The sequence below is a fragment of the Stenotrophomonas sp. BR163 genome, assembly GCF_047520985.2.
Classification (GTDB): domain Bacteria; phylum Pseudomonadota; class Gammaproteobacteria; order Xanthomonadales; family Xanthomonadaceae; genus Stenotrophomonas; species Stenotrophomonas sepilia.
Window position 1 is genome coordinate 56,262 of sequence record NZ_JAXBRE020000001.1, and the last position, 56,590, is coordinate 112,851.

The window sequence follows — 56,590 nt, forward strand, 5'->3', positions numbered from 1 at the left end:
GCTGAGGCGGTCCACCACTTCGCGTGCGGCCTGGGCCTCGGCCAGCATCGTCTGCGCATGGCGGTGCACGCTGGTGCCGACATCGGTGACCGCGAAACGGCGCGTGGAGCGCTGCAGCAGGCGTACGCCCAGGTCGGTTTCCAGCTGGCTGATGCGGCGGCTCAGGCGCGACTTGGGAATACCCAGTGCGCGCTCGGCGGCGGCGAATCCGCCGTGGTCGACCACCATCGCGAAGTAGTACAGGTCATTCAGGTCATGCATACCCGAGTTCCATATCTAGAACAATACGTGGCATTCAACCACCTTTATTCCGCCTTTGCAACAACCTATCGTTCTCTCCGTCGGCGGGGCTACCCCGCCCCTTCCTCCCAGAACACAGGTGACTGCCATGAAGCTTCTGCATCTCGACGCCAGCGTGCTTGGCGACAACTCCGTCTCGCGCCAGCTGTCGGCCGCCGTGGTCGCCCGCTTCGCCAGCCAGATTGATGGCCTGCAGGTCGATTATCGCGATCTTGACGCCAATCCGGTACCGCATCTGCGCAGCAGCTCGCTGGCCAGGACCGACGCGGCCGAGGCGACCGATGCTGAACAGGTGATGCAGCAGTTCCTGGACGCCGACATCGTGGTGATCGGCGCGCCGATGTACAACTTCAGCATTCCGTCCACGCTGAAGGCCTGGATCGACCGCGTGGCCGTGGCCGGCCGCACCTTCAAGTACACCGAGAACGGCCCGGTGGGCCTGGCCGGTGGCAAGCGGGTGATCATCGCCAGCAGCCGTGGCGGCATCTACACCGACTCGCCGGCCGACTTCCAGGAGCCGTTCCTGCGCCAGGTGTTCGCCTTCATGGGCATCAACGAGGTCGAATTCGTGCGCGCCGAGGGCATCGCCTATTCGCCGCAGCACCGTGAAGACGCCATCGCCGGTGCGCTGGCGGCACTTCCGTCGCACGAAGCAGCCGAAGCCGTCGCTGCGTAACGCGTTCCAACGTTCGGCGCCCCTCTCTCCTCGTCTGGGCGCTGAACGCGGGCCGGGATCCCCTCCCCCTCCCGGCCCACCCTCGCGGCCCCGCTATGCGGGGCCGTTTTCTTTTGCGACGCGCTAGGCTGGGGCCATGAACTACATCGTGACGGCTGCGCACCGCAGCGAGTTTCCCCAACCGATCAACCTTCGCCGTGGCCAGGCGCTGGTGGTGGGCGAACGTTATGAAGGCCCGGAGGGCTGGGAAGACTGGTTCCTGTGCCGAGCCGAAGGGCAGCAGCCCGGTTTCGTGCCGGCGCCGGTGATCGGTCGCGATGCGCAGGATGACGCCTATGCCACGGAGGATTACTGCGCGCGGGAGCTGGATGTGGATCCCGGGCAGATCTTGCGCGGGCTGCGCATCCTCAATGGCTGGGCGTGGTGCGTGCCGGAGAACGGCGAACCGGAATGGGTGCCGCTGGAGAAGCTGCGGGCCATAAAGGAGAGCCGAGCATAGGCTCGGCTCTACATGGATCTGTAGCGCCCGAGCCTACGCTCGGGCGGCGGCGCAAAGCGCCGGCTGTCAGGCGATCGTTTCCAGGCCGCCCATGTACGGGCGCAGGGCCTCCGGCACGGTGATGCTGCCGTCGGCGTTCTGGTAGTTCTCCATCACCGCGATCATCGCACGGCCAACCGCCACGCCCGAGCCGTTCAGGGTATGCACCAGCTCCGGCTTGCCGGTGGCCGGGTTGCGCCAGCGCGCCTGCATGCGGCGGGCCTGGAAATCACCACAGTTCGAGCACGAGGAGATCTCGCGGTAGGTCTCCTGCGACGGCAGCCAGACTTCCAGATCGTAGGTCTTCACCGCCGAGAAGCCCATGTCGCCGGTGCACAGCAGCACCTTGCGGTACGGCAGGCCCAGCTTTTCCAGCACCACTTCGGCACAGCGGGTCATGCGCTGGTGCTCGGCGTCGCTGTCTTCCGGGCGGCTGATCGAGACCAGCTCGACCTTCTCGAACTGGTGCTGGCGGATCATGCCGCGCACGTCGCGGCCGCCGCTGCCGGCTTCGGCACGGAAGCACATCGAGTGGGCGGTCATGCGCAGCGGCAGGCGCTCGGCGTCGACGATCTCGTCGCGCACGATGTTGGTCAGCGGCACTTCCGAGGTCGGGATCAGGTACCGCGTGGAGTCGCCCACGGCGGTCTTGAACAGGTCGTCCTCGAACTTCGGCAGCTGGCTGGTGCCACGCAGCGAATCGGCGTTGACCAGCAGCGGCACGTTGGTTTCCTCATAGCCGTGCTCACCGGTGTGCAGGTCGACCATGAACTGGGCCAGCGCACGGTGCAGGCGCGCGATCGGGCCGCGCAGTACGGTGAAGCGCGAGCCGGACAGCTTGGCCGCGGTCTCGCCGTCCAGCCAGCCGTTGCGCGCACCCAGCTCAACGTGGTCGAGCACCTTGAAGCCGAACTGGCGCGGAGTACCCCAGCGCGCCTGCTCGACATTGTCGTTCTCGTCGGCACCGGGTGGCACGTCATCGGCCGGCAGGTTCGGGATCCCCATAGAGATCGCTTCGATCTTCTCGCGCAGCTCGTCCAGCGCCACTTCCGAGGCCTTCAGCTCGTCGGCGAATGCAGCGACCTCGGCCATGATGGCCGACACGTCCTCGCCCTTGGCCTTGGCCTGGCCGATGGCCTTGGAACGGCTGTTGCGCAGGCTCTGCAGCTCCTGGGTACGCACCTGGATGCGCTTGCGATCGGCCTCCAGGGACTCCAGGGCAGACACGTCGAGCTCGAAGCCGCGGCTGGTGCGCAGGCGTTCGGCGAGGTCGGCGGGCTGGTGGCGGAGCAGGGCTGGATCAAGCATGGCAGGTGTCGTGGTGGGTATCAGGGATGGGATTATCGCTTGTTATACGGATTTCTGCCGCCCGGTTCATTCCCGCCGTGGCAGAATCTGGGCATTCCGTACTGGTCCGGTCCATGTCTGCACCCCGCTCGTCGTCCGCCAAGTCGTTTACCGTGCATATCCCGCGCAACGCCCTGAAGATCGCGGGCATCGCCTTCGGCGTGGGCGTGCTGCTGTTCGTGCTGGTCTGGTACACCGGTCGCGACAAGGAATTCTTCCGCGCCGACCCGGCCGCACAGACCCCGCAGGAGACGGCGCAGGTGGAACCGCTGCCCGAACCGCTGGCTGCGGCCGCCGGTTCCAGCGACATGCCCGATGCCAAGCCGGCCCCGGCCGAGGAGGAAGCCCCGAAGCTGGTCGAAACCCCGCCGCCACCGCCGGCGCCCGTCGCTGAAGCGGCCCCGGTCGCACCGGCCCCGGCGCCGGCTGCCACAGTCAACAGCCAGCCGATGCCGATTGCCGGCCAGTCGCCTCCACCGGCCTACCCGGTCGCCGCGCTGCGCGCCGGCGAGACCGGCAGCGTGGTGGTGCGCGTGGACGTGGATGCCACCGGCTATCCGAACAATGCCACGGTGATCCAGCGCAGCGGCTCACGCGAGCTCGACCGTGCCGCGACCGGTGCGGTGCGCCGCTGGCGCTTCACCCCGGCACAGAGCAACGGCCAGGCCGTACCGGGCAGCATTGAAGTGCCGTTCGACTTCAAGACCCAGTAACTGAACGTTTCCCGGCAGGCAAACTGAACCCTGCCGGTCGCGTTGACGCAACGCTGACACTTCCCGCCACTGGCCCGCGCAACACTCTCGCCGTCGTCCATTGACGGAAGGAGTTTGCGATGACCGCCACCACCCACGAAGACCTTCATTCGCCGCAGCTGCAGCAGGACGCCAGCGAACAGCACAAGCCCACGTCGCCCTGGATGTGGATCGCGCTGATCGTGGCGATGTTTGCCGCCGCGCTGCTCTGGCTGCGTCACTCGAACCAGGAAGACGTGGCGCCGGCACCGGTCGGCGAGCGCATGCTGCCCGCGCCCGAGCAGGCGCCGGTCGCCGACGTACAGCAGCCTGCGGCACGCCAGGCCGCAGCGGCCGGCAACCAGCGCAAGGCCACCCCTGCCGTACGCAATCGCGAGGCGCGCCCGCTGGCAGGCAACAGCAAGCCGACCTACCCCGCTGCCGCGCTGCGCAATGGCGTGCAGGGCAGCGTGATCGCCAGCCTGAATGTCGATGCCCGCGGCCAAGTGACCAATGCTGCGATTGTTTCGCGCAGCGGCGAGCGCAGCCGTGACCTGGATCGTGCGGTGCTGAGCGCCGTGCAGAACTGGAAGTTCCAGCCGGCGATGCATGAAGGCCGTGCAGTGGCCAGTGTGGTGCGGGTCCCGGTGGATTTCCGTACCGGACAGCGTTGATCGCGGACGAGGGGTTCGTGATGTTTAGACGGAGGCTTCGGCCTCCGTCCTTTTATGCGGAGAAGCGTGCCGACCAAGGTCGGCACCTACCGATCGATGTGAGCGCGCCGACCGAGGTTGGCACCTACCGGACAGGGGGCGCGTGCCAACCATGGTCGGCACCTACCGGAAAACCTGATCGGCCGGTCAGGCCAGGTTGAAGCCGGCGCTGCGCGCCAGGCCGTCGAAGTCCGGGAAGGACGTGGCGACATTGGCGATGTCGTTGATGCGCACTTCGCCGTCACTGATCTGGCCGGCAATGGCGAACGCCATGGCGATGCGGTGGTCGCCGTGGCTTTCGATGGTGCCGCTGCGCAGGCGCACGCCACCATGCAGGGTGGCACCGTCTTCAGTTTCGTCCACCTGCATGCCCAGCGCGCGCAAACCGGTGGCCATCGCTGCGAGACGATCGGATTCCTTCACCCGCAGCTCGGCGGCGCCGGTCACCACGGTCTGGCCTTCTGCAGCAGCTGCCGCCACGAACAGCGCCGGGAACTCGTCGATCATGTCCGGCACCAGTTCTTCCGGAATGCGTGCGCCCTTCAGCGGGGCGTAGCGCACCACCAGGTCGGCCACCGGTTCACCGCCCTGTTCTGCCGGGTTCTCTTCGGTGATGTCCGCACCCATCAGGCGCAGCGCATGCAACAGGCCGGTGCGACGCGGATTCAGGCCGACCTGCTTCAGGCGCAGCTCGGAACCGGGAATGATGCTGGCGGCGACCAGGTAGAACGCGGCCGAGGAGAAATCGGCGGGCACCGCGATATCCGTGGCGCGCAGGCGCTGGCCACCGCGCAGGCGGGCCTTGCCCGGCGAAAACGCGATGTCCACGCCGAATGCGGACAACATGCGCTCGGTGTAGTCGCGGGTCGGGTGCGGTTCGGTCACGCTGGTTTCGCCCTGCGCATACAGCCCGGCCAGCAGCACCGCCGACTTGACCTGCGCGCTGGCCACCGGCGAGGCGAAATCGATGCCGTGCAGCGTCTGGCCACCATGCACGCGCAACGGTGGCGTGCCATCGTCCTGGGTGTCGATCCTTGCGCCCATCTGCGACAGCGGGCCGGTCACGCGGCGCATCGGGCGACCGGACAGCGACTCATCGCCGATCAGCGTGCAGTCGAACGATTGCCCTGCCAGCAAGCCGGCCAGCAGGCGCATGCCGGTACCGGCATTGCCGCAATCCAGCGGTGCATCCGGCGCCTTCAGGCCATCGATGCCGACGCCGTGCACGACGCGCTGCGACGGACTGGGGGTTTCGATGCGCACCCCCAGCTGGCTGAAGATGCGCGCGGTGGCGCGGGTGTCCTCGCCTTCCAGGAAGCCCTCGATGTGCGAGGTGCCATCGGCCAGCGCGGCAAACATCACCGAGCGGTGCGAGACCGACTTGTCGCCGGGAATGGTCAGGCTGCCCTGCAGCGGCTGGCCCTTGCGGGCTATCCAGTGTTGCGCGTTGCTCATCGTTCGATCATTCCGTAAACACCGGCAGCGCCGGCGATGCATCAGGGAGCGGCGGCTGTTGCCGCCGCAGCAGCACTCAGGGCACGGCCACCGGATAGGAGCCCAGCACCTTGATCTGCGCCGAGTGCGCTTCCAGTTCGGCCAGCGCGGCCTGCATCGGCGCGTCGTCGATGTGGCCGGCCAGGTCGATGAAGAAACCGTACTCCCACTTGCCGTGGTGTGACGGCCGCGACTCGATGCGGTTCATGCTGATGCCGTGGCGGGCGAACGGGCTGAGCACGTCGAACAGCGCACCGGGCTTGTCATGGATGAACACCAGCACCGAGGTGCGGTCGTGCCCGGAGGTCGGGAAAATGTTGCGACCCACCACCAGGAAGCGGGTGGTGTTGTCGGCATCGTTCTGGATCGGCTTGGTGACCACCTTCTTCAGGCCGTACACGTGGCCGGCACTCTCGCCGCCGATGGCCGCCGCGTCGTCGGCGTTGCGCGCACGGCGCGCGCCCTCGGCGTTGCTCGACACCGGAATCTTCTCGGCCTTCGGCAGGTTGGCGCGCAGCCACGCCGAGGTCTGCATGAACGACTGCGGATGCGCGTAGATGCGTTCGATGTCCTCGATGCGGCCACTGCGCGACATCAGGTACTGCTGCACGCGCAGTTCCACTTCGCCGCAGATCTTCAGGTTGGAGGTCAGGAACATGTCCAGGGTGATCTGGATGGTGCCCTGCCCCGAATTCTCCACCGGCACCACGCCGAAATCGGCGTTGCCCGCTTCCACTTCCTGGAATACCTCTTCGATGCTGGCCATCGGCAGGCCCAGCGCCGAACGGCCGAAATGCTTGAGCACCGCCTGCTGGCTGAAAGTACCTTCCGGGCCGAGGTAGCCGATCTTCAGCGGCTCCTGCTGGGCCAGGCAGGCCGACATGATCTCGCGGTAGACGTGCACCAGCAGTTCATCGCTGAGCGGGCCTTCGTTGCGGTCCACCACCATGCGCAGCACCTGCGCTTCGCGCTCGGGGCGGTAGTAGTCGACAGCGGCGGCGAGCTTGCCCTTGGCCTTGCCGACCTGGTGGGCGAAGCGCGCGCGCTCGGCGATCAGGCTCTGGATGTCGCGGTCGATCTGGTCGATCTTCGAGCGCACATCGGCCAGCGCCAGCGGCGCCAGGGTGGGTGCCGGGTTCGAGGTGGCCTTGGCCTTGCCCTTCGCCTTGGTGGGCACGCTGTCCTTGGCCGGTTCGGCCTTCTTCGGCGCCTTCTTGCTGGATTTGCTGCTTGCCATCTGAATTCCTTGTTGCGGGGCACGCACCCGACGGTGCGCGCCGTTCATTGCTCAGCCGTGACGCTGCTGGAAATCGGCCATGAAGGCGACCAGCGCCTCGGCCCCGGCCAGCGGCATGGCGTTGTAGAGCGAGGCACGGATGCCACCGACGACCTTGTGCCCCTTCAACGCCAGCAGGCCTGCGGCCTTGGCCTCGGCCACGAAGCGGGCATCGAGATCGGCATCTGGCAGGAAGAACGGGATGTTCATCCGCGAACGGGCCGCGTGTGCAACCTCATTGCGGTAGAAGCCGCCGGAGCCGTCGATGGCGCCGTACACCAGCGCGGCCTTGGCGGCATTGCGCCTGGCGAACTCGGTCACGCCGCCCTCGGCCAGCATCCACTTGAACACCAGGCCGGCCAGGTACCAGTTCCAGGTCGGCGGGGTGTTGAGCATCGAATCGCGGGCGACATGCGAGCGGTAATCGAAGATGTCCGCGCGCGGCTGGCCACTGCGATCGAGCAGGTCGCGGCGGATGATCATCACCGCGATGCCGACCGGACCCAGGTTTTTCTGCGCGCCGGCATAGATCACGCCGTAGCGGCGCACGTCCAGCGGCTCGCTGGCGATGGACGAGCTGAAGTCGGCGATCAGCGGAACGTTGCCGGTGTCGGGCACATCACGGAACTCGACGCCGTGGATGGTCTCGTTGGCGGTGATGTGCACGTAGGCGGCATCGGGTGACAGCTGCCAGTCGGCGCGCGGCGGCAGCGTGCGATAGCCATCGGCCTCGCTGCTGGCGGCGATGTTGACGTCGACGTAGACACCGGCCTGCTTGACCGCGGTCTTGCCCCAGTGGCCACTGACCACGTAGTCGGCACGCTGGCCGGGGGCGGCGAAGTTGAGCGGGATCAGCGCCTGCTGGGTGGTGGCACCACCGGACAGGAACAGCACCGCATAGTCTTCCGGGATATCAAGCAGGCGACGCAGGTCGGCCTCGGCCTCGGCGGCCACGGACATGAATTCCGCGCCGCGATGGCTCATTTCCACGATCGAAGCGCCGGACCCGTGCCAGTCCAGCATTTCCGCCTGCGCCTGACGCAGGACCGATTCCGGCAAGGTCGCAGGGCCGGCACTGAAGTTGAACGCGCGCGTCATGTCACACCTGTGGGGCAAGACGCCTAGTATGCCGCAGTGCACCAGCCTTGCGGCCTTGTGCGGCAAGGGAAATTTGGTTTCATTGGAATCCATCGGCAACGCGACCGGGTAGTGCCGGCCGCTGGCCGGCACCACCGTCAGCGCGCGCCGAACCAGAGCAGCAGGCTGAGCAGCGCGGCCAGCAGCAGCGCACTGACCAGCAGCCACGGCCAGCGCCGCACCCTGCGCGGCGCAGCCGGCAGCACCGGCGCCTGTTCCACGTCCTCGCCCGACTCGTCCTCGACCGGCAACGACCGCCGGCGCGGATCATGCGGCACTTCCAGCACGAAACGGTGCTGGCCATCGAACACCACCTGGTCGCCGGCCTGCAGCCAGCAATGGCGCACGGCCACGCCATTGACGCGGGTGCCGTCGGCACTGCCGAGGTCGCGCAGCAGCACGCGTTCGCCGTGCACTTCCACGCGGGCATGCTGCTCGGCAAAAGCCGGGTCATCGATGGCGATGTCGGCCTCGTTGCCACGCCCGATCAGGCGGGCCCGCGACAGGGTGAAGCTGCGGCCATGATGGAGGCCGCCGACACCGCGGAGCAGCCGCTGCTGCTCGTCGCTGCCATCTTCGGTTTTCGGCGCAGGCGCCTGCAGCAGGCTTTCGACCTCGCCCTGCAGGACCATCTCCACGCCATCCACATACACCGCATCGCCCGCACGCAGCAGGGCCATCCGGCGTACCGGGCGACCGTTGACGTGGACGCCGCGGATGCCGTTGCCGACCTGCAGCCAGAGGCCGCGATCATCCATGCAGAACTGGGCCAGCAGCAGTGCGCCGTGGCCGGGATCTCCAACCCGCACGCTGCCGTTGGCCTGGCGCACGATGCGCTGCACCCCGGGCCGCAAGGGCTGGTCGGGCTGTTGTTGTTGACTGAAGTGAACAAGCAGGTTCTGCACGCGGCGCAGACTAGCAGGTTGGTCGCCAACGAAGAAGAACCCACGATGAGTGCTTGGCGCGGCGGCCCTTGATGCGCACAATGCTTGCCCTCTTCGACCTACCCCGCCCTGCGCCAGGAGCCTGCATGTCCACCATCGATGTCCGCCACGCCCACGCCCTGCCCGATGCACAGGCGCGCGCCGCGATCGAACAGGTCGCTGCCAAGCTGTCCGAGCGCTTTGGCCTGAAGTCGTCCTGGACCGCCGACGTACTGAACTTCTCCGGCAGCGGCGTGGACGGTGCGATCGAACTGCAGCCGGGTGCCGTGCGCGTAACCGCCAAGCTGGGCTTCCTGCTGTCGGCGATGAAGGGCATGGTCGAAGGCGAGATCCAGCGTGTGCTGAAGGAAAAGCTGGGCTGAACCCCGGCGGCGGCCGTCACGGCCGTGCAACGCCGGTGCGCGCTACTCTTGGGGGCAGGCCCAACTCCCACGGGAAGTGCGATGAACCACTACGAGAACGACGACCGCCGCAACGACGATGCCTCTTTCGGTGACCAGGCCGAGCGCTTCTCGCGCAAGCTGAGCGATTCGGCCCAGCAGGTCTGGCTGGCCGGGTTGGGTGCGCTGGGTCGCGCCCAGGCCGAGGGCAGCCGCTTCTTCGATGGCCTGGTGAAGGAAGGCGAAGCCTGGGAAGCCCGCCGCCGTGAACGCAACGGCGATCAGGGCCCGGGCTGGCGTGACAATGTCGAGACCTCGCTGGACGAGGCCCGCGAGAAGGCCTCCGGCACCTGGAACAAGGTGGAGAAGGCCTTCGATGACCAGGTGCAGGGCGTACTCAAGCGCCTGCATGTACCCACCGCCGACGAAGTGACCGCGCTGGAGGCCCGCATTGATGCCCTGCACGCGCGCCTGGCCAAGCTGGAAAACCGCGCCGCGTCCGGCACGAATGCCCCTGCTCCGGGCAGCCATCAGTCTCCGGACAGCGTGCCCTGACCACGATTGTTGCAATGCAATAAAATATGATTGACAATCGCGAGCAACCCGCCAATCGCTTCGGCTGCCGTTTGTTCCCTCCCCTCACGGCTTCAGGATTGGCGGGTTTTTCGTGCCCGCTGTGCGCCGATCTGCGCGCTCCATCACGCTTTCTGTCAGGAACATCCTGACCCGGCCAGGCACCGCGACCTTTACACTGTCGTCCTCCGCTTTCGCCCCTTCCGCCCTACTTCTGCATGCTCCCCTGGATCCTGGCCCTGCTGTCGGCCCTGCTTAGCTGTTCCCTGGCCGTTGTCTATCTGTGGTGGGTCAAGCGGCGGCAGAAGGAGATGCAACTCGGCCTGCAGGCCCTGGCGGGCATGCATTGGCGCGAATTCTCGGTTCTGGTCAAGCGCATGCTGCGCGAACAGCGCGGCCTGCGTGAACTGATCGATCCGGCGGAAGAAGCCCGCGAGCCAAGCAGCGATTTCATGCTCAGCGATGGCCCCAACCACTGGCTGGTGTCGTGCAAGCATGGCCTGGCCTACCGCATCGGCACCGCCGCAGTGAACGAGCTGGGTGCGGCCGCGCGCCTGGCCGGTGCCAAGGGCGGCGTGCTGCTGACCGAAGGCCGCATCGAGCGCGGCGGCCGCAGCGCCGCCGAGAAGCAGGCGGTTGAAGTGCTGGACGGCCCGCGCCTGTGGCCATTGCTGCAGCCTTACCTGCCCGGCGACATCGAAGCACGCGTGCGCGCCAGCGCCCGGCACGAAGCGCTGCGCCGCATCGCCATCGCCGCACTGGGTTCGGCAACGCTGGGGCTGCTGGTTGGCCTGGGCCTGCAGGGCCTGCGTGTGGAAGAGGCCGCGCCGGTTGCTGCGGCACCGGTGGTGGCGACGCCTTCAACCGCGCCTGCGGCGGAACCTGCTGGCACCGCGGCAGTGCTCCCGGCCGCCCCTTCACCCGCGGCTGCCGTCGCCCCGGCGGCCGACGCGCGCAGCAATCCCAATCCGGATGCGGCCACGCTGGAGCGCTTCCAGGCCGATCTGGCCCGCGCCCTGGCCGGCAAGCCCGGCATCGCCAGCGGTGTCTGGCTGACCCGGCAGACGCTGGCGATCAACCGCACCGGTGAACTGGAAAAGGTCTGGCCGCAGGTCTGTGAGGAAGTGCTGCACTACCCTGCCCTGCGCAACGTGCGCATCCAGCTCAACGCCCGCCCCGGCGTGGATGAACCCGTACGCTGGCGGCAGTGCGCTACGTATTGATGGGGCAACATCCACGCATGGCGTGGATCTACTGAATCCCGCGCCATGCGTGGATGCCTTTGCAGAGTCGAGCCACGCTCGACTCATCGCGCAACGCGCGAACAGCAGCCGACCATGGGCTGGGCTCTACAAGGCGCCCGCTCAGCCCAATGCTGCGAGATGGGCGATGTAACTGGAGCGGGATTCGCCGGCCGCCCTGGCCTGCGCATCCAGCCTGGCCAGGATGCGACGCGGCAGGCTGATGTTGACCCGCTCGATGGTGTCGTCCAGCAGAGATGGATCAATGCAGATGTAGGCAAGAATCCAGGCCGTACCACTGGGAGCCTCGGCGACGATCTTCTGTGGCGCAGAAGGACTGGGAATCGAGCGCCCCTCATCCAGGGCCGCATCGATCCAGGCAAGCGCAGACTCCTCGGCCGCGCTGAGTGCATCGTCAAGCGTGTCGGCTGCCGAGAAGCACCCCGGCAGATCGGGAACGATGACCCCCCACGCGGTGCGTTCATCGCCGGCCTCAATCAAGACTGGATAGCGCATGGGACCTCCTACGTCAATCCTGCGAGCTTCCGCAACGCCTGAACCAGCCCCTTGCCCAGATCCTTTCTGGGGTGAGGCACGGTGATGATGTGAGGCCACTGCGGGTGCACGAATACATGATGGGATCCGCGAATCCTGCAACAGGTCCAACCTGCCGCCTCCAGATCCCGGATGAGGTCCCTGCTCTTCATGCAGGGACGATACACATCGTACACACGCACCAACAGAGTTCAAGACGACCGCCGTACCGGACCAGTAGATCCACGCCATGCGTGGATGGAATCCCTAGCGAGCGCCCGGCGCGAAGCGCGCAACCAGGTCCCAGGCATCCCCCAGGAACACCTGGCGCACGCGGGTGATCGGCTGATCGCCACGCCAGGTCAGGCGCTCGATCACCAGGCAGGCGGTACCCGGTTTCACGTCCAGCAGCCTGGCGGTAGCGGTATCCGCGCCCCAGGCGCTGATGCGGTGCTGGGCACGGGTCCACGACACATTCTGCAGCAGCCAGCTGCCCGGCGCGGTGGTACTGAAATCGACTTCCAGTACCTCGGGCACGCCCACCGGACTGATCAGGCGATGCTCCAGCGCCAGCGGACGGCCATCGGCCAGGTGCAGGCAGCGCATCGCCAGCAGCATTGCGCTGCCGGCCAGCTCCACTTCGCCGGCATTGCCGGCATCGGCCAGACGCAGGTCGCGCTGCAGCAGGCGGTAAGCGTACTGATGGCCGCGCGAGCCGACCTCCATCGCGATATCGGGAATCTCCAGCGCCACCTGTTCCAGGTGCGGCGGCTGACGCGCCACGAATGAACCGGCGCGACGGCGGCGCTCGATCATGCCGCTCTCGGCCAGTGCGGTCAGCACCTTGTTCACCGTCATCCGCGAGCAGCCGTACTGCTCCATCAGCTCGTGCTCGTACGGAATCCGGAAGCCCGGTGCCCACTCTCCACTGAGGATGCGGCTTTCCAGATCGCTGCGGATACGCTGGTTGAGCGTGGCGGACTTGCTTGCCTTCACGTAATGAGGTCCCGGTGGCGGAGGCGATCAGCCCAGCACGCCGCGCAGGGCGGCGGCGAAGGCGGTGGTGATCGCCTCGCGCTGCAGGTGGCGGCCCTCGGCCACGCACTGGCGGCCATGGCGCCAGACCGATCGCAGCGCGCCATTACGTGCGGCGAACACCCAGCTGTCAAGCCATGCGTCGTCCTGTCGCGCCTGCAGCGCCGGGTGTGCGGCATCCAGTTCGACCAGGTCGGCACTGGCCCCGACCTGCAGGCCAGCGGCCACGCCCAGCGCCTGTGCGCCACCGAGCAGGGCGCCTTCAAACAGGAAGCGGCCGGTGCTGCGGGTGGCATCCGGGGCCAGCATATTGCGCCCGCGCAGGGTCAGGCGTTGGCCGTACTCAAGCAGGCGCAGTTCTTCGGCCGCATCGATCAGCACATTGGAATCGGAGCCGACGCCGAAGCGCCCGCCCTCGCGCGCGAACGCCTGCATCGGGAACAGGCCGTCGCCCAGGTTGGCCTCGGTGATCGGGCACAGGCCGGCCACCGCCTGGCTGGCCACAATGGCCGCGCGCTCGTCATCGGTAATGTGGGTGGCATGCACCAGGCACCAGCGCGCATCCACCGGCACATGGTTATACAGCCACTGCACCGGGCGCTGGCCGCTCCAGGCCAGGCAGGCCTCGACTTCGCGCACCTGTTCGGCGATGTGGATGTGCACCGGGCCGTCGGTCAGCGGCAGCAGCGCGCCCAGTTCCTCGCCGGTAACCGCGCGCAGGCTGTGCGGGGCGATGCCGAGCACCGCGTCAGGCAGCGCGGCCAATGCCGGCTTTGCGGCATCCAGCAGCTGCGCGAAGCCGTCCACGTCGTGGATCAGACGTCGCTGCGCGGGGTTCGGCGGCGCCCCGCCGAAATCGGCATGCGCATAGAACACCGGCAGCAGGGTCAGGCCGACACCGGTCTGGTCGGCGGCGGCGGCAATCCGTGCACTCATCTCGGCACGGTTGGCATAGGCGTGGCCATCGGCATCGTGATGCAGGTAATGGAACTCGCCGACCCGGGTGAAGCCGCTTTCCAGCATTTCCATGTAGGCCTGGGCGGCGATGGCCTGCACCGCATCCGGGCGCAGATGGGCCAGGAAGCGGTACATCAGCTCGCGCCAGCTCCAGAAGCTGTCGCCGTCACCGCCGCCGATCTCGGTCAGGCCGGCCATGCCGCGCTGGAACGCGTGGCTGTGCAGGTTGGGCAGGCCCGGCACCAGGATGCCGACGCGGGTGTCGTCGTGCTGGGCGCCCTGCCCCGTGTGGATCGCCGTGACGCGGCCGTCCTGCACCTGCAGGCGGACATCGCGGGCCCAGCCCTCGGCCAGCAAGGCGTGGGCAGCATGGAAACTGTGCGGGGAACGCGAATCGGACATGACTGGACAACCCGAAATGGACGCCTATATTGTATAGACATATAAGCACAGCCGCGTTGTGGATGCCATGCACGTCGATACCCTCTGGTCCAACGTCCACCTGATCACCCTCGACGGCGACGGCCTGGGTGTCATCCGCGATGGCGTACTGGCCTGCGCCGACGGCCGCATCGTCCACGTTGGCCCGGCCGGCAGCGACGCTCACCTGAAGCCCACCACCCGCATCGATGGCGAAGGCCGCTGGATTTCGCCCGGCCTGATCGACTGCCACACCCACCTGGTCTACGCCGGCAACCGCGCCAACGAATTCGAGCAGCGTCTGCAGGGCGTCAGCTATGCCGAGATCGCCCGTGCCGGCGGCGGCATCGTCTCCACCGTGCGCGCCACCCGCGCCGCGACGCCGGAACAGCTGGCCCGCGAAAGCCGGCCGCGCCTGCTGGCGATGCGTGCCGAAGGCGTGACCACGATCGAGATCAAGTCCGGCTACGGCCTGACCTTGCCCGACGAACGCAAGCAGCTGCAGGTGGCGCGTGCATTGGGTGAGGAATGCCGGGTCAACGTGGTGACCACCTTCCTCGGCGCGCACGCAATTCCGCCGGGCCGCGAAGCACAGGAGTACATCGACGAGGTGTGCGACGTGATGATTCCGGCCATCGCCGCGGAAGGCCTGGCCGAAGCGGTGGATGTGTTCTGCGAAAACATCGCCTTCTCGCCGGCGCAGGCGCGGCAGGTCTTCGAAGCGGCGCGCGCGCATGGGCTGGCAGTGAAGATCCACGCCGAACAGCTGAGCAACCAGCATGGCGCCGAACTCGCCGCCAGCTTAGGAGCACTGTCGGCCGACCATATTGAACATCTGGATGACGCCGGCATCGCCGCGATGGCCGCCGCCGGCACCGTGGCCGTGCTGCTGCCGGGCGCCTTCTACTTCACCCGCGATACCACCCTGCCGCCGATCGCTGCATTGCGCGCGGCCGGCGTGCCGCTGGCGCTGGCCACCGACAGCAACCCCGGCACCTCGCCGCTGACCAGCCCGCTGCTGGCGATGAACATGGGCGCCACCCTGTTCCGCCTGACCGTGGACGAATGCATCGCCGGCTTCACCCGTGAAGCGGCGCGCGCACTGGGCCATGGCGAGCGTATCGGCCGCCTGGCCGTCGGCATGGACTGCGACCTGGCGATCTGGGACATCGATGCCCCCGCCGACCTGGTCTATCGCATTGGATTCAACCCGCTGCACGTGCGCGTGGTGCGCGGGCAGCCCGACCTGCCTGCCTCCTGGAGCAACACATGAGCAACACCCTGGTTCTTCGCCCCGGCCATGTCACTCTCGCCCAGTGGCGGCAGGTCTATCGCGGTGCGCCGCTTGCACTGGACCCGGCCGCGCTGCCGGTGGTGCGCGCCAGCGCTGCGGCGGTGGCCGCCATCGTCGCCAAGGGCGCACCGGTGTATGGCATCAACACCGGCTTCGGCAAGCTGGCCAGCGTGCGCATCGAGCGCGAAGACCTGGCCACCCTGCAGCGGAACATCGTGCTCTCGCATGCCGCCGGCGTGGGCGAGCCGATGCCGGCCAGCGTGGTGCGGTTGATGATGGCGCTGAAGCTGGTCAGCCTGGCGCAGGGTGCATCGGGCATCCGCGAGGAAACCCTGCTGCTGCTCGAAGGGATGCTGGTCAAGGGCGTATTGCCCGTGGTGCCGGCACAAGGCTCGGTGGGTGCCTCGGGTGACCTGGCGCCGCTCTCGCACCTGGCCAGCGTGATGCTGGGCGTCGGTGAAGCCTTCATGGGTGACGAGCGCCTGCCGGCGGTCGATGCACTGGCACGTGCCGGCCTGCAGCCGATCGAACTGGGAGCGAAGGAAGGCCTGGCGCTGCTCAATGGCACCCAGTTCTCCACCGCGTATGCGTTGGCCGGCCTGTTCGAGATCGAGACCGTGTTCCAGGCGGCGCTGATCACCGGCGCGCTGTCGGTGGAAGCAGCCAAGGGCTCCGACACGCCGTTCGACCCGCGCATCCACGCCATCCGCGGCCAGCGCGGGCAGATCGCCACCGCGGCCACCCTGCGCACGCTGATGCAGGGCTCGGACATCCGCGAGTCGCATCGCGACAACGACGTGCGCGTGCAGGATCCGTACTGCCTGCGCTGCCAGCCGCAGGTGATGGGCGCAGCGCTGGACATCCTGCGCCAGGCCGCGACCACGCTGGAAATCGAAGCCAACGGCGTGTCCGACAATCCGCTGGTGTTCACCGATACCGGCGAAGCACTGTCCGGCGGCAACTTCCACGCCGAGCCGGTGGCCTTCGCCGCTGACATGCTGGCGATGGCGGTGTGCGAGATCGGCTCGATCAGCGAGCGCCGCCTGGCGATGCTGGTCGACCCTGCGCTGTCCGGCCTGCCTGCATTCCTGACCCCGCGCCCCGGCCTGAATTCCGGCTTCATGATTCCGCAGGTGACCGCCGCCGCGCTGGTCTCGGAGAACAAGCAGCGCGCCTACCCCGCCAGCGTTGATTCGATCCCGACCTCGGCCAACCAGGAAGACCATGTGTCGATGGCCGCGCATGGCGCGCGCCGGCTGATGCAGATGGCCGAGAACGCCGCCAACGTGATCGGCATCGAGCTGCTGGCCGCTGCGCAGGGCTGCGACTTCCACGCCCCGCTGCGCTCCAGCGCCGCGCTGGAAACCGTGCGCGCCACCCTGCGTGCGCAGGTGCCGACGCTGGAAGAAGACCGCTACTTCCATCCGGACATGCTGACCGCCACGCATCTGGTGCGCAGTGGCGCGCTGGCGCAGGGCCTGACCGACCTGCTGCCAACCGTGGAGCCGCAGGCATGAATACCCATCCCGAATGGCTGACCGTGCACGAGGGCGACGCCCCCCTCATCGTCAGCTTCCCGCATACCGGCAGCGAGCTGCCGCACGACCTGATCGGCGACTACCACTCGCCGTGGCTGGCCCGTCGCGATGCCGACTGGTGGGTGCACGAGCTGTACGACTTTGTGCGTGGCATGGGCGCGACTACGGTGCGCTCGGCGATCTCGCGCTCGGTGATCGACCTCAACCGAGACCCCAGCGGGGTCTCGCTGTACCCGGGCCAGAACACCACCGGCCTGTGCCCGCTGACCACCTTCGACAACCAGCCGCTGTACCACGCCGGACGCGAACCGGATGATGCAGAAATCGCCCGTCGCCGCGACACCTATTTCCTGCCTTACCACGATGCGCTGGCTGCGCAGATCACTCGCCTGCGCGCGAAGTTCGGCACGGTGGTGGTGTACGACGCACATTCGATCCGCTCACATATTCCGCACCTGTTCGACGGCGAACTGCCGCAGTTCAACCTGGGTACCGCTGGCCCGTCCGGCGCGCCGGACACGTCCTGCGACAACGCGTTGAGCGACGTGGTGGAGAACCTGCTGAAGATCAGTGGCATGAGCCAGGTGCGCAACGGCCGCTTCAAAGGTGGCTGGATCACCCGCCACTACAGCAACATCGCCGGCGGTGTGCACAGCCTGCAGATGGAGCTGGCCTGCCGCGGCTACATGCACGAACCCCTGCCAGATCAGGTGGACGAGCACAGCTGGCCCACCCCGCTCGACCCCGACCACGCCGCACCGCTGCGCCACACCCTGGCGCAGGTGCTCAACGCCTGCCTCGAATTCGCTACGAACCGGAGCGCCGCATGACCCGCAACGACCCGTCCCGCACCCTCGCCGCGCCGACCGGCACCACGCTGAACGCCAAGAGCTGGCTGACCGAAGCGCCGCTGCGCATGCTGATGAACAACCTGCACCCCGATGTGGCCGAGCGCCCGCAGGAACTGGTGGTGTACGGCGGCATCGGCCGCGCCGCACGCGACTGGGAGAGCTTCGATGCCATCGTCGAAACGCTCAAGCGCCTGGACGATGACCAGACCCTGCTGGTGCAGTCGGGCAAGCCGGTGGGCGTGTTCCGCACCCACGCTGATGCGCCGCGCGTGCTGATCGCCAATTCCAACCTGGTACCTCGTTGGGCCAACTGGGACCACTTCAACGAGCTGGATAGGAAGGGCCTGGCCATGTACGGCCAGATGACCGCAGGCAGCTGGATCTACATCGGCGCGCAGGGCATCGTGCAGGGCACCTACGAAACCTTCGTGGAAATGGGCCGCCAGCATTTCGGTGGTGACCTGACCGGCAAGTGGCTGTTCACCGGTGGCCTCGGCGGCATGGGCGGCGCACAGCCGCTGGCCGCGGTGATGGCGGGCGCCTCCTGCCTGGCCGTGGAGTGCCGCAAGAGCAGCATCGACATGCGCCTGCGCACCGGCTACCTGGACACCTGGACCGACAATCTGGATGAAGCGCTGCGCCTGATCGACGAATCGTGCAAGGCCGGTACGCCGAAGTCCGTGGGCCTGCTCGGCAACGTCGCCGACGTGCTGGCCGAACTGCTCAAGCGCGGCGTGAAGCCGGACCTGCTGACCGACCAGACCTCCGCGCACGACCCGGTAAACGGCTACCTGCCGCAGGGCTGGACCGTCGAGCAGTGGGACGAAAAGCGCGTGTCCGCGCCGAAGGAAGTGGAGAAGGCAGCGCGCGCGTCGATGGCCAACCATATCCGCGCCATGCTCGGCTTCCACGCACTCGGCGTGCCGACCGTGGACTACGGCAACAACCTGCGGCAGATGGCGCTGGAAGAAGGCGTGGAGAACGCGTTCGACTTCCCCGGGTTCGTGCCGGCCTACATCCGCCCGCTGTTCTGCCGTGGCATCGGCCCGTTCCGCTGGGCGGCACTGAGTGGTGACCCGGAAGACATCGCCAAGACCGATGCCAAGGTGAAGGAACTGATTCCGGACAATCCCCACCTGCACCGCTGGCTGGACATGGCCGCCGAGAAGATCAAGTTCCAGGGCCTGCCGGCGCGCATCTGCTGGGTCGGCCTGGGTGATCGTGATCGACTCGGCCTGGCCTTCAACGAAATGGTGGCCAACGGCGAGCTGAAGGCACCGGTGGTGATCGGTCGCGACCATCTGGACAGCGGCAGCGTGGCCTCGCCGAACCGCGAAACCGAAGCGATGGCCGATGGCTCCGATGCGGTGTCCGACTGGCCGCTGCTGAACGCCCTGCTCAACACCGCCAGCGGCGCGACCTGGGTCTCGCTGCACCACGGCGGCGGCGTCGGCATGGGCTTCTCGCAGCACGCCGGCATGGTGATCGTCTGCGACGGCACCAAGGCAGCGGCGAAGCGGATTGGCCGCGTGCTGTGGAACGACCCGGCGACCGGCGTCATGCGCCACGCCGATGCGGGGTATGACATCGCGATTGAGTGCGCGAAGGAAAAGGGACTGGATCTGCCGGGGATCCTGGGCTGATCGCAGGGGTGCCGGCCCGCGGCCGGCACTCCCTTTGACGTGTGGTAGAGCCGGCCGCTGGCCGGCTCTCCCTGATGCTGGGACGTCCTGGCAGATGCCGATCTTGGTCGGCGTTCGCACCGCTACATCAGCGCCGAAGCAACCAACGATGCCTTTGCGCGGATACTGTCCGGCGCACCACTCTTCAGCGCTTCGATCAAGGACACGACTTCTGCTGCGCCTTCGGTTGAGACCTCGATCTTCAGGCAGACAATCAACGTATCTCTGCATGGATCACTATTCAGCAGTCTGTAGATGAACGTCCTCAACCATTCTGGTGCCACGGTACGCATGTACGGAGCTGATCGGACAAGCGCGGAAACCATCCTGTCGCCGTCACTGCGCTCGACAAGATGAAGAAGCCCCCACATCACTTCCTCATGCGGAGTGTCATCGGCGAAAATCGAGAAGAGGACTCCCAGCTCCCGACTGGAGAACTCCAGGCCTGACATCGCCTGAACCGTCCGGTCAAAAACCGCAACCTCTTCTGACGTGAGCATTTTCGAAGCACGCAACAGCTCGTCCAGAAGTTGGCTCTTGATCAAAGCGTCGTTGGTGGCATCCGGCACTGCCTGCACCTGTCCATCAATGGAGTGGCATTCGATTATACGCGCGCACCAGGATAATGCTGGCGCCGCACTGAAACGTCGCCAGGCGTCTACCGGATTGATGCTCAAGCCAGAGTCTGAGACTTCGCCGCATAGCTAGAGCCGTCCAAACCCGCGCACCGCTATCGCGTCTGTGTGGACTGAGGCACTCTTGTATCTGATGTCTCATCAGTGGCTAAGCGCTGTTTACGACAATCCGTGGAAAACTACGCATTCATGTGGTCACACTCCCCTCTTGACCCATTGCACGCCGCTGACCAACATGCGACATCACCGCTGACGGGACACCGCGATGTACCGCACCCATGCTGCCACATCGCTCTGCGCCTTCTTCTTAGTTTCAAGCGCTTCGGCGCGTGAGTCCTCTGGCGACCTTCCCAATCAGCTTGATACCCAACTGCAGATCAACCGCGAGCACTGCGGCATGGCCGGCCAGGCTGTGCTGGCCGCCCACAACGGCGAGGTGCTCTACCAGGTCGCCAGCGATGAACGCTACCCGGCCACACATGCAGCGGCCACCGTCGATAGCATCTTCGCCACCCAATCGATGGCAAAGCTGTTGACCAGCACACTTGTGAGGCAGCCGGTTGACCAGGGAACGCTGGAACTCGACGTACTGGCCAGCCGCTATGTCCCCGATCTGCCCCCGGCCTGGCAGGCGATCCACGTGCGCAATTTTCTCAATCGCAATTCTGGTATCGCCTAGCGGCACATATTGCGTGAAAACCCTAACGCAAGCGATGCGACTGCGATCGAATCATAAGATCATGCGACATACCACATAAGATGGCAGGAGTGTTCATAATTGAGGACGACTTAGAGCCCCAAACGCTGCCAACATAAATTGCACCATCACCCATATGGAAAAAATACTTACCAGGAGCCAGGAATGAAATCATGGATTGCAGATGCCGGCAAGGCCGTAGAGCTTTGCGAAAGCTGGACAAAGGAGGTAAAGAAAAAGATCAATTGCGAAATATATCTATTCGGAAGCGCAATCTACAAGTATGGCGCTCAATTTGATCCGGTCACCAGCGACCTAGACCTTATCTGCGTAATTCCAGATGAAAAAAATGACGCCGTTTCCAGGTACACCTTAATATCGACCCTTCAAGATGAAAAGGCGGAACTAGAGCTAAACATGATCCCGGCACTCTGCCGAGATAGTTGCGACAGCCCTGGTGTAAGCCTAGTCCCCGTAACCACCCTGGAGCTTGAGCATGACATCCACAAAAGTGGCGTTCGAAACTTCTTCGCAAGAAATACATTCTTAAACCTATCAAGCCTCACCACGTCGATAGGAATAAACCTTCCGCAACAATTCGCCATGAGTGATGACTTAAGACAGGCGATTGAATATGCGCAAAAAACGAGAAACTCTTTTCTATCCATAGCCGCCAATGGCACAGGAGGAATAGCCCCTTATCGTGGAAAAGACCCCCTACCGAAGTCCATTCTTAGAGCCGCCGCACAGGTATCGCCGGATGCGGAATTTGGAGAGTGGTATGACACCCGGCTAGGACTCGAGAATTTGCATCAGATACTAGTAAACAGGCGTTCCGATCACCCCTGCATACGGTCCCTATTTGATGAAAAAATATCGATAATCAGGGGCGGTCGCAGCCAGGTTCGCCCCGAGCTATCCCCAAGCGATCAACTCCTTCTGGCAGAGATATTGTTTGACAGCGCTCAAGAGAAGTTTCTTGAGATAACACGGTACACCAACGCCGCCTCAGATGACTGCGGAGTAGCGTTCAGTGCAACTACGGTCAACACCTTGCCCGACGAGCCAGAGATTACCGAACCAAATAGTAGTGAGGATCAGAAGAAACATCCTGATGTTGACTTGATGATCAATTACATCAGAAAGTGGCGACCAGCCAATGGCAGTTCCGTAACATCCGCCGAAGAGAGCCTCGGAAGATACCTGTCGTTTGTTGTGCAGAATTACATGCCATATGATGGATACTCAATTAGACGCAACGAAAGGATGCCACAGAGCGGAGTTGACACTGAATTCGACTTCATCATCAAGTGGTTTGGGCAGGGCTTGACTAAAGCACTCAATCTGCCGATCGAACTAAAGAGATTTAAATCCAATGATCAAATCCTGGCTGCCAAGTCCAAATTCAACAACACTTCGACACGGATGCTTCTAGTCATCTATGACGTCCCACTAAAGCTAGAACATGAAATTGAGAAGATTTGCCAAGCTGCCGACTCACCCTACGGGCTTGTAACTTCGGTCGCGATCCCAGTCGCGCTCCCAGGAGAGGCAGAGAAATTTTCTTTTATTGATTAGCAGTAGAAACCCAGCCCACGAGGGTGGCGACAAGTCGCCCTCCTACATCGCGTTATGCACCAATGCTCATCTCAGCAAAGCTTTTCAGCTAATGCTCGTAATGGGTCCTGCTGAGAATTCGGGCGCTGTACGCTGCAGTAGCGCCAAGCCCGTTGATAGCAAACCAGGCTATACGTACTGCGGTTGCGGAGCTCGTATCCCAGTGCAGTCGAGCAAGCTCGACTCTACGAAATCGCCTCCGCCCATACGCTGCCGATGGGTGACGCGGCGCCCACGACCTGTTAACTTGCGCGCCACTTTCGTAGTTTACAGCCTGTCCGCATGTCGCTCCCGTCATACCGCCCCACCCCGTCGCTGTCGTTCTTGGCCGTCTCCCTCGGCCTTGGCTCCACCGCCCAGGCCGCACCGCAGGCCACCACGCTGGATGCGGTGCAGGTCACCGCTGCTGGTGATGCCACCGCGCAGGCGCGCGAGGCGCTGAAGCGCGTACCCGGCGCCAGCAACGTCATCGACGTGGCCAAGGCCGACAGCCGACTGTCCACCAGTGCGGATGTGCTGGCCTACCAGCCGGGCATCAGCGCGCAGTCGCCGGGCAACGAGGGCACCAAGATCTCGATCCGTGGGTCGGGCATCAACCGGGGGCCGGGCGCGCATGCCTCGGGCATTGCGGTGTCGATCGACGCCCTGCCGCTGACCGGCCCAGGTGGCACGCCTTACGAACTGCTGGAACCGCTGTGGCTGTCGCGCGTGGAAGTCCTGCGCGGCGCCAACGGTTTCGAGCGCGGCGCGTTGGCGCTGGGCGGTGCCATCGACTACGTCAGCCGCAGCGGCCGTGATTCGGCGGGCGTGCAGCTGCACTACGAAGCCGGCAGCCGTGGCTACCAGAAGCGTGGCCTCAGCTGGGGCGGCGTCAACGGCGATGTCGACTACTTCCTGGCCTACACCGATACCGAGTTCGACGGTTACCAGCGCCATGCGCGCGGCGACGGCAAGGGCGCGATGGCCAACATCGGCTGGCAGATCACGCCCGACCTGCAGACGCGCTTCTTCGTGCGCTACCGCGAGACCAGGCACGAAACGCCCGGTCGCTTGACCCGCGACCAGATCCGCAACGATCCACACGCCGCGAATGCGGCCAACCTGGCCATCGATGCGCGCCGCCCGCAGCCGGGCAGCACCTGGGTGGGCAATGTCACCACGCTGCAGATCGATGAGGACTCGTCGCTGCAGGCCGGGCTGGTCTACCACACCTACCCGATGGACTTGAACGAGAGCCTGTATCGCCAGCAGCTGGACTACGCCAACCTCAACGCCACGCTGGACTACCGCCGCCGCCACCAGCTGTTCGGCCTGGACAGTGAAACCACGGTTGGTCTGCGCGTCACCCATGACCTGGACGCCGATGTGCGCGAGTCGCTGCGCTTTGCCAGCAACGGCTATGCCGCCGGCACGCGCACGCGTGACTTCCGCCACCACGGCACCGACAGCACGCTGCACGTCAGCAACACCGTCGCCTTCAATGACCGCCTGCGCATGCAGGCTGGGCTGGCACTGATCAACACCCGCCGCGATGTTCAGGTGACCTGGCCGAGCAGCGGCGGCCGCCTGCGCGAGCAGGACTGGGACTATGCGCCGCGACTGGGCTTCACCTGGCAGCACAGCGCGCAGACGCAGTGGTTCGGCAACCTCAGCCGTTCGGTGGAGGCACCGCACCCATGGTCGATGATCTGGGGCTCGAACCAGTACTTCGGGCCGGGCAATGGCCCGTCCAGCGGCCGCCAGCGCGCGCCGGTGCCGATGCAGAACCAGACCGCCACCACGTTGGAACTGGGCGCGCGCGGTGATGCGGCGGTGGGTCGCTGGGAACTGACCGGCTACTACGCCCACGTCAACCACGAACTGCTGAGCGTCGAACTGCAACCGGCGCCGAACCTGTTCATCGCCGAGAACAACGCCAGCCCCACCGTTCACCGCGGCATCGAAGCCGGATTGGACAGCACGCTGTGGCAGGCTGCACCGGGCCGCCTGTCGCTGCGCCAGGCGTATACCTTCAGCGATTTCCGCTACCGCCACGATGCACGTTTCGGCAGCAACCGCCTGCCCGGCCTGCCGCGCCACGCCTACCAGGCCGAGCTGCGCTTCGATCATGCATCCGGCCTGTACGCGGCGCTCAATACCGAATACGCCTCGCGCATCGCCGTGGACTACGCCAACAGCTGCTGGGCCGACAGCCATGTGATCTTCGGCAGCCGCATCGGCTACGACGCACCCGGTGGCCGCTGGCAGGCCTGGGCGGAGATGCGCAACCTAGGCAATCGCCGCTACGCCGCCACCGTCACGCCGGGCTATGACGACGCCGGCAAGGATGTCGCGCGTTCGACGCCGGGCGAAGGCCGCGGCGTCTACGCGGGCATGCGCTGGCGCTTTGAGTGATTGCTGCAGGCGGCGCCGGGTGTGATCCGGCGCCGTCGTTCCAGGGTCAGCCGATACGCCAGGGCGGCAGGCGCTCACTGCGCTTCCAGATGGAAGGCGCGAAGCCGACCAGCACCAGTGCCGCCAGCCACTTCGGCGACGTACTCAGCAGCGTCGAACCGAGCGAGCCGCCGCCGGGTGCGAGCGGCTCCTGCCACGGGTTGTAGCCCAGGTAGACGACGCTGCCAGCCCACCACAACAACGCCAGGCCGATGCCCACCAGCAGCAGGGCCAGGGTACGGCAGGTCCAGCGCTGCGAGGTGGTTCCCCACTCGCGGGACACCGCTACCAGCAGACCCACCACCAGCAGCGACACCAGTGCCACCAGGCCGATATCAACCTTCGGTCCAATGCGCTCATAGGCGCAGGCACGGCATTGCGTCTCTTCCGCGGCAGTGGCGGCTTCAGCGCCATCGCCCTGCCCGGCTGCCGGCTGCGCCAGTGCTGCAAACGGCAACAACACCGCCAGCAGCGTCACCATGATCCAACGAAACAACGTCCTGTTCCTGCGTGCAGCGACATCCATGCGCTCTTCCTCGTCAGTGGTTGTGTGTCTCAGTGGGCGTTCGGCCATCCAGCGCCCCGGTTCCCGATGCAGTACGACAAGCTCCCGATAGGTGAAACCGCCAGGACACGAATCCTCGGCGACCGCGATCATAGCCCACTGTTCATTGCGGCTGAAAACAGGTCGGGACCGGGCCATATGAAGGAAGCAACCGCATTACAGCCCCTGGATGACCTGCAGCAGGTGGCTCGCACCCGGCACGAGTTCCTGAGCAAGCCAGCCCAGCACCGCGAAGAACAGCAACAGCCCGATCAGCGGCCAGATCGTGTGCGACACGCATACCCGCCACCATCCCTGCTCGTGCATGCCCTGCATGCGCCGGTACAGGCCGCCTGCGATGGCCGCGTCCACCAGCAGTTCGGCCATCAGCACCGGCGCCGACCACACCACCCACACGCTGGCCAGCAGGACGGTCGCCACCAGTGCGACGATGCCGAGGATGGCCAGCAACGGCAAGCCCGCTTCGTCTTCAGCCAGCCCGGCCAACGGCAGCTCTCCGGCGTCGCCACTGCTCACCGATGCCGGCTCGTTCCACGAGGCCGACGCACCGCCACCGCCGGAACGGCCGCCGGCGCCGCTCCACGGTGATTCCACGGCACTGCCGCGAGGGGATGGGCTGCCACCGCCCACATCCGGCGACAGGCCATCCAGTACGTTGTCCCAACGCCAGCGGATCCAGATCCACATCAGCAGCAGGAACACGCCGTAGGCCAGCACTACGGCCATCGGGTAGCGAAACCACATCGCGTCGATACCGGCCAGGCGCAGCAGGTGCGAGGCAAGAAAACCTGCAGCGCCGGTCAGGGCGACGATCAGCGCCATCTGCAGGCGTGGCCAACCACGCTGCTGCAGGTGCCGGCGCGCACGCACGACTTCGCTGCCGCGGTTCATCGGCAATGTCAGTGAACTGCGTGAAAAATGGCGCGAGCGCTTCATGCCGCCGCCAGGGGGCGGGAGGCATCGCGGCCAGGGACCTCGGGAACCTGATGCTGCATGCGGACATCCTTGCCGGGCACGCGTAGGCGGTGTTGGACGGATTCTACCGCGGGCAGCTCCGCTGTCCAGACGGCGGTTCCAAGCGGCCGATCCTCAGCTGCGATCAATGATCCGTTCGATGCGGCCACCCGCGAACACGAACTCGCTCTGGCCCTGCAGTTCCAGCTCGGTGCCCGCACGCGGTCCATCGGGAACATCCTGCGCGAACACGCCGCGCCAGCCAATCGTCGCCGTCGCCCGATCACCATCGAAAACCAGCGCCAGCAAGCGCTGTTCGCGCTCCCGGAACAGGCGCGCAGACTGGCGTGCCAGTTCGCCAAAGGCATCGACGCCTTCGGTGACCATCGTCAGCTGGCCGCCGCTGTGGTTCTCGAAGCGTACGTTGTGCGCCAGCACCGCCAGCATGGCGTCGATATCGAAGCGGTTGTAGGCCTGCAGGTAGTGCTCGATCAACTGACGATGGTGCAATTCGTCCATGGCGGCATCCAGTCGTGGGCTGCTGGCGAGTCTGGCCTGTCGGCACCGGCCGATCAAGGCCGCGTGGCCGCCTTCAGCAGCTGCGCGGCCACCTGATCGAACGGGGCGATGTCCTGCAGCGCACGGCACATCGCCACCGCCCCCTCCACGCTGGCGATCACCAGGCTGGCCAGCTCAGCCGCTGCTGGCGGGGCGTGTCCTTCGGCGACGAATGCCGAGGCGAGGTGGCCGTGCCAGCGTGCGAACACCTCGGCGGCCGCCGCGCGGGGTTGGCTGGGTGTCGCCTCCACCGGCTCCTCCACGGCAGCGGCCAGCACCGGGCAGCCAGCGCGGAACCCGGAGCGCAGCAGACGCTCGCGCCACATCGCAAGGAACTGCTGCAGGCCCTGTACCGCCCCATCCTTCAACAGCTCCACCAGCAGCGCCTCCACCTTGTCGCCGGCCATGTGGGTGGCGCGCGCCAGCAGCTCCTGCTTGCCGCCGGGAAAGTGATGGTAGGTGGAGCCCAATGGCGCCTCGGCCAGCTTGGTCACTTCGCGGATGCTGGTGGCATTGAGGCCCACCCGCGCCAGCATCTGCGCCGCGGCATCGATCACGCGCTGTGGGGCATCGGACGGTCGCGGGCTCACGGCGGTCTCCTTGCTAAGACAGTCGTCATAGATTAGCGTACCGGCGATTCTATAACAGTCGTCATAGCCATGAATCTCTGGTTCCGCCTGCTCCACCTGCTGCTGTGCAGCCTGTTCCGGCCGAAGCTGGAGGCCCCGTTCGGGGTCTCGCGGCTGCAGTTCCGGGTGCTGCCCAACGACCTGGACAGCAACCTGCACATGACCAACGGCCGCTACTGGAACATCTTCGACCTGGGCCGGCTGGACCTGATCCTGCGCATGGGTCTGGGCCGGGTGGCGCTGCGCGAGAAGTGGGCGCCGATCGTCGGCGCCGGCACCATCCAGTTCCGCCGCGAATTGAAGCCGTTCCAGCGCTTCACCCTGGAAACACGACTGGTGGGCTGGGTCGGCTCGCGCGGCATCATGGAGCAGCGCGTGCTGATCGGTGCCGAGCAGAAGATCGCCACGCGCGCGTTGCTGGTCACCGGCATCTACGACCGCCGCGCGCGCCAGTTCCTGGGCATGCCGAAGATGATGGAAGCGATCGGTGTGGTTGCCCCGCCCTCGCCGCCGCTCAGTGCGGCCGCCGAAGCGTTGCTGGCGGCCGATGCAGCGTTGAAGCAGGACGATGCCTGAGCTTCAGGGGGCGGCCAGCGGCACCGCGTGCAGTTTGCGCGATACGACCTGGGTGCGCCCTCCCACATGCAGCACGTACTCGAAGGACTGCCGCATGCGGCTGTACGCGCCACCCTCCGGCACGCCGTAGTTGGCGCCCACGCTGAGGGTATGCCGGCCTGGCGGCAAGGGCTTGAGCATCACCCAGTAGCCGTCGGCGGCGGCCAGCCGTGAGTCTGCGTCATCGTCATCCATGCGGAAGCAGCCTTCACTGCGCACCCGATGCATGCGCATGTCGCCCAGGGGTTGGCCATCCAGCAGCACTACTGCACTGATCAGATAATCGTTGTTGACCGCCGCCCCCGCCTGCAGCTCCTTGCAGGACACAGACTCATCCACCTGGTAGTGCGCCATGTTGATGATCGGCAGCAACAGGTACTTGCCCGCCGGCACCACGCATTCGCGATGTGGCCGGAAACGGCCATTGGTGCCGGCCAGGTTCCAGACCGGGCCTTCCTGGCCCACATCGCATACACGGCCATCCGGGTCGAGATAGGGCGCGCCGCCCTGGGCGTCGGCCCAGCGCCACCAGCGGGCGGTCCATTCGGCCAGTGAAACTCCGGCCACCGGCTCACGCGTCAGCGGCGAAGGCGCCGCCGTGTCTGCACTGAACGCCGGCACGGCCGCCAGCAGCAGTGCCATCGTTGCGCCGCTGCGGCGCAGCCATCCTTGGATTCCCTTCCGCATCACCCACCCGATCATCCCTGGCGGCCACGCTGCGTGGCCGGCTCCGGGGCCATTTTACCTCGACGGGCTGGACGCTGTGCATTGCGGGTGCTGTGCCTAGTCCGGCGCCATTGCGCGCCTGATTGCAGCCTCCGCCAGCGGCGCCATCACCGCATAGCCCTCCGCCGTGGGATGCACGCCATCCTCGGCCAGCTGCGGATCCAGCCCTCCGGCGGCATTGGTCATCGGCGTGTAGTAGTCCAGATAGACCAGCTGCTTCGCATCGGCGTAGCGCTTCAATGCCGCGTTCAATGCGCGCACCTTGGGAGCAGGTGCCGTGCCCGGCAACCACGGGTAATCGCTGACCGGCAGCACCGATGCCAGTACCACGGCGATGCCATGTGCGCGTGCCAGGTCCACCATCGCGTGCAGGTTGTATTCAATCATCGCCTGCGTGGACGGGCCGGTGTTGCCGGCAATGTCGTTGGTGCCGGCCAGGATCACCACCACCTGTGGCTTCAGGGCCAGCACGTCCTGCGGGAACCGCACCAGCATCTGCGCCGTGGTCTGGCCACTGATGCCGCGGTTGAGCCAGCCCTTGCCGGGAAAGAACGATGCGCTGCCTTCCCTGCCCCAGCCTTCGGTGATGGAATCACCGTAGAACACCACGCGTGGTTGCCCCGGTACAGCGGCAGGCAGTCGCGCGTTGGCGTCGCGATAACGCTGCAGTTGCGGCCAATCGGCCAGGCGCTGCTGCATGAAGCGCACTTCGTCCGCGCGCAGGCTTTCGACAGGCTCCAGCAGCAAAGGGTTGATCGCGGGCATCTCGGCCGCCACCCCGTGGGCGCTCAGCGCGATACCGATGGCAACTGCGGCCAGGCCGCCGGACAAGGAACGCATGGGTCTCTCCCTTGAATGTCCGGGCCAGTCTAGCGCGCGGCCCCGCGCTTACCGCGCCGCCGACCGCGCGGCCACGCCGGTCACCTTGGCCGGCATCCACATGCCGGGCGTCCAGCCGCTGGCAGCCAGGATTGCCTTTGGGTTGTCCTGCTGGATCAGCGCACGCACTGCATCGCGCTTGTCCTTGGCCTGCAGGTAATAGGCCTTGGCGATGCGGTAGCCCACCCAGTACCCGAGGTCATAGGGCTCCTGCGAACCGGGCTTGTAGTTGTACAGCCACGGCGACAGATCGGTACTGTCCACATCCAGCGCAAAGGCGCTTTCAATGTGGACCTCGCGGCCGCGCGTCCATGCCGCATGGCGACTGTTGCCGACGTTGCCGGAAATCAATTCGGCGATGAATTCGGCGATGCCTTCGCCCAGCGAAACACGCAGCACCGTCGCATGCGGGTCGCCGGGCTCGAAATCGGTCAGGCCGGTCTGCTGGATGTGCACGTACTCGTGCGCGATCACGTGCACGAAACGGTCCTGCACGTTGGGATTCATGAAATCGGCTGCACACAACGCTTCCAGGCCGATGATCACCCCACTCTTCGAGGTCAACCCGACCGGCCGACCACGGCCGACCGCGAGGGTCACCGGAGGAAACGCGGCCTGCGGATAGATCGCCTGCAGGTTGCCGAACACCTGCACTAGGCGCTGCTTCACCGCTGGCAGCTCCGCCAGGCAGCTGCGGCCCTGCGCATACACCCCGGGCTGGCTGGCAATGGCTTCGGCCATGCGTTCGGGCGTGACCCGGCGCGCCTTCGCCAGTTCACTCAGGCCCGGACTGCCTTCGGCCAGGTAACCGGCCAGCTGGGCGACGCTGGGCTTGCCGCCGGTGCTGTCGTGGAGCGCGTAGAAGCGGCTGGCATCGGTGGTGAGGATCTGCGGCCCCGGCGGGGTACCCGCCGACGCCACGCCGACCGCCCCGGCACAGGCCAGGGCAAGCAGGCAACGCAGGAAACTGGACATCGCTCCGTCCTTGGTGGAGTGCATGCGAAGCGCGCAATCTATCACCCCGCCCCGGCCACCGCAGCGGGCACATGCAGGCCCTTCGGGGCTGTGCCAGACTCACTCAGGCACCTGCCATGGATGATGGAGCACCGCACGATGATGATCGTTCCCGCGTACTGGGCCGAAGCCCGCCTGCAGGCCCGTTTCCGTGGCCGGTCGGTGGTCGTGCGCCGCTTCGGCTGGTCCGATGAGGGACCTGCCCAGGCCCAGGCCCACGCCGACCGCCGCGCCAACGAAGCCCTCAATGCCATCCTCGCCGGGCAGGCGCTGCCGCGTCGCGAAGTGCGCAGCAACTATGGCGTGGAGGGTGTGCCAATCCGCGAGCAGATCGTGCAGCGCGACGGCGATGTCATCATCACCCGCAACAGCTATGGCGCGTTGTGCCTCAACAGCCCCGACGTGCTGTTTGCCGACATCGACCATGCGCAGCCACCGGCCGGCTGCGTGATACCGGCCATCGTCGCTGCGATCCTGCTGCTTGCCGGCGCCATCATCGGCACCCTGCTCTGGCACTGGCTGGTGGGCCTGGTACTGGGCGTGGCGGCAGTGCTGCTTGTCAACGCGGCATTGCTGATGCGGCGGAAGCAGCGCCTGGCCGCCGCCGGCGGTGCTGAGGGGCTTGCGCTGAAACGCGTGGACGGGTTCAGCGAACAGCATCCCGATTGGCACCTGCGTGCCTACCGCACACCCGCCGGGCTGCGCGTGCTGGCGATGCATGCCACGTTCTCACCGGAGGACGAGCAGCTCCAGGCATTCTTCAAGGCACTGGGCACCGACACCCTGTACGCGCGCATGTGCCGGCTGCAGCATTGTTTCCGTGCGCGACTGACACCGAAGCCGTGGCGCGTCGGCCTGAAGTACCGCATCCGGCCGCCTGTGGCCGCGTGGTCAGCCGAACAGGCCAACAATCCGGATCGACTGGCCTGGATTGCCGAGTACGAAAAGAAGAGTGCCGGCTTTGCCGCGTGCACCTACCTGCGCAGCTTCGGCGACACCTCCCGGGTGCATGCCAAGGCCGAGCATGTGCGCGAGCTGCACGATCAGCTGTCGCACGCGCAGGACCGCCTACCGCTGGCCTGAACGCAACGCGCGCTCAGTCCACGCCCTGCACGAACGGCTGCCCTGCCAGGGTAGTGCCCAATCGCATCGCGACCTGCTGCCCGCCCTTTTCGAAGGTTGTTGCGCATTGCTTGGCGTCCTTCTGGCATCCAACTTCCGGAAAGCCCTCGAGTGACTCAGGCGCGCCCTGGACCGGACTCGCCTGCCACCCTGCCGCATCCATCAGGCGCTTGGCCTTGGCATAGGGCACGCCGGCAACAATGCCCAGCTGCGCCAGTTCGGAGGGGAGTGATTGGGCATGCAGGATCGGCGTCATCACCAGCGCCAACACTGCGGCAACACGTTTGGACTTCATTGGTGAAACCCATGGCAGACAGCAACAGACCTGCAGCGTATCGCAGCTTCTGCACGCCATGGCACCCGCATCACATATGGTTACGCAATCGCAACGGCCAATGACACGAGGTCACCCTGGGGCCGCATCCGGTTCGCTTCACGCGCGGCCGGCGCATTGCTGGCCGAGTCGAGGACCGCGGAAAGCGCGTCCGGCTCGCTGCGCACCGCGTACATCACCCGGGTGCCGGTCAGCAGCAGGCTGTCGCCTCAGCGACCGCGCTGGCGCTCGATTTCCGCGTGCAGTACCTGCAGCTGCGCCAGGTACTGCTGGAAGATGCCCAGATCCTCCTCGACCAGGCGTGGCCAGTCGGGCTTCGCATTCAGCAACTGCTCGACCTGCTGCTGCGGCGGGCGATCAAACCCTTCGCCCAGGACGGCCAGGTAGCGCTCCCTGAATCCCTCCGGATCCTGCTGGTCCTGGGCGAAGAGCTGCACCGCAATCAGTCCGGCATACAGGTAATTGGCCAGGTAAAGCGGATCCTCATACATCAGCCGCTTGGATACCCAGGTGCTGCGCAGCTCGGGATACTGCTCCGATGCGCCCCCATACCGGCCCAGTACCTTCACCGTCAGCGCATCAAGCGCGTCTGCGTTGCCAACCTCATCGGCGGCCACTTGCTGATAGATGGACTGTTCCAGATCGGCCTCTTCAGACGATACGAACAGCTGCAGGATGATGTCATCGAGCAACGACTTCAGGTAATACGCCTTGGCACGTGGATCGCTGGCCCGCCGATAGAGCTGATCGCGGAGCTTCAGTTCGTTGTAGATGGCGAAGGCCTCGGTCAACCACTTGTTGCCGTTGCGCTGGAACGAGGATGCGCCACCGCGCTGCATCCACTGCCCATGCATGGCATGGCCGGCTTCGTGAGCGATCTGGACATCCCCCTCCAAATCGCCCTGTCGATGACCAACGAACAGCAGCGAAGGCGCGCCAGGGGCGCTGATCGAAAACGCATCCATCGCGCGCCGCCCTGCCGATCCACCCAGATCCATGTGTCCGCCCGCAGGATCGAGCAGTCCGCGCAGCCCTGTCACGTAATCCGGCCCCAGCACCTGCATTGATGCCGCCGCCGCATCACGCAACTGCGCCAGGTCAAGCGGCGGAGGAATATAGCCCGCATCAGGCAGGTCCATGTCCCAGATCTGTGGAGACGCCTGGCCCATGCGCTCAAGATGGGTCAACTGCATCTGCTGGTAGTTCCGCCGCAGCAGCGCGTGGCGCGCTACCGCCGCAAGTGTCGCGTCGACGGCGGCCTGATCCAGGCCCATGTGCCGGTAGCTGCGGTCAGGCGCAGTTCCATCGCCCTGCAGTTCCGACGCATGCTCGTTGAGGCGGACCAGGCCCAGCAGCACCGTTGCCATTTCGCTGCGCCGCGACGCCATTCCCTGCCAGTAGGCACGCCATGCCGCTTCGCGCAGTGAACGATCCGGCAGGCGGGAAAGGGCTCGCGCGTCGGTGCGGCTGTCGAGCGTGCGGCCTTCATGTTCGAAACGCGCAAAGGGGGCCGACTGCAGCAGCTGCCGGTGCAGACGCCCGAAGCTGTCCAGCGCCGGGTCAGCCAACGTGTCGACCGCATCCACCAGCGCTGCATTGGCCGGCTGCACATCCTCCCGCAACGCCCGTTCACGCAGGTCGGCATGCGGCCCGATCCAGGCAGCGTGCGCGGGCGCATCACGCAATGCCTGCTTGGCAATCGCCGCGATGCGTCCACATGTGCTGGCGACTTCGCCCTGGGTGTTGGCCAGCCGGGCATCGTCGGCATTGCGCGCGGCCTCAAGATGCAGGTAGCCATGGTGCCGGAGGCACTCGCCATACAGCTGTTCGGCCTGCTGGAACCTCACGTCTGGCGGCGCATGAAGTGCCTTGAGGGCATGGGTCCTCCGCTCGAGGTTCTTCCACGCCTCACGTTCCTGGGAGGCGCTGCCAAAGTAGCTGCGGTCATCTGCCCGCAGAGCCTGCGCTTCCACTCCGTGTGTCATCCCGGCCAACAGCGTCGCGATGACAAAAGTGATGGCGCGCATCCCATTGCGATGCATCGATGTCTCCTGGTCTGTTTCCACTCCCAGCTTAGCAGCCCGGGTGGACCCGGATGCCGCATGGCAGGTGGCTTCCCGATTCCCGATTCCGCATCCGGATCCAGGCCGTCTACCCACTCACATCCCGATACAGCAAGGCCGCCCTGGGGCGGCCTTCCCGTCTCCTTACTTGGCGTTCTTCACGTAGGTGTCGAACCAGTTCAGCATTTCCGCTACAAGCTGCTCGTTCGATTCCAATGCGGTGTACCAGTGCGGTTCGTTCGGCAGCATCACCAACCGCGTGATGCCGCCGTTGCCTCGGATCGCCTGGTAGAGCTTGCGCGACTGGAACGGCTCAGTGCCCGGGTTGGCGTCGTCCTCGCCGTGGACCAGCAGCAGCGGCAGCTTGATCTTGTCGGCATAGAAGAACGGAGAGGCCTTCAGGTACACGTCCTGCGCCTGCCACACCGAGCGACGCTCGTTCTGGAAGCCGAACGGGGTAAAGGTCTTGTTGTACGAACCGCTGGTCGCCACGCCAGCCTTGAACAGGTTGGTATGGGCGATCAGGTTGGCGGTCATCAGGCCGCCATGGCTGTGGCCGGTCACGCCGATGCGGTTGCGATCGACCACGCCCATGTCCACCGCCTTGTCCACCGCCGCCCTGGCGTCAGCTTCCAGCTGTTCCAGGTAGGTGTCGTAGGCGTTCTTCGGGTCACCCACGATCGGGAACGAGGCGTTGTCGATGATCGCGTAGCCGGCCAGCAGCATCAGGCGGTACGGCTGCAGGCGGGTGAAAGTCTGCTGCGAACCGGACACCTGCCCCGCCTGCGCGGCGTTGGCGAAGTCGGCCGGGTAGGCGTACAGGATCGCCGGCACGCGCTGGCCTTCCTTGTAGCCCGGCGGCGTGTACAGGGTGAACGACAGGTCCACGCCATCGGCACGCTTGTAGGTCACCAGCTGCTTCTTGATCTGGCGCACTTCCGGAGTCGGGTCGACCAGCTTGGTCAGCGCGGTCGCGGTGGACGCGAACTGCGCCTCGCCGGTCTTCGCATCGGCCACCGCCTCACCCTGCTGACGGATGAAGGCGTTCGGCGGATCGATCACCGACTGGTGCCAGGTCAGGTAGCGCCCAGGCGTATTGCTGAAACCAAGGAACTGTTCGTAGGCATCGGCGCTGCTGCGGAACAGGCGCTCGCTCGTCAGCGTGCCGAGGTCGAGGCGGTCGAGGAACGGACGGTCGCCCTGCGGCGAGGCACCACGGCCGCTGAGGAACACATGGTTGCCCTCACGGCGCACGACCTGCGCACCATTCGGCAGGCGGGTGAAGACCAGGTTGCCGGGGTTGCCGTACAGCTCATCGCTGGACATGTCCCACAGCAGGCGGCCTTCCTTCTTCGGCTGGTCCACATCGACGATGCGGGTCTGCATCCAGTGGCGGTTCTCGTCGTTCTCGAACTGGAACGCCACGGCCGGATCGGCAGTCCATGCGAAGCCTTCGAAGCGTTGTGCGGTGCGGGTGATCTCGACCGGCTTGCCGTTGAACGGCGCCTTCAGCATCAGCACGCGATCGCGATGCGGCACGCTGACCTTCCAGTCACCCTTGTCCAGCGCTTCGGCATAGACCAGGGTAGCCGGATCGGTGGCACGCCAGTCGAAACCACGCGGGCCTTCCGGTACGCCGTGCACCGGCACGCGGTCGGCCAGCGGCAGGCTGGCGATCGGCGTGGACTTGCCGCTGGCGATATCCAGCACGGCCACGTCGTTGGCGAAGCGCTGGTAGGTCACCGCATGCGAGTACGGCGCCTTGATCGATTCGGTCAGCACGTGCACGCCATCGGGCGCGGCGCTGACTTCGTTGAACAGCGCCGGCTGCCCGACCGGACGCACGCCGTTGGCGGCAGTATCGACCACGGCCAGCTGCGAGGCGCCGTAATAAGCGAACAGCTTCTCGTCATGCACGCTGGTCAGCGTGTCGCGGGCTTCGTAGGTGCTGCTCTCGCCACTGCTGCCCAGCGACTCCTGTGCATCCGGGCCGGTCGGTACGCCACCGTTGGACGGTGCTGGGCCCTGGTTGGCCGGCACCAGCTTCACCAGCAGGTTCTGGCTGCCGCCCAGCCACTGCACGGTATAGCCGAAAATCGGGTTCAGCTGGACGTTCGGCACCTGCTTCACCTGGCCGGTAGCTGCATCGCCCACCCACAGCTGCACGCTGGTATCGACCGCGTTCTGGAACGCAAAGTGGCTGCCATCGGCCGACCACAGCGCGCCGGTGGCGCAGCCCTGCGGCAGGTTGACCTTGGTCTGCTGGCCACTGCCGATGTCGACCAGGGTGAAGTCGGCCACGCAGGCCGGGATGCCATAGCCACCGGGGGTGTCATGGCGGCTGCGGTTCTTCGGTTCCAGGCGCACGCCAGCCAGCTTCAGGTACGGCTGGGCGACACGGCTGATCGACGGGTAGGTCTGCGCAGTGGTCAGCAGCAGGCGCTGGCCACCCGGGGCCACGTTCGGCGCCGGCGGCGGCGGTGCCTTCAACACCTTGAGCAAGTGCTCCGGCGGCTTCGCGTAGCCGGCAAGCGCCGGGCCAGCGGCCAGCAGGCCGAAGGTGGCAACGGCAACGGCCGCCGCCAGAGAGGTTCGACGGATCAGCATCCTTATCCCCTGGGTGTGAATGGGTACCCGGAATCGGGTATGGACCCGAATCTAGCACCGCAGGGAATGGGGTGAATGGGCCGGAAGGGCTAGAGGCCGGATGGGGCAAGGTGGGACACGCCCGGAGAGGCCGGCGATGGACCGGCATCTGCCAGGCGTGGTCTGTCGTCACTGCTGGGCGTGCAGGTCCCAGGCAGTCAGGTAATCGGGGTCGACCACGATCATGCCGCTGCTGCGCATGCGGTACTCGCCGGGCTCGGCTGGCTGGTACTGGTCGAGCATCGGCGGCAGATAGCGCTCGTGGCCGTCATTCTCGTCCGCCAGCACCACGCCTTCGTCGGCGCTGATGCGCAGCACCGTACCGGCGAATTGTTCCAGCCCCTGCACCTGGCCGTCACCGCCATAGCGGGTGACGCCCACCAGCACCACCTTGCCGATCATTTCCTCGACCTTGGCATCGTCCAAGGGCGGCAGCATGGGAGTGAATTCATCGCTCATCGGTGCACCTCCGTAGCCTGCTGGACATCGTGGATGAGGTTTCCGCTTCGCAGTGCGCGTCGCTGGCAGCCGAGCAGGTGCCCAGCCCGAAGCCTTGGCATCGAGAGTGCCAGTGCGCCCATGAACCCAAGGGTTCCTGGAGCACGATGCTGCCATCGCAGGCGGAAGGGACAGGTGAAGGCCGAAATCGGTCCTCGCCGATCAGAGGGTTGTACCTGCACCCACGCTAGAATGCGCCCATGCGCACCGTACATGCCCTCCGCTACATCACCCCGTTACGGGAAGGCGGCTCCCTGCCCGCCGTGGTCGAGACCGACGACGACGGCATGGCCGTGCTGAAGTTCCGCGGCGCCGGCCAAGGCCCGAAGGCGTTGATCGCCGAGCTGATTGCCGGTGAGATGGCACGCACGCTGGGCCTGCCGATTCCGGAAATCCTGTTCGTCGAGCTGGATCGCGAGTTCGCCCGAACCGAGCCCGACCCGGAGATCCAGGAGCTGATCCGCGCCAGCGAGGGCCTGAACCTGGGCCTGGACTACCTGCCGGGTGCGATCAATTACGATCCGGCGGCGATGCCGGTGGACGCCGACCTGGCCTCGCGCATCGTCTGGTTCGATGCGTTCACCAGCAATGTCGATCGCACCACCCGCAACCCCAACCTGATGGTGTGGCACCGCAAGCTGTACCTGATCGACCACGGCGCGGCGATGTACTTCCACCACGACTGGGCCAATGCCGGCGATGCCTGCGAAAAGCCGTTCGTGCTGATCCGCGACCATGTGCTGCTGTCGTTCGCCAGCCGCATCGCCGAGCTGGATACCGAACTGGCCGCGCGCCTGAGCGATGCCGAGATCGAGCGCATCGTCGGCCTGGTGCCGGACAGCTGGCTGGTCAACGAGCCGGCATTCGACAGTCCGCAGGCCTATCGCCAAGGCTACATCGACTATCTCAAGCACCGCCTGAAAGTGCGTGCGGTGTTCGTGCAGGAGGCCGTCCGTGCCCACGCTGCACACGTATGACTATGCGGTCATCCGCGTGGTACCGCGGGTGGAACGCGAGGAGTTCATCAACGTCGGAGTGATCGTCTCCTGCCCCGGCGCGCGCCATCTGGAAGCGGCCATCGAGATCGATCCGGCACGCCTGCACGCGTTCGCTCCAGCGCTTGATCAGGATGCGTTGCAACCGTGGTTGGATGCGATCGTGGCCATCTGCCGTGGCGACGCCAGCGCCGGACCGATCGCACAGCTGCCCGCGCGCGCCCGCTTTCATTTCCTCACCGCCAAGCGCAGCTCGGTTGTGCAGATGTCGAGCACGCATGTCGGCCGCACTGCGGACCCGGCGGGTGTGGTGGAACACTTGATGACGAAGATGGTGCGGGTACCGGCACCAACCGAGCAACATTGATTGGGTAGAGTCGACCGCTGGTCGACTGCCGTTCGCGGGAAGCAGGCGCACCGTCTTCGTGGCCGTACCGGTGCTCCCTACCCTCGCCCTGCACCACGAAACCAAGCCATACCAGCCCTTGTGGTTCTGCGCCGTGGTGGCCCACTGCAGCAATGCAGGTGAGACCAGCGCTCCGCTTTGCAGGCCTGGGCGAGCTTCATCTTGTCCGGCGTTTCAGCGCCCACGATCTGGAACCGCTTCACCTGCCGCAGATTGGCCAGGTCCATGACGGTCGTCCCCCCAGCTGCATCCACGCTAGGGACTCTGCCGCAACCCCTCGACCGTGACGGCGAACGCCTCGATGCGATGCCATTCGCTCCGCTCCTGCGGCAGCGATTCCACGCCCATGCCGATCTGGTACCGCACCGCTTCCTCGGGCGCGGCGAAATCACGCGATTCGTGCTGCGCCGTGGCCAGCACATAGGCAATCTGCCGATGGTCGGTAATGCCGTTGTCGATGCAGGTACGCACGATCATCTCGACCGACTGGTCCCGGGTCAGGCCGAAGCCCACCCCACCTTTTCCATAGTCTTCGCTCATCCTTCAGCTCTCCAGTTCCGGAACGCATCCGTTCGTCCGGGGAAGACCTACTTCAGCAGGTCCGATTCGGTAGGGGCCTCGCCCCTGCAGGTGTCATAGCGGCGCTGCAGCAGCGTGCGCGGCCCGGTTCCGCGTAGCTGGATGACCTTGTCCTCGCGCTCGCACGGGCTGACCTTCGCGCGCAGCGCAAACCGCCCATTGTCGATATGGTCGATGTCGCGCCCGCCGATGGCCGCTTCCAATGCCTTGGCACGCACATAGCGGTTGACCTTGGCGTCGAACAGGTAGAACGCATGCACCGGAACGTTGTAGACACCGTTGTTGTCCTGCCACACCTGCAGGTCCGGCACACCATCGCCATTGAAATCCGAAACGGTCAGCATCACGGCCGCCGCACCCTGGGCATCGGCGCCAGCGCGGGTCAGGCGCGGCTGCACGTCCGTGACCGCCACGTTGCGCCCGCCACGGGTCACGCCCATGCTCCGCACCCTGCAGGTCGTCACGTTGTCGGCGCCGCCGCAGTCGGCCACCTGGAAGACCACCTGCAATGCAGGCGTGATCCTGCCCTCGCCGGGCCGCAGGACGATCCTGCCCTGTTTGTCAGGCGCAGCATCGGCGGTATGCACCGCGGCCTGCGCCGGCGCCGGGGCCGCCCTGGCTTCCGCCACCAGCGCCGCCGCATGGCCGCCCTGCAACTGGCGGGCACGCAGCAGGGTCATGTGCGTGCGGCACTGCTGTGAATCCAGCTGGGCAACGGCCGTGCCGCCTTCCGGGCAACGACTGTCGCGCTGGCGCAGCCATTGCCGCTGCAGATCGCGCAGCACCTGCTGATCACTGGCGGTCAGCGTGGAGCGCGCCGCACTGCAGGCGGCGTTGAGCGCATCGTCGTGCACCTTGAATTCAGCGTCGACACAACGACGACGGGGCTCCAGTGCGGTGCCCGCGGCCGCCATGCAGGGCGCATACGCAGGGCTCAGAAAGCGTGCATCGCCGGCAATCAGTTCGGCACCACTGGGCAGCGACATCGGTCACGGCCCCGTCGCCCGTATTCCGGCCGGCAACCGCTATTTCGGCAGCGCAAACGCCATCACGTAATCGCCGTTCGGGGTTTCCATGAAATGGTGGCCGCCGGCCATGATCACCACGAACTGGCGTCCGTCCTGTTCATACACCATCGGCGTAGCCTGCCCGCCCGCGGGCAGCTTGGCATGCCAAAGCTCCTTGCCGGTCTTCAGGTCGATGGCGCGCAGCAGGTCATCGGTGGCGGCCGCGATGAAGATCAGCCCGCTGGCGGTCACCACCGAACCGCCGTTGTTCGGCGTGCCGATCTCGATCGGCAGGCCGGAACGGATGCCGAACGGCCCATTGCCGCGCGCACTGCCAAACGGACGATCCCACAACAGCTTGCCGGTGCGCAGGTCGATGGCGCGGATGCCGCCGTAGGGAGGCTGCTTGCACAGCAGACCCGTGAACGGCAGCCGCCAGCCAGCGTTGACCTGGATACCATACGGCGTTCCCACCTGCGGATCGCCGGCGCCCTCGCCACCGCCCCTGTCGGCACGGATCTTCTCGCGCGGCAGCCAGCCCAGACGGTCGGCTTCGGCACGTGGCACCAGCCGGTTGTAGTTGGGCATGTCGTTGTAGTTGGCCACGATCACGCCGCGGCGCGTGTCGATGGACACACTGCCCCAATCCGAACCGCCGTTGTAGCCGGGGTATTCGATGGAATGGCGATCACTGCTCGGCGGCGTGTAGAAGCCTTCGTAATAGGCCTTGCGGAACTGGATGCGGCAGATCAGCTGGTCGATCGGGGTGATGCCCCACATGTCGCGCTCGGTCAGGTCATGCTCGCGGCGCAGCGTGTGGTACAGCGAGAACAGCTGGGTGGGTGAACGCTGTTCCGGTTCGACACCGCCGACCGGCACCTTGCGCTCTTCGGCAGCGGTCAGCAGCTGGCCGTTGCGGCGGTCGAGAATGTAGATGTCACCCTGCTTGGTCGGCAGCAGGATCGCCGGCACCTTGCCTGCCGCCGTCGGGTAGTCGACCAGGCTGGCCTGCGAACCCAGGTCGTAGTCCCAAACATCCTTGCGCACGGCCTGGAAATGCCAGGCCGGCTTGCCGGTGGCCACATCGATCGCCACCAGCGACGTCGCATAGCGGTTCTGGTTTTCCGTACGCGAGCCACTCCAGTAGTCGCCCGCAGAATTGCCCAGCGGCAGATAGACCAGCCCCAGCGCCTCATCACCGGTCGCGGTGGTCCACATGTTCGGCGTGCCGCGCGTGTAGGTCTGCCCATGCGGCGGCAGGCCGCTGCGCTCGGGCTGGTCCATGTCCCACGCCCAGCGCAGTTTGCCGGTGATCGCGTCGTAAGCCTGGATCACGCCCGATGGCGCGTCGCGGCGCTGACCATCCAGCACCTGGTGGCCGGTGACGATCACGCCGCGCACGATGGCCGGGGGCGAGGTGATCGACACGTAGCCGGGGGGCACCTCACCCATACCCAAGGTGATGTCGACCTGGCCGTTGTTGCCGAAGTTCGCGCAGGGACGGCCGCTATCTGCATCCACTGCAATGATGCGCCCGTCCAGCGTGCCTTCGATGATGCGCGCCCAGCACGCCGGACGACTGCCCGGTGCAGCGCTGCGGCTCACGCTGGGCGGCGGCTCGGGCAACGCCAGATCAGCCGCGGCATCGGCCAGGGTGGCATCGGCCAGGATCGGCGTTGCCGGTTGCTCGTAGTAGCTCACACCACGGCAGGCGGCGGTGTACGGGATCGAGGCGTCCTTCACCTTTGGATCGAAGCGCCACACTTCCTTGCCACTGGCGGCGTCGAGCGCGATCAGGCGGTTACGGGCAGTGCACAGGTACAGGCGGTCGCCGATCTTCAGCGGCGTGGTTTCCGCACCCCAGCGCTTCTTCGGCATATCGCCGGTGCGGAACTGCCAGGCGGGCTGCAGCGTGGCCACGTTGGCCGGGGTGATCTGCTGCAGTGGCGAATAGCGGGTGCCTGCATTGCTGCGCCCCCACGCCGGCCAGTCTCCCTCGGCAGGCTGGTCGGCCGGTTGCAGGCCGGTGGTATCCCGCGTGGGTTCCAGTCCGGCGCTGGCCGCGCCTTCCGGGAACGGCTGGTGCCCGTCCACTTCACCATGCGGTGCGAACGCCAACCCGAAGGCAGCGACGAACACCAGCATCAGGACGCCCGCCACGCTGCGCGACAGGCGCTTTGAAACCGGTTCGCGAAGGGTCGGCGCGAGCAGCGCCAGCACGATGCCGAGCGTGGTCACCAGGCCCAGCCGCGGCACCCAGCGCCAGTAGTCGCTTCCCGATTCCCACCAGGTCCACAGCAGCGTGCCGACGAACACCAGCGCGTACAGCAGCGCGCCGCTGCGGCGATTGCCGAACAACAACAGGCCACTGGCCAGAAGGCCGACCGCGGCGATGGCGTAGTACGCCGACCCGCCCAGGCTGAGCAGCCACGCGCCGAGCCCGCCGATGACCAGGCCGAGTACGACCAGCAGTAGCGACAGCACGGTAACGAGAGGGTGCCGTGAGGCGCGGACGGGAGCAGGAACGGACTGCGGCGTGGCGGACATCGTCGATCTCCGGGGGCAGCATGCGCCGTTATCCCACCGCCTGTGTGAAGCGCGCGCGTATGCGTGGCATCCGGATACGACGACGCCGGCACAGGGCCGGCGTCGTCGGGTACCCAGGCTCGCGGCAGGATCACTCCTGCGCGGCGTCCTCGCTGCTGGCAGCAGCCGGTGCGCCGTCGGTCGTGGCCGGGGCGGCGGCAGCCACCTCGTCCTCGTCCTCGTCGATCGAGGCATCCATGCGCTCCACCGCCTGCAGCTTCTCGTCCTTGGACAGGCGGATCAGGGTCACGCCCTGGGTGTTGCGGCCGACGCGGCTGATTTCCGAGCCACGCGTACGCACCAACGTACCGCCGTCGGAGATCAGCAGGACTTCGTCGCGGGAGCCCATCAGCACTGCGGCGACCAGCTTGCCGTTGCGCTCGGTGGTCTGGATGCCGATCACACCCTGCGTGCCACGGCCCTTGCGCGGGTAGTCCGGCAGCGGAGTTCGCTTGCCGTAGCCGTTCTCGGTGGCGGTCAGGATGTACTGCACGCTGCTGTCATCGGCACCGTCAATCACCGCATCGCCCGTGGCGGCGGCTTCCTCGACACCGTTGTCGTCCTCGTTCTCGTCCTCGATGCCACCGGCACTTTCGGCCACGATCAGGCTGACCACTTCCTCGCCGGCCGGCATCCTGATGCCACGCACGCCAGTTGCGGTACGGCCCATCGAGCGGACTTTGTCCTCGCCGAAGCGCACGGTCTTGCCGTTGGAGGCGAACAGCAGGATGTCGCGCTGGCCATCGGTCAGGCCGACGCCGACCAGGGCATCGCCCTCATCGAGGTTGATCGCGATCTTGCCGCGGGCCAGACGGAAGGCGAACTCGCCCAGCGGGGTCTTCTTGACCGTACCGTTCTTCGTGGCGAAGAACACGAACTGGCCATCGGCGTACTCGCGCACCGGCAGCACGGCCTGCACGCGTTCGCCCGGTTCCAGCGGAATCCAGTTGATGATCGGACGGCCGCGGGCGTTGGAGCCCGCTTCCGGCAGCTGGTAGACCGGCAACCAGAACACCTTGCCCGAACTGGTGAACGTCAGCAGCGTATCGTGCGTGTTGACCAGCCACAGCTGTTCGATGAAATCCTCTTCCTTGGTCGCCGCCGCACTGCGACCACGGCCGCCGCGGCGCTGCGCGCGGTACACGCTGACCGGCTGGCGCTTCACGTAGCCGGCATGCGACACGGTGACCACCACGTCTTCCGGTGCGATCAGGTCGAGGATGTCCAGGTCTTCTTCGCTGTGGCGGATTTCGGTGCGACGTTCGTCACCGAACTCGGCCTTGACGTTGACCAGCTCCTCTCGGATCACCTGCAGCAGGCGGTCGGGATCTTCCAGGATGTGGATCAGCCCGGCGATCACTTCCAGCAGCTGCTTGTACTCGTCGGTCAGGCGGTCCTGCTCCAGCCCGGTCAGGCGGTGCAGGCGCATTTCCAGGATCTGGGTGGCCTGGATCTCGGTCAGCTGGTAGCCGCCCTCGATCAGGCCCACGCCCTTGGGCAGGTCTTCCGGGCGCGAGGCTTCGGCACCGGCGGCACCCAGCATCGCACCGACCAGGCCCGGCTCCCACACGCGCGCCAGCATGCGCTCGCGTGCTTCGTTCGGGTTCGGCGAGGTCTTGATCAGTTCGATCATCTCGTCGATGTTGGCCAGCGCGACGGTCAGGCCTTCCAGCACGTGGGCACGGGCGCGCGCCTTGCGCAGCTCGAACACGGTGCGGCGGGTGACCACTTCGCGGCGGTGGCGGACGAACGCCTCCAGCATCTGCTTGAGGTTCATCAACTGCGGGCGGCCATCGACCAGCGCCACCATGTTGATGCCGAACACCGATTCCATCTGCGTCTGCTGGTACAGGTTGTTCAGCACAACCTCGGCAGATTCACCGCGCTTGATCTCGATGTAGATGCGCATGCCGTCCTTGTCGGACTCATCGCGCAGCTCGCTGATGCCTTCGATCTTCTTTTCCTTGACCAGCTCGGCGATCTTCTCGATCAGACGCGCCTTGTTCACCTGGTAAGGAATTTCAGTGACGATGATCGACTCGCGGCCGTTGTCGGCCACTTCGATGTCGGCCTTGGCACGGATACGCACGCGGCCACGGCCGGTGCGGTAGCCGGCGACGATGCCGGCGGTGCCGTTGATGATGCCGGCGGTCGGGAAATCAGGGCCCGGGATGTACTCCATCAGGCCGTCGACGTCGATCTCCGGGTTGTCGATCAGCGCAATGCAGGCGTTGATCGATTCGCTCAGGTTGTGCGGCGGGATGTTGGTCGCCATGCCCACCGCGATACCGGCCGAGCCGTTGACCAGCAGGTTCGGGAACCGGGTCGGCATGACCGTCGGCTCCAGTTCCTTTTCGTCGTAGTTGGGCTGGAAATCGACGGTTTCCTTGTCGATATCGGCCATCAGCTCATGCGCCAGGCGCGACATGCGCGCCTCGGTGTATCGCATCGCCGCGGCGGAGTCGCCGTCGATCGAACCAAAGTTACCCTGGCCGTCGACCAGCATGTAGCGCAGCGAGAACGGCTGTGCCAGGCGCACCAGCGTGTCGTACACCGACTGATCGCCATGCGGGTGGTACTTACCGATGACGTCACCGACGATACGCGCCGACTTGAAGTAGGGCTTGTTGCTGTGCGCGTTGAGTTCATTCATCGCGTACAGCACGCGACGATGCACCGGCTTGAGGCCGTCGCGCGCATCCGGCAGCGCGCGGCCCACGATCACGCTCATGGCGTAATCGAGGTAGCTCTTGCGCATCTCGTCTTCCAGGTTGACCTGGATGATTTCCTTGGCGGTTTCTGCCATTCGGGTTCCGTTGTCTGGTAGCGGTCCAGTCCGGCGCAGCCCTCTGCGGGAGGGGGTCGCGCCGGAACCTCGATTCAACCTGTGGATACTACCACAACGGGCTGTTTTCCGCCTGCCTTTACGGGGATTTTACCGGCACAAATCAGGAACTTAGGGGCCCTACCGATGCTGTAGGGCCGAGCCCATGCCCGGCTCGGCCGGCAATACGCCGCAGCCGAGCATGGGCTCGGCTCTACAGACGTCCGCGGTCCTGCCCGCCTCAACCGCCGAAGGCGGCGCGCATGTTCTCGGCGGTCGGGTTCAGGATCACCCCGCGCTCGGTCACGATGGCGTCGATCAGCTCGCCCGGGGTGACATCGAACACCGGGTTCCAGGCGGCAATGCCTTCGGCCACGGTGCGGGCACCGCCCACGCCATACAGCTCACCCGGGTCGCGCTGCTCGATCTCGATCTGGCTGCCGTCCACGGTCTCCATGTCCACGGTCGAGGACGGCGCCACCACCATGAACTTCACGCCGTGGTGGCGTGCGGCAATGGCCAGTTGGTAGGTGCCGATCTTGTTGGCGGTATCACCATTGGCGCAGATGCGGTCTGCGCCCACGATCACCCACTGCACGGCACCGGTCTTCATCAGGTGCGAGGCCGCCGAGTCGGCGATCAGGGTGGCATCGATACCGTCCTGCTGCAGCTCCCACACGGTCAGGCGTGCACCCTGCAGCCACGGCCGGGTCTCGCCGGCGAACACGCGCGCGATGCGGTGCTGGGCCATGCCGGCGCGAATGACGCCCAGCGCGGTACCGAAGCCGGCGGTGGCCAGCGAGCCGGTATTGCAGTGGGTCAGCACGCCGCTGCCAGCCTCGATCAGGCCAGCGCCCAGTGCGCCCATGTGGCGGTTGGCCGCCAGGTCTTCCTCTGCGATCGCCTGCGCTTCGGACTCCAGCAACGCCCTCCAGTCGGCGCCGGCAGCGTTCAGGCAACGGCGCATCCGTGCCAGCGCCCAGGCCAGATTGACCGCAGTAGGGCGCGATGCGTTCAGGCGCTGCAGTGCCGGCTCCAGCTGCTGCAACGCGTGCGCACCGTCTGCGGCCTGCACCTCGCGCGCGGCCAGCACCACGCCCCAGGCGGCGGCAATGCCGATCGCCGGCGCGCCACGCACGGTCAGTGCGTGGATGGCGCTGGCAACCTCGTCACTGTCATGGCAGACCACGTGCTCGACCACGAACGGCAGCTTGCGCTGGTCCAGCAGTTGCAAGGCATCGCCGGTCCACAGGATCGGGCGGATGTGGTCGTAACGGGCGTAGTCGATGTCGGAGGCAGTGTTCATGGGCCCATTGTAGGGCCACGCCCCGCGTGGTTGGAGCCTGCCCCGGCTCAATTCACCGAGAATTCGGCGCGGCAGCCGCCATCCACCCAGATGCCGTTGCGGCTCCAGCCCCAGGTACTACCTTCCTCGCAGGGCGTGCTGGACAGCTGCTCGGAGACCACAGCACCCACCGAGATGCTCGCGCCGCAGAAGCGGCGCTTCTTCGACTTCGATTCGCAGGTCAGGCGGCGCGGCACATCGACGAAGCGGCCATCCTCGTCGGCCACCTCGAAATCGCCCTGGCAGCCACGGCTGGTCCAGACTTCATTGCGCTTGTAGCCCCATCCCTGGCCTTCCCGGCACGGCAGCACCGACAACTGGCGAAGCAGGCGCACCGGCGCGCCATCCAGGCGTACCGGGCAACTCTGCGGACGGCCATTGGATTCGCAGCGCACCACGCGGCGCACCAGGCGCTTGCCTTCCGTTGCCGCAGGTGCCGCACCCTGCGCACGGCGCGCACGGAATTCGGCGCGGCAGCCAAGGGTGACCCACACGCCGCTGCGGTCGGTGCCCCACTCGCTGCCGCGGATGCAGCTGTTGCTCGACAGCTGGCGCACCAGATCGACGCCGTTGGCCACATCGATGTCGCAGTGCACCCAGCCCATGTCGCGGGACTCGCAGGTCACCACTTCATCGTCGTAGCCCACCTGCTGGGCCGACGCCGGCGACGGCAGCCAGGCACCCCAGAGCGCAATGGAGTACATCGGTGCAGCGACAACCGCAAACCACTTGACCAAAGCCTTCCCCAGCAGGAATGGATGAACTGCATGCCAGTGTCCGGCATTGGCCGTGATAAGAGCATCATCCTGCTTACCGACGCAAGCGCACAGAGCCCGCGTTTCGTTCAGCCTGCGATGTTCAGCAACACGCGGGCGTCACGCGTGGGCAAAGTCGTAGGCCAGCACATCGGCAATGCGTGGCGTGCGGTTCATCGCCATCAGCAGGCGATCGACACCCACCGCCACGCCGGCACAGGCCGGCAACGCTGGCAATGCCGCCAGCAGCGCCTCATCCAGTGGCGGCTGCACCTGCCCACGTTCGTGGCGGCGCTGCTGGTCGCGCCGGAAGCGGGCGCGCTGCTCGTCGGCGTCGTTCAGTTCGTGATAGCCGTTGGCCAGCTCCACTGCACCCAGGTAGAGCTCGAAACGCTCGGCCAGCGGCGGCGCGCCGGCGCGGATGCGTGCCAGCGCGGCCTGGCTGGCTGGCCAGTCATGCACTACGGTCATCACCGCGTCGTCGAAATGCGGCTGGATACGATGGGTCATCAGCAGGTCGAGCCAGTCATCACGGGTCAATCCGACCGGGTCAATGTGCACCTCGCCCAACGCGGCACGCAGCGTGGACTCATCCGCCTCGAACGGATCCACGCCAAGGTGCTGCTGGAACAGCTCACGGTAACTCAGCACGTGCAGCGTTGCACGGCGTCCGACCAGGGCCAGCGCCTGTCCGATCAGCTCGGCGGTCTCCTGTACCAACCGATGGTGGTCCCAGCCGACCCGATACCACTCCAGCATGGTGAATTCGGGGTTGTGGCGGCCGCCGGCCTCACCGTTGCGGAATACCCGACCCAGCTCGTAGCAGTCGCCCACACCGGCCGCCAGCAGGCGCTTGAGCGGATACTCCGGCGAGGTGCGCAGCCAGCGGCGGCGTCCGCCGGCATCGACATGCCCGGTGAAGTCGGTATGGAAGCTGTCGATGTTCGGCTCGGTGTTGCCCGCGACCGACAGGATCGGCGTCTCCACCTCGAGCACATCGCGCTCTGCAAAGAAGCGGCGCACCAGCGCGTTGAGCGCGGCGCGCTGCTGCAGCGCGCGCAGCAGGGCCTCGCTCACAGGATGCCCTCCGGGCGCGGATGGTCGAGCGGCAGGGTCAGCAGATCGCGCGTATCGTCGATGTAGCCGCTGGCCAGGTACAGGCGGCGTGCCAGTTCGTTGTGGTGATTCACTTCCAGGCGAAGGCGACTGACGCCACGACCGCGAGCGCGCTGTTCGCAGATGGCCAGCGCCTGCTTGCCGCGGCCACGACCGCGCGCACGATGGCTCAGGTACAGCTCGTCCAGCAGCATGAAGTGGCCGCCCTGCTCCAGGCTGAAGCCCATCGCGATCACCGCGTAGCCGACTACCTCGCCCGCCTCGTCCATCCACAACAGCACTTCGCCATTGCGCGGATCGGCCAGCAGCGCGTCCACGCCGCGACGCACGCGCGCGTCATCGAAGTCGATCCTGTCTTCGGCGTAGAACTCGCGCATCAGCGCGATCAACAGCTCCTCGTCGGCACGGGTGGCCAGGCGGAAATCCAGCGGGGCGGTCTGCATCGGTGTTCCTTTGTGTTTCATGCCGGGCGCGGGGACACCCGGCGGGATCGTCACTCGTGTTCGGCCAGATAGGCCAGCAGGCGGTCTTCGTCCCACACCGGCACGCCCAGCGACTGCGCCTTGTCCAGCTTGGAACCCGCTTCGGTACCGGCGACCACGAAGCTGGTCTTCTTCGAGACGCTGCCGGAGACCTTTGCACCGAGGGCCTCCAGGCGCTCCTTGGCGGCATCGCGGGTGAGCTGGGCCAGGGTGCCGGTCAGCACCACGGTCTGCCCATCCAGCGGGCCGGCCACAATCTCGGCCAGCGCCGGTGCCTTGGCCAGGATCTGCTGCATCGCCTTCTCGGCTGCCAGCAGCATCGCGCCATGGCCCTCGCTGTCCAGCCACTGGGCCAGGCCACGCGCGGTGTCGTCCGGCAATCCTGCGTTGACGAACTGCCCATGCTCGGCGTCGAGCACCGCCTGGGCACCGGGCAACGCGGCCACCAGTTTCTCCGCGCGCAGGCGGGTGATGCCGGGAATCTCTGATTCGACCAACAGCTGCGCCAGGTCCAGCCCCTCGCGCAGCCTGGGGCTGGGCGCGTGCACATCGCTGATGCGGACCTGGCCGACCTGCAGCAGGTCATCGATGGCCTGCTGGTTGCCCTGCTGCTCGAAGAAGTGGCCGAGCGACCGCGCCACTTCGCCACCGATGTCCGGCACGCGCTTGAACAATGGCCACGGCAGGTGGCGGATCAGTTCCAGGTCACCGAACCACTGCGCCAGCGCCTTGGCCGTGCTTTCGCCCACGTGCTCGATGCCCAGCGCGAACAGCAGCCGTTCCAGCGTGGCGGCACGACTGGCGTCGATGGCCGCGATCAGGTTGTCGGCCCACTTGGTCGCGATCTTCTTCGTGTTCCATTCGAAGCGGGCCGGCTGCGCCAGCGCCTGCGCGCGCCAGCCCGGATCGTTGCCGTCCAGCCTGAGCACCGCATTGAGCACCGCGCCACTGCCTTCAGCCGGCAGGTGCAGCTTCAGTGCGGCGGCCAGCGCCGAGGGATCTTCAGCGTCCAGCACCAGCTTCAGGTGCAGCAGCTGGTCACGACTGAGCCGGTACAGGTCGGCCACGCTCTTGACGATGCCAGCGTCGACCAGGGTTTCAATGTACTTGTCGCCCAGGCCGTCGATGTCCATCGCGCGGCGCGAAGCGAAATGGGCAATGGCTTCCTTGCGCTGCGCCGGGCAGGACAGCTCGCCCGAACAGCGCCATGCGGCCGCCCCTTCCTCGCGCACGATCTCCGAGCCGCACACCGGGCAGCGCGTCGGCATCTGCCAGGGCGTGGTGCCCTGCGGGCGGCGATCGAGGATGACGCTGACCACTTCCGGGATCACGTCGCCGGCACGGCGCACGATCACGCTGTCGCCGACGCGCACGTCGAGGCGTGCGATCTGGTCGGCGTTGTGCAGGGTGGCGTTGGACACGATCACGCCGGCCACGGCCACCGGTGCCAGCCGCGCGACCGGTGTGGCCGCACCGGTGCGGCCGATCTGGATCTCGATCGCCTCCACCGTGGTGCTCTGTTCCTGTGCAGGGAACTTGTGCGCGATGGCCCAGCGTGGCGCGCGCGAGACGAAGCCCATCGCCTGCTGGCCGGCACGGTCATCCAGCTTGTAGACCACGCCATCGATATCGAACGGCAGGCTGTCGCGGCGCTCGCCGATATCGCGGTAGTAGCCGAGCAGGCCGTCGGTGCCTTCCACCACTTTGCACAGCGCGCTGACCGGGAAACCCCAGGCGCCGAGCTGCGCCAACGTGCCCGAATGGGTATCGGGCAGCTCGCCGCCCTGCACTTCACCGGTACCGTAGGCAAAGAAGCTCAACCTGCGCTGCGCACTGATCTTCGGGTCGAGCTGGCGCAGCGACCCGGCCGCCGCATTGCGCGGGTTGGCCAGCACCTTGCCGCCGTGCAGGCGCGCACGTTCGTTGTAGGCCTCGAAATCGGCACGCGCCATGTAGACTTCGCCGCGCACCTCGAGCACGTCCGGCCAGTCCTTGCCGTGCAGCCGCTTGGGAACATCGCCGATCTCGCGCAGGTTGGCGGTCACGTCCTCGCCGGTGCTGCCATCGCCGCGGGTCGCGCCGAGCACGAAATGACCATCCTCATAGCGCAGGCTGATCGCCAGGCCGTCCATCTTCGGCTCGGCCGAAAACTGCAGGCTGCGGCGGCCCAGGCGTTCATCGATGCGGCGCACGAAATCCGCCACTTCCTCATCGCTGAAGGCGTTGGACAGCGACAACATCGGCACCGCATGGCGGACTTCGGGGAAACGGCCGGAGGGACGCGCGCCGACCTGCTGGGTCGGACTGTCGGCCCGGGCCAGTTCCGGATGTTCGCGCTCCAGTGCTTCCAGCTCGCGCACCATCCGGTCGTAGTCGATGTCGGGGATCTCCGGGGCGTCCAGCTCATGGTAGGCGCGGTTGGCCTGGGCGATCTGCCGGCGGAGATCTTCGGCGCGTTCGGCGGGGCTGGAGCTCATCGGAATCCGGTGGTTCTGGGATGGCCGGGGATTCTACCGCGCCCGGCCGTCAGGCCCTGTAATGCCCCCCCTTCGCAGCGCCGAGCCATGCTCGACGGGCGCCCCCCCTGCCCTGGTGGATGCCAACCATCTCCCCGCCCCGGCAGGTGCCCAACCTTGGTTGGCACACCTGCAGCCGAGCAAGGCTCGGCACTACAAAAAGCGGGCTTGCCGCCCACCGCAACCAGCGCTAGCGTGCGAAGGCTACTCCTCGGAATCCCACCCGTGACCCTGCCTGCTTCCCGTAGACGCTTCCTGCAACTGGCCGGTGCCGGCCTCGCCGTCGCTGGCAGCGGGCTGCCGCAGCTTGGCCATGCCCAACCCGCGACGGCCGCCGCTCCTGCCCCCGCCGAAGGTGCGGTGCTGCTGAATTTCAACGAATGCCCCTACGGCCCCTCGCCCGCAGCCCAGCAGGCGGCACGCGACAGCATCGCCGGTTGCGGCCGCTACCGCTTCTCCCTGGCCGGACAGGTGCGCGATGCCTTCATCGAACAGGCACGCATTCCGGCTGATCACGTGCGGTTGTATCCGGGTTCCAGCGAACCGCTGAACCGCGCCGCCGTGCTGTGGACCAGCCCGCAGGCGGGACTGGTGGTGGCCGACCCAACGTTCGAGACGCTGGGCGAGGTCGCCGCCGCACACGGTGCATACGTGCAGAAGGTGCCGCTACGCGACGACGGCGCGCATGACCTGCGTGCAATGGTCGCCGCCGCGCACGCACGCCCGACCGGGCTGCTGTACGTGTGCAATCCGAACAACCCGACCGGTTCGATCAGCCCACCGGATGAGCTCGCCTGGCTGCTGGCCCACAAGCCCGCCTCCACCCGCGTGCTGGTCGACGAGGCCTACCTGCAGTACAGCGAGCAGCCGAGCCTGATCACCCGGGTGACGCAGCGCGATGACCTGATCGTGCTGCGCACGTTTTCCAAGCTGTACGGCATGGCCGGCCTTCGCCTGGGCATGGCGGCCGCACACCCTGACCGCCTACGCGAACTGGCCAGCCTGGGCGACAACCCGCTGCCCGTGCCAGCACTGGCAGCGGCACTGGCCAGCCTGCAGGATCCCCAGTTGATCGCGCAGCGGCGCCTGCAGAATTCCAGGGTGCGGCAGGCCACCATCGCGTGGCTGGGCAAGCGTGGCTTCAGCTGCGTGCCGTCGGAAGCGAACTGCTTCGTGGTGGATGTGCAGCGCGACGGTGCCGCCTTTGCCAAGGCGATGGCAGACAACGGCGTGATCATTGGCCGCAGCTGGCCGATCTGGCCACAGCGCGTGCGCGTGACCGTCGGCACCGAAGACGAGATGGCCGCATTCCGCCGTGCGTTCGCCAAGGTGGCCGGCGTACCGGCCTGACCCTGTTGGTGGGGGCGAACCTTGGTTCGCTCCCATCCACGCATGGCGTGGATCTACCGGGGTGGGTGCCGACCGTTGGCCGGCACAACAGGCTTTACCAGCGCGGGGTCTTGGTCAGCGGCGGTGCCTGGTGCTGGCGGTCGTAGGCACGCAGCTCGTCGCGGATGTGCGCGATGCGCTGGCGGCCCAAGGCATTGCGGCTGTCATCCAGCACCACGCCATCGAGCAGCTCGGCCATGCGCTGCACGGTCGGCAGCATCTTCTCCCAGGCATCAAGCGCGGTCAGCGGCGCCGGCAGGGTCAGGAAGAAGGCGATGGCCGGGGTTTCCATGGCACGGATGTTGGCCATGTCGAAGCTGCCCGGCTTCATGATGCTGGCCATCGAGAAGATCGGGCCGCGCTCGGGGTGGCCTTCCACCAGGCGGTGGAACACGTTCATGTGGCCGAATACCAGGCCGGTCTTCTCGGCCGCCACCACGATGTCTTCGCCGCGCAGCTGCTCGCCGGCACGGGCGGCCACGAACAGCGAGACGATCTTGTCGAAATCCTGGGTAGTGCGCTTGCCGAGGTCGTTGGCCGCGCCCGGGTCAGTGTCGGCCAGGCCAAGTTCGGCCTGCTCGCCTTCCCCGCGCATGCCCGGTTCGACGCGGCCCTCAGCCACCACGACGCCGTCCTCGCCCAGGACCGGTTCGCGGCGCTCGCCACTGGCCGGTTCCGTGTTCTCCACGCGACGGCCCTGGGGCTTCTTCTTCGGACGGCCAAACAGGAAGATCGCGGCGATCAACAGCAGGCCGGCGGCCAGGATGCCGATGCGCAACAGTGCCGTGTCGGACATTCGATAGGTTCTCCGGCTAATTCATTCAGGTAACTAGGATGGCACGTCAGGCCGCGCCCGCCAATCGCGCCGCTTCTTCCAGGTCCACGCTGACCAGGCGGCTGACGCCCGGCTCACGCATGGTCACGCCCGACAGCTGGTGCGCGGCCTCCATCGTCGCCTTGTTATGGCTGACGAACAGGAACTGCACCTTCTCGCTCATTTCCTTGACCATGTTGGCCAGGCGGCCGACGTTGGCTTCGTCCAGCGGCGCGTCCACCTCGTCCAGCAGGCAGAACGGGGCGGGATTCAACTGGAAGATGGCGAACACCAGCGCCACCGCGGTCATCGCCTTCTCGCCGCCGGACAGCAGCGAGATGCTGGACACGCGCTTGCCCGGCGGGCGCGCCATGATGGTCACACCCGTGTCGAGCAGGTCTTCACCGGTCAGTTCCAGGTAGGCGTGGCCACCACCGAACAGGCGCGGATACAGCGCCTGGACGCCGGCGTTGACGCGGTCGAAGGTGTCCTTGAAGCGCCCGCGGGTCTCGCGATCGATCTTGCGGATGGCATCCTCAAGTGTTTCCAGCGCCGTGGTCAGGTCGGCGTGCTGCGAATCCAGGTAGTCCGAACGCTGCGAAGCCTCGCCGTACTCGTGGATGGCGGCCAGGTTGACCGGCTCCAGCCGGCGCATGCGTGCGTCGATCTGGTGCACGGCCTGCTCCCAGTCGCCCAGGCAGGCGTCCTCGGGTAGTGCATTGAGCACGTCCTGCAGCACGAAGCCAGCCTTTTCCACCGCCGCCTGCAGGGTGTCGGCGCTGAGCACCAAGGCCTGCTGGTCGAGCTTGCGCTGCGAAATGCGCTCGCGCTGGGCCAACGCCTGCTCGTCGCGCTGGTGGCGGGTCTGCTCGTAGTTGCGCAGCTCGGCGTCGATGCCGTCAAGCAGCGTGCGTGCCTCGGTCAGCACGCGATCGGCGCGCACGCGCTCTTCCAGCGCGTTCTGGTGTTCGGCCTGCAGCGCTTCGACCGGCGAATCCCCTTCGTCCAGCTGCGAATGCAGCTCGCCCAGCCGCGCATCCAGCTGCCCGCGCTGGGTGCCCATGCGTTCCAGCGCCTGGCTCAACGAGGCCAGCTGCGCACGCTGCGATTCCAGGGTCAGGGCCAGCGAATGCGCGCGCTCGCGTACCGCGCGGGCGGCATCGCGGGCCAGGTCGCGGGCCTCGGTCAACTGCCGACGTTCGCCCTCCAGCCGCTGCCGGGTCGATTCCAGGTCGCCCATGCTGCTGACCGCACTCTCCAGCCGCGAGCGCGCTTCACGCGCCTGCTCGTTGTTGGCTTCCAGCGTTTCCTGCAACTGCTTCAGCTCGCCCTCGATGCGGTCGATGCGGGTACGTGCCGCTTCCACCTTGCCCTGCTGGCCCTGCAGCTGGCCGGCCAGCTCGGACACCGCGCGGTGGGCCTGGTAGAGCGCGCGCTGCGCATCCTCGCGCTGCTGCTCGGCCGCCTGCAGCTGCTCACGGAAACCGCTCAGCTGCTCTTCCAGCTCGGCCTCGCGGTCCTGCAGCTGCTCGATCTGCTCACGCAGTTCGTTGATCTCACGCTCGCGCAGCAGCGCGCCCTGCTCGGCGGCACCGGAGCGCGACACGCGCAGCCAGCCCTGGCCCAGGCGCTCGCCGCCCTGGGTGATGATCGAATCGCCTTCCGGCAGGCTGGCCTGCAGGGCCTTCGCCTCGGACAGTTCCTTCGCACCATGCAGGTGCGCCAGCAGCCGACGGATCGCTGCCGGGCCGCGCACGCGTGCCGCCAGCGAGGTCGGCGCCACCTTCAGTTCAGCAGCATCGTCGGCGACCAGCGCAATGTGGCCTTCGCCCAGTTCGCCCAGCGCGCCGACCAGGCTGGCCGGATCATCGACCAGCACGCCTTCGATCAGCTGGCCGAGCGCACTTTCCACCGCGTTTTCCCAGCCGGCATCCACGTCCAGGCGTTCGCCGACGCGCGCCGCCGAATCCAGCCCTCGCGCCTTCAGCCAGGCCACGGCTGCACCCTGCTCCTGCCCCAGCGCGGCCTGCTGCAGGGTCTCCAGCGAGGCCAGGCGACCGCGCAGGCCGTTGGCCTGCTTGCGCAGTTCGGCCAGTTCGTTCTGGCCATTGCGCTGCTGTTCCTGCACTG

At 66.4% G+C, this 56,590-nt stretch carries 52 protein-coding genes (2 of these 52 only partly in view); 19 read left to right on the plus strand and 33 right to left on the minus strand.

Going from position 1 to position 56,590, the window contains the following annotated elements; translation table 11 throughout:
- A protein-coding gene (locus ACM0PY_RS00275) for a LysR family transcriptional regulator (RefSeq protein WP_005410175.1) crosses the window boundary here: on the minus strand, positions 1-261 show its start. It extends 732 nt beyond the left edge of the window; only the first 261 of its 993 coding nucleotides appear in the window; it begins with the start codon at positions 259-261; its stop codon lies off the left edge, out of view.
- Between the two features lie 127 nt (positions 262-388).
- On the opposite strand from ACM0PY_RS00275, the gene ACM0PY_RS00280 reads away from it, so the two are divergent.
- Both ACM0PY_RS00280 and ACM0PY_RS00285 read left to right on the plus strand, forming a co-directional pair.
- Positions 389-976 carry an FMN-dependent NADH-azoreductase gene (locus ACM0PY_RS00280; protein WP_180883927.1) on the plus strand — a complete coding sequence of 196 codons (588 nt, stop codon included), beginning with the start codon at positions 389-391 and terminating at the stop codon, positions 974-976.
- Between the two features lie 136 nt (positions 977-1,112).
- Positions 1,113-1,475, plus strand: a complete 363-nt coding sequence (locus ACM0PY_RS00285; protein ID WP_180883921.1) for an SH3 domain-containing protein — start codon at positions 1,113-1,115, stop codon at positions 1,473-1,475.
- Positions 1,476-1,541: 66 nt separating this feature from the next.
- Here the strand turns inward: ACM0PY_RS00285 and serS are convergent, their stop codons facing one another.
- A complete protein-coding gene (gene serS, locus ACM0PY_RS00290; protein WP_180883920.1) occupies positions 1,542-2,822 on the minus strand; it encodes a serine--tRNA ligase in 1,281 nt (426 codons plus the stop codon).
- Between the two features lie 113 nt (positions 2,823-2,935).
- On the opposite strand from serS, the gene ACM0PY_RS00295 reads away from it, so the two are divergent.
- A complete protein-coding gene (locus ACM0PY_RS00295; RefSeq protein ID WP_180883918.1) occupies positions 2,936-3,574 on the plus strand; it encodes an energy transducer TonB in 639 nt (212 codons plus the stop codon).
- Positions 3,575-3,693: 119 nt separating this feature from the next.
- Positions 3,694-4,266 (plus strand): energy transducer TonB, encoded by a 573-nt coding sequence (locus ACM0PY_RS00300; protein ID WP_134970722.1) that lies wholly within the window; start codon positions 3,694-3,696, stop codon positions 4,264-4,266.
- Positions 4,267-4,452: 186 nt separating this feature from the next.
- On the opposite strand, the gene aroA is transcribed toward ACM0PY_RS00300, so the two are convergent.
- The 4 genes from aroA to ACM0PY_RS00320 all read right to left on the minus strand — a co-directional run bounded on the left by aroA (position 4,453) and on the right by ACM0PY_RS00320 (position 9,117).
- Positions 4,453-5,760 carry a 3-phosphoshikimate 1-carboxyvinyltransferase gene (aroA, locus tag ACM0PY_RS00305; RefSeq protein ID WP_134970721.1) on the minus strand — a complete coding sequence of 436 codons (1,308 nt, stop codon included), beginning with the start codon at positions 5,758-5,760 and terminating at the stop codon, positions 4,453-4,455.
- Positions 5,761-5,836: 76 nt separating this feature from the next.
- Complete coding sequence (gene pheA, locus ACM0PY_RS00310; protein WP_005417297.1) at positions 5,837-7,036, minus strand: prephenate dehydratase; 1,200 nt, start codon at positions 7,034-7,036, stop codon at positions 5,837-5,839.
- 51 nt (positions 7,037-7,087) lie between these two features.
- A complete protein-coding gene (gene serC, locus ACM0PY_RS00315; RefSeq protein ID WP_134970719.1) occupies positions 7,088-8,173 on the minus strand; it encodes a 3-phosphoserine/phosphohydroxythreonine transaminase in 1,086 nt (361 codons plus the stop codon).
- Positions 8,174-8,310: 137 nt separating this feature from the next.
- Entirely contained in the window at positions 8,311-9,117 is an 807-nt protein-coding gene (locus tag ACM0PY_RS00320) for an FHA domain-containing protein (RefSeq protein WP_134970717.1), read from the minus strand.
- Between the two features lie 125 nt (positions 9,118-9,242).
- Here ACM0PY_RS00320 and ACM0PY_RS00325 point away from each other — a divergent pair, with 125 nt between their 5' ends.
- The 3 genes from ACM0PY_RS00325 (at position 9,243) to ACM0PY_RS00335 (ending at position 11,332) form a co-directional block, all read left to right on the plus strand.
- A complete protein-coding gene (locus ACM0PY_RS00325; protein WP_005417302.1) occupies positions 9,243-9,518 on the plus strand; it encodes a polyhydroxyalkanoic acid system family protein in 276 nt (91 codons plus the stop codon).
- 81 nt (positions 9,519-9,599) lie between these two features.
- The gene (locus ACM0PY_RS00330) at positions 9,600-10,091 is read left to right on the plus strand and encodes a phasin family protein (RefSeq protein ID WP_134970713.1); all 492 of its coding nucleotides are present in this window, start codon (positions 9,600-9,602) and stop codon (positions 10,089-10,091) included.
- Positions 10,092-10,327: 236 nt separating this feature from the next.
- Positions 10,328-11,332 carry a restriction endonuclease gene (locus ACM0PY_RS00335; protein WP_180883917.1) on the plus strand — a complete coding sequence of 335 codons (1,005 nt, stop codon included), beginning with the start codon at positions 10,328-10,330 and terminating at the stop codon, positions 11,330-11,332.
- A gap of 141 nt (positions 11,333-11,473) precedes the next feature.
- Here ACM0PY_RS00335 and ACM0PY_RS00340 read toward each other — a convergent pair whose 3' ends face one another.
- From ACM0PY_RS00340 to ACM0PY_RS00355, 4 genes are all read right to left on the minus strand, one after another.
- The gene (locus tag ACM0PY_RS00340) at positions 11,474-11,866 is read right to left on the minus strand and encodes a type II toxin-antitoxin system HicB family antitoxin (RefSeq protein WP_005417308.1); all 393 of its coding nucleotides are present in this window, start codon (positions 11,864-11,866) and stop codon (positions 11,474-11,476) included.
- Positions 11,867-11,874: 8 nt separating this feature from the next.
- A complete protein-coding gene (locus ACM0PY_RS00345; RefSeq protein ID WP_072168179.1) occupies positions 11,875-12,057 on the minus strand; it encodes a type II toxin-antitoxin system HicA family toxin in 183 nt (60 codons plus the stop codon).
- Positions 12,058-12,151: 94 nt separating this feature from the next.
- On the minus strand, positions 12,152-12,880 hold the full coding sequence (gene hutC, locus ACM0PY_RS00350) for a histidine utilization transcriptional repressor HutC (protein ID WP_134970711.1): 729 nt from the start codon (positions 12,878-12,880) through the stop codon (positions 12,152-12,154).
- Positions 12,881-12,907: 27 nt separating this feature from the next.
- On the minus strand, positions 12,908-14,278 hold the full coding sequence (locus ACM0PY_RS00355) for a formimidoylglutamate deiminase (protein ID WP_134970709.1): 1,371 nt from the start codon (positions 14,276-14,278) through the stop codon (positions 12,908-12,910).
- 67 nt (positions 14,279-14,345) lie between these two features.
- Between ACM0PY_RS00355 and hutI the strand changes: the two genes are divergently transcribed.
- The 4 genes from hutI to hutU are packed head-to-tail and all read left to right on the plus strand — an operon-like array spanning position 14,346 to position 19,622.
- Positions 14,346-15,569: an imidazolonepropionase gene (hutI, locus tag ACM0PY_RS00360; protein ID WP_134970707.1), complete on the plus strand. Its 1,224-nt coding sequence runs from the start codon at positions 14,346-14,348 to the stop codon at positions 15,567-15,569.
- Positions 15,566-17,107, plus strand: coding sequence for a histidine ammonia-lyase (gene hutH / locus ACM0PY_RS00365; RefSeq protein ID WP_180883913.1), 1,542 nt, complete (start codon positions 15,566-15,568; stop codon positions 17,105-17,107). The genes hutI and hutH overlap by 4 nt, the downstream gene beginning before the upstream one ends.
- Positions 17,104-17,958 carry an N-formylglutamate deformylase gene (hutG, locus tag ACM0PY_RS00370; RefSeq protein WP_072168122.1) on the plus strand — a complete coding sequence of 285 codons (855 nt, stop codon included), beginning with the start codon at positions 17,104-17,106 and terminating at the stop codon, positions 17,956-17,958. Before hutH ends, hutG begins: the two co-directional genes overlap by 4 nt.
- Entirely contained in the window at positions 17,955-19,622 is a 1,668-nt protein-coding gene (hutU, locus tag ACM0PY_RS00375; protein ID WP_235646698.1) for a urocanate hydratase, read from the plus strand. Before hutG ends, hutU begins: the two co-directional genes overlap by 4 nt.
- A gap of 122 nt (positions 19,623-19,744) precedes the next feature.
- Here the strand turns inward: hutU and ACM0PY_RS00380 are convergent, their stop codons facing one another.
- Positions 19,745-20,338 (minus strand): Imm30 family immunity protein, encoded by a 594-nt coding sequence (locus ACM0PY_RS00380; RefSeq protein ID WP_180883910.1) that lies wholly within the window; start codon positions 20,336-20,338, stop codon positions 19,745-19,747.
- Positions 20,339-20,561: 223 nt separating this feature from the next.
- On the opposite strand from ACM0PY_RS00380, the gene ACM0PY_RS00385 reads away from it, so the two are divergent.
- From ACM0PY_RS00385 to ACM0PY_RS00395, 3 genes are all read left to right on the plus strand, one after another.
- The gene (locus ACM0PY_RS00385; protein ID WP_180883909.1) at positions 20,562-20,975 is read left to right on the plus strand and encodes a serine hydrolase; all 414 of its coding nucleotides are present in this window, start codon (positions 20,562-20,564) and stop codon (positions 20,973-20,975) included.
- Positions 20,976-21,158: 183 nt separating this feature from the next.
- Entirely contained in the window at positions 21,159-22,571 is a 1,413-nt protein-coding gene (locus ACM0PY_RS00390; protein WP_180883907.1) for a hypothetical protein, read from the plus strand.
- Positions 22,572-22,892: 321 nt separating this feature from the next.
- Positions 22,893-25,004, plus strand: a complete 2,112-nt coding sequence (locus tag ACM0PY_RS00395; RefSeq protein ID WP_180883906.1) for a TonB-dependent receptor family protein — start codon at positions 22,893-22,895, stop codon at positions 25,002-25,004.
- A gap of 46 nt (positions 25,005-25,050) precedes the next feature.
- On the opposite strand, the gene ACM0PY_RS00400 is transcribed toward ACM0PY_RS00395, so the two are convergent.
- From ACM0PY_RS00400 to ACM0PY_RS00415, 4 genes are all read right to left on the minus strand, one after another.
- The gene (locus ACM0PY_RS00400; protein WP_053497341.1) at positions 25,051-25,569 is read right to left on the minus strand and encodes a hypothetical protein; all 519 of its coding nucleotides are present in this window, start codon (positions 25,567-25,569) and stop codon (positions 25,051-25,053) included.
- A 195-nt stretch (positions 25,570-25,764) separates the two neighbouring features.
- On the minus strand, positions 25,765-26,544 hold the full coding sequence (locus ACM0PY_RS00405) for a hypothetical protein (protein ID WP_180883904.1): 780 nt from the start codon (positions 26,542-26,544) through the stop codon (positions 25,765-25,767).
- A gap of 153 nt (positions 26,545-26,697) precedes the next feature.
- Positions 26,698-27,081: a nuclear transport factor 2 family protein gene (locus ACM0PY_RS00410; protein WP_134970697.1), complete on the minus strand. Its 384-nt coding sequence runs from the start codon at positions 27,079-27,081 to the stop codon at positions 26,698-26,700.
- A 53-nt stretch (positions 27,082-27,134) separates the two neighbouring features.
- Positions 27,135-27,710 (minus strand): TetR/AcrR family transcriptional regulator, encoded by a 576-nt coding sequence (locus tag ACM0PY_RS00415; RefSeq protein ID WP_005417331.1) that lies wholly within the window; start codon positions 27,708-27,710, stop codon positions 27,135-27,137.
- A gap of 69 nt (positions 27,711-27,779) precedes the next feature.
- Here ACM0PY_RS00415 and ACM0PY_RS00420 point away from each other — a divergent pair, with 69 nt between their 5' ends.
- Positions 27,780-28,325 (plus strand): thioesterase family protein, encoded by a 546-nt coding sequence (locus ACM0PY_RS00420; RefSeq protein ID WP_012511531.1) that lies wholly within the window; start codon positions 27,780-27,782, stop codon positions 28,323-28,325.
- Between the two features lie 3 nt (positions 28,326-28,328).
- Here the strand turns inward: ACM0PY_RS00420 and ACM0PY_RS00425 are convergent, their stop codons facing one another.
- The 3 genes from ACM0PY_RS00425 to ACM0PY_RS00435 form a co-directional block, all read right to left on the minus strand.
- Complete coding sequence (locus tag ACM0PY_RS00425) at positions 28,329-29,006, minus strand: hypothetical protein (protein ID WP_005417335.1); 678 nt, start codon at positions 29,004-29,006, stop codon at positions 28,329-28,331.
- 141 nt (positions 29,007-29,147) lie between these two features.
- A complete protein-coding gene (locus tag ACM0PY_RS00430) occupies positions 29,148-29,930 on the minus strand; it encodes an SGNH/GDSL hydrolase family protein (RefSeq protein WP_180883903.1) in 783 nt (260 codons plus the stop codon).
- 48 nt (positions 29,931-29,978) lie between these two features.
- Positions 29,979-30,944 carry a DUF2268 domain-containing putative Zn-dependent protease gene (locus tag ACM0PY_RS00435; protein ID WP_065186182.1) on the minus strand — a complete coding sequence of 322 codons (966 nt, stop codon included), beginning with the start codon at positions 30,942-30,944 and terminating at the stop codon, positions 29,979-29,981.
- Between the two features lie 138 nt (positions 30,945-31,082).
- Here ACM0PY_RS00435 and ACM0PY_RS00440 point away from each other — a divergent pair, with 138 nt between their 5' ends.
- Positions 31,083-32,066, plus strand: a complete 984-nt coding sequence (locus ACM0PY_RS00440) for a hypothetical protein (protein ID WP_134970691.1) — start codon at positions 31,083-31,085, stop codon at positions 32,064-32,066.
- A 13-nt stretch (positions 32,067-32,079) separates the two neighbouring features.
- On the opposite strand, the gene ACM0PY_RS00445 is transcribed toward ACM0PY_RS00440, so the two are convergent.
- From ACM0PY_RS00445 to ACM0PY_RS00460, 4 genes are all read right to left on the minus strand, one after another.
- On the minus strand, positions 32,080-32,400 hold the full coding sequence (locus tag ACM0PY_RS00445; RefSeq protein ID WP_180883901.1) for a hypothetical protein: 321 nt from the start codon (positions 32,398-32,400) through the stop codon (positions 32,080-32,082).
- 248 nt (positions 32,401-32,648) lie between these two features.
- Positions 32,649-34,481 carry a M3 family metallopeptidase gene (locus tag ACM0PY_RS00450; RefSeq protein ID WP_180883924.1) on the minus strand — a complete coding sequence of 611 codons (1,833 nt, stop codon included), beginning with the start codon at positions 34,479-34,481 and terminating at the stop codon, positions 32,649-32,651.
- Between the two features lie 165 nt (positions 34,482-34,646).
- Complete coding sequence (locus ACM0PY_RS00455; RefSeq protein ID WP_180883900.1) at positions 34,647-37,109, minus strand: S9 family peptidase; 2,463 nt, start codon at positions 37,107-37,109, stop codon at positions 34,647-34,649.
- 168 nt (positions 37,110-37,277) lie between these two features.
- Positions 37,278-37,607: a hypothetical protein gene (locus tag ACM0PY_RS00460; RefSeq protein WP_180883899.1), complete on the minus strand. Its 330-nt coding sequence runs from the start codon at positions 37,605-37,607 to the stop codon at positions 37,278-37,280.
- A gap of 239 nt (positions 37,608-37,846) precedes the next feature.
- On the opposite strand from ACM0PY_RS00460, the gene ACM0PY_RS00465 reads away from it, so the two are divergent.
- The gene (locus ACM0PY_RS00465) at positions 37,847-38,623 is read left to right on the plus strand and encodes a HipA family kinase (protein WP_111127379.1); all 777 of its coding nucleotides are present in this window, start codon (positions 37,847-37,849) and stop codon (positions 38,621-38,623) included.
- Positions 38,601-39,008 carry a DUF3037 domain-containing protein gene (locus ACM0PY_RS00470; protein WP_061480045.1) on the plus strand — a complete coding sequence of 136 codons (408 nt, stop codon included), beginning with the start codon at positions 38,601-38,603 and terminating at the stop codon, positions 39,006-39,008. The genes ACM0PY_RS00465 and ACM0PY_RS00470 overlap by 23 nt, the downstream gene beginning before the upstream one ends.
- Before the next feature lie 294 nt (positions 39,009-39,302).
- Here the strand turns inward: ACM0PY_RS00470 and ACM0PY_RS00475 are convergent, their stop codons facing one another.
- The 9 genes from ACM0PY_RS00475 to ligA form a co-directional block, all read right to left on the minus strand.
- Complete coding sequence (locus tag ACM0PY_RS00475) at positions 39,303-39,587, minus strand: hypothetical protein (protein ID WP_235646700.1); 285 nt, start codon at positions 39,585-39,587, stop codon at positions 39,303-39,305.
- A gap of 47 nt (positions 39,588-39,634) precedes the next feature.
- On the minus strand, positions 39,635-40,612 hold the full coding sequence (locus tag ACM0PY_RS00480; RefSeq protein WP_235646701.1) for a lysozyme inhibitor LprI family protein: 978 nt from the start codon (positions 40,610-40,612) through the stop codon (positions 39,635-39,637).
- A 39-nt stretch (positions 40,613-40,651) separates the two neighbouring features.
- Complete coding sequence (locus ACM0PY_RS00485; RefSeq protein WP_180883897.1) at positions 40,652-43,180, minus strand: membrane-bound PQQ-dependent dehydrogenase, glucose/quinate/shikimate family; 2,529 nt, start codon at positions 43,178-43,180, stop codon at positions 40,652-40,654.
- A gap of 130 nt (positions 43,181-43,310) precedes the next feature.
- Complete coding sequence (gene gyrA / locus ACM0PY_RS00490; protein WP_111176128.1) at positions 43,311-46,025, minus strand: DNA gyrase subunit A; 2,715 nt, start codon at positions 46,023-46,025, stop codon at positions 43,311-43,313.
- 259 nt (positions 46,026-46,284) lie between these two features.
- Positions 46,285-47,349: an S-methyl-5-thioribose-1-phosphate isomerase gene (gene mtnA, locus ACM0PY_RS00495; protein ID WP_180883896.1), complete on the minus strand. Its 1,065-nt coding sequence runs from the start codon at positions 47,347-47,349 to the stop codon at positions 46,285-46,287.
- A gap of 47 nt (positions 47,350-47,396) precedes the next feature.
- On the minus strand, positions 47,397-48,125 hold the full coding sequence (locus ACM0PY_RS00500) for a DUF3011 domain-containing protein (protein ID WP_134971222.1): 729 nt from the start codon (positions 48,123-48,125) through the stop codon (positions 47,397-47,399).
- A gap of 138 nt (positions 48,126-48,263) precedes the next feature.
- Positions 48,264-49,220 carry an EF-P lysine aminoacylase EpmA gene (epmA, locus tag ACM0PY_RS00505; RefSeq protein WP_134971224.1) on the minus strand — a complete coding sequence of 319 codons (957 nt, stop codon included), beginning with the start codon at positions 49,218-49,220 and terminating at the stop codon, positions 48,264-48,266.
- Positions 49,217-49,702, minus strand: a complete 486-nt coding sequence (locus ACM0PY_RS00510) for a GNAT family N-acetyltransferase (protein WP_053497333.1) — start codon at positions 49,700-49,702, stop codon at positions 49,217-49,219. The genes epmA and ACM0PY_RS00510 overlap by 4 nt, the downstream gene beginning before the upstream one ends.
- 50 nt (positions 49,703-49,752) lie before the next feature.
- Positions 49,753-52,224 (minus strand): NAD-dependent DNA ligase LigA, encoded by a 2,472-nt coding sequence (gene ligA / locus ACM0PY_RS00515; protein ID WP_428999806.1) that lies wholly within the window; start codon positions 52,222-52,224, stop codon positions 49,753-49,755.
- Positions 52,225-52,482: 258 nt separating this feature from the next.
- On the opposite strand from ligA, the gene ACM0PY_RS00520 reads away from it, so the two are divergent.
- Positions 52,483-53,607: a pyridoxal phosphate-dependent aminotransferase gene (locus ACM0PY_RS00520; protein ID WP_134971228.1), complete on the plus strand. Its 1,125-nt coding sequence runs from the start codon at positions 52,483-52,485 to the stop codon at positions 53,605-53,607.
- Between the two features lie 94 nt (positions 53,608-53,701).
- On the opposite strand, the gene zipA is transcribed toward ACM0PY_RS00520, so the two are convergent.
- Positions 53,702-54,442, minus strand: coding sequence for a cell division protein ZipA (zipA, locus tag ACM0PY_RS00525; protein WP_061480035.1), 741 nt, complete (start codon positions 54,440-54,442; stop codon positions 53,702-53,704).
- Positions 54,443-54,488: 46 nt separating this feature from the next.
- A protein-coding gene (gene smc, locus ACM0PY_RS00530) for a chromosome segregation protein SMC (protein ID WP_414609392.1) crosses the window boundary here: on the minus strand, positions 54,489-56,590 show its 3' portion. Its footprint extends 1,402 nt past the window's final position; the window shows 2,102 of its 3,504 coding nt (coding positions 1,403-3,504); the start codon falls outside the window, past its right edge; it ends in the stop codon at positions 54,489-54,491.

What these genes read in the sequence shown, in the direction of transcription:
- ACM0PY_RS00425 (WP_005417335.1), bottom strand. Translation starts at nt 29,006, where the DNA reads ATGGCACTGCTGCTGGCGGCCGTGCCGGCGTTCAGTGCAGACACGGCG.
- ACM0PY_RS00475 (WP_235646700.1), bottom strand. Translation starts at nt 39,587, where the DNA reads ATGAGCGAAGACTATGGAAAAGGTGGGGTGGGCTTCGGCCTGACCCGG.
- ACM0PY_RS00355 (WP_134970709.1), bottom strand. Translation starts at nt 14,278, where the DNA reads ATGTCCGATTCGCGTTCCCCGCACAGTTTCCATGCTGCCCACGCCTTG.
- ACM0PY_RS00480 (WP_235646701.1), bottom strand. Translation starts at nt 40,612, where the DNA reads ATGTCGCTGCCCAGTGGTGCCGAACTGATTGCCGGCGATGCACGCTTT.
- ACM0PY_RS00340 (WP_005417308.1), bottom strand. Translation starts at nt 11,866, where the DNA reads ATGCGCTATCCAGTCTTGATTGAGGCCGGCGATGAACGCACCGCGTGG.
- ACM0PY_RS00430 (WP_180883903.1), bottom strand. Translation starts at nt 29,930, where the DNA reads ATGCGTTCCTTGTCCGGCGGCCTGGCCGCAGTTGCCATCGGTATCGCG.
- ACM0PY_RS00285 (WP_180883921.1), top strand. Translation starts at nt 1,113, where the DNA reads ATGAACTACATCGTGACGGCTGCGCACCGCAGCGAGTTTCCCCAACCG.
- pheA (WP_005417297.1), bottom strand. Translation starts at nt 7,036, where the DNA reads ATGGCAAGCAGCAAATCCAGCAAGAAGGCGCCGAAGAAGGCCGAACCG.
- ACM0PY_RS00330 (WP_134970713.1), top strand. Translation starts at nt 9,600, where the DNA reads ATGAACCACTACGAGAACGACGACCGCCGCAACGACGATGCCTCTTTC.
- aroA (WP_134970721.1), bottom strand. Translation starts at nt 5,760, where the DNA reads ATGAGCAACGCGCAACACTGGATAGCCCGCAAGGGCCAGCCGCTGCAG.
- ACM0PY_RS00390 (WP_180883907.1), top strand. Translation starts at nt 21,159, where the DNA reads ATGAAATCATGGATTGCAGATGCCGGCAAGGCCGTAGAGCTTTGCGAA.
- ACM0PY_RS00450 (WP_180883924.1), bottom strand. Translation starts at nt 34,481, where the DNA reads ATGCATCGCAATGGGATGCGCGCCATCACTTTTGTCATCGCGACGCTG.
- ACM0PY_RS00445 (WP_180883901.1), bottom strand. Translation starts at nt 32,400, where the DNA reads ATGAAGTCCAAACGTGTTGCCGCAGTGTTGGCGCTGGTGATGACGCCG.
- serC (WP_134970719.1), bottom strand. Translation starts at nt 8,173, where the DNA reads ATGACGCGCGCGTTCAACTTCAGTGCCGGCCCTGCGACCTTGCCGGAA.
- ACM0PY_RS00455 (WP_180883900.1), bottom strand. Translation starts at nt 37,109, where the DNA reads ATGCTGATCCGTCGAACCTCTCTGGCGGCGGCCGTTGCCGTTGCCACC.
- mtnA (WP_180883896.1), bottom strand. Translation starts at nt 47,349, where the DNA reads ATGAACACTGCCTCCGACATCGACTACGCCCGTTACGACCACATCCGC.
- serS (WP_180883920.1), bottom strand. Translation starts at nt 2,822, where the DNA reads ATGCTTGATCCAGCCCTGCTCCGCCACCAGCCCGCCGACCTCGCCGAA.
- ACM0PY_RS00460 (WP_180883899.1), bottom strand. Translation starts at nt 37,607, where the DNA reads ATGAGCGATGAATTCACTCCCATGCTGCCGCCCTTGGACGATGCCAAG.
- ACM0PY_RS00420 (WP_012511531.1), top strand. Translation starts at nt 27,780, where the DNA reads ATGAATCTCTGGTTCCGCCTGCTCCACCTGCTGCTGTGCAGCCTGTTC.
- ACM0PY_RS00435 (WP_065186182.1), bottom strand. Translation starts at nt 30,944, where the DNA reads ATGTCCAGTTTCCTGCGTTGCCTGCTTGCCCTGGCCTGTGCCGGGGCG.
- ACM0PY_RS00510 (WP_053497333.1), bottom strand. Translation starts at nt 49,702, where the DNA reads ATGCAGACCGCCCCGCTGGATTTCCGCCTGGCCACCCGTGCCGACGAG.
- ACM0PY_RS00325 (WP_005417302.1), top strand. Translation starts at nt 9,243, where the DNA reads ATGTCCACCATCGATGTCCGCCACGCCCACGCCCTGCCCGATGCACAG.
- hutI (WP_134970707.1), top strand. Translation starts at nt 14,346, where the DNA reads ATGCACGTCGATACCCTCTGGTCCAACGTCCACCTGATCACCCTCGAC.
- gyrA (WP_111176128.1), bottom strand. Translation starts at nt 46,025, where the DNA reads ATGGCAGAAACCGCCAAGGAAATCATCCAGGTCAACCTGGAAGACGAG.
- ACM0PY_RS00300 (WP_134970722.1), top strand. Translation starts at nt 3,694, where the DNA reads ATGACCGCCACCACCCACGAAGACCTTCATTCGCCGCAGCTGCAGCAG.
- ACM0PY_RS00280 (WP_180883927.1), top strand. Translation starts at nt 389, where the DNA reads ATGAAGCTTCTGCATCTCGACGCCAGCGTGCTTGGCGACAACTCCGTC.
- hutH (WP_180883913.1), top strand. Translation starts at nt 15,566, where the DNA reads ATGAGCAACACCCTGGTTCTTCGCCCCGGCCATGTCACTCTCGCCCAG.
- ACM0PY_RS00485 (WP_180883897.1), bottom strand. Translation starts at nt 43,180, where the DNA reads ATGTCCGCCACGCCGCAGTCCGTTCCTGCTCCCGTCCGCGCCTCACGG.
- ACM0PY_RS00440 (WP_134970691.1), top strand. Translation starts at nt 31,083, where the DNA reads ATGATGATCGTTCCCGCGTACTGGGCCGAAGCCCGCCTGCAGGCCCGT.
- ACM0PY_RS00400 (WP_053497341.1), bottom strand. Translation starts at nt 25,569, where the DNA reads ATGGATGTCGCTGCACGCAGGAACAGGACGTTGTTTCGTTGGATCATG.
- ACM0PY_RS00385 (WP_180883909.1), top strand. Translation starts at nt 20,562, where the DNA reads ATGTACCGCACCCATGCTGCCACATCGCTCTGCGCCTTCTTCTTAGTT.
- ACM0PY_RS00335 (WP_180883917.1), top strand. Translation starts at nt 10,328, where the DNA reads ATGCTCCCCTGGATCCTGGCCCTGCTGTCGGCCCTGCTTAGCTGTTCC.
- hutU (WP_235646698.1), top strand. Translation starts at nt 17,955, where the DNA reads ATGACCCGCAACGACCCGTCCCGCACCCTCGCCGCGCCGACCGGCACC.
- hutG (WP_072168122.1), top strand. Translation starts at nt 17,104, where the DNA reads ATGAATACCCATCCCGAATGGCTGACCGTGCACGAGGGCGACGCCCCC.
- ACM0PY_RS00405 (WP_180883904.1), bottom strand. Translation starts at nt 26,544, where the DNA reads ATGAAGCGCTCGCGCCATTTTTCACGCAGTTCACTGACATTGCCGATG.
- ACM0PY_RS00410 (WP_134970697.1), bottom strand. Translation starts at nt 27,081, where the DNA reads ATGGACGAATTGCACCATCGTCAGTTGATCGAGCACTACCTGCAGGCC.
- ACM0PY_RS00295 (WP_180883918.1), top strand. Translation starts at nt 2,936, where the DNA reads ATGTCTGCACCCCGCTCGTCGTCCGCCAAGTCGTTTACCGTGCATATC.
- ACM0PY_RS00465 (WP_111127379.1), top strand. Translation starts at nt 37,847, where the DNA reads ATGCGCACCGTACATGCCCTCCGCTACATCACCCCGTTACGGGAAGGC.
- ACM0PY_RS00345 (WP_072168179.1), bottom strand. Translation starts at nt 12,057, where the DNA reads ATGAAGAGCAGGGACCTCATCCGGGATCTGGAGGCGGCAGGTTGGACC.
- ACM0PY_RS00395 (WP_180883906.1), top strand. Translation starts at nt 22,893, where the DNA reads ATGTCGCTCCCGTCATACCGCCCCACCCCGTCGCTGTCGTTCTTGGCC.
- zipA (WP_061480035.1), bottom strand. Translation starts at nt 54,442, where the DNA reads ATGTCCGACACGGCACTGTTGCGCATCGGCATCCTGGCCGCCGGCCTG.